This window comes from Lachnospira multipara ATCC 19207 (genome assembly GCF_000424105.1).
Classification (GTDB): Bacteria; Bacillota; Clostridia; order Lachnospirales; family Lachnospiraceae; genus Lachnospira; species Lachnospira multipara.
This window is the reverse complement of the sequence record NZ_AUJG01000003.1, coordinates 173015-230685: the sequence shown is the minus strand read 5'-3', so window position 1 is coordinate 230685 and position 57671 is coordinate 173015. Positions and strand designations below refer to the sequence as shown.

Below are 57671 nucleotides of genomic sequence, written 5' to 3'. Positions count from 1 at the left end.
TAATTTTAATGGGCAGATTGACTAGAGATCCAGATGTTAGATATTCTAACGGTGATAGTTCAAGTGCACATGCGAGATATACATTAGCAGTAGACAGAAGAAGATCTAGAAATAATAGTGATGATCAACCAACAGCAGACTTTATTCAGTGTGTAACATTTGGTAAGTCAGCTGAGTTCGCTGAAAAGTATTTACATCAGGGAACTAAGATAGTTGTAACTGGAAGAATCCAGACAGGTAGCTATACTAATAAAGATGGTCAGAAAGTTTATACTACTGATGTAATTGTAGAAGAACAAGAATTTGCGGAAAGCAAGTCAGCAGCCGCTTCTAATGGTGCAGACTATTCAGGAGCAGCTTATACACCATCAAGACAGCAGCCTAGTCAGGAAGCTGGAGACGGATTTATGAATATCCCAGATGGCGTTGAGGATGAGGGCTTGCCTTTCAACTAAGATAGGAGGTAGCTTACCATGCCAGAGAAGAAGGCTGAGAGATCTGAAGGTCAGATGAGAAGAAGACCTATGCGTAGAAGAAAGAAAGTTTGTGCTTTTTGTGCTGACGCTAATAAGGTATTAGATTATAAGGATGTAGCTCTTTTAAGAAAGTATATTTCTGAAAGAGGAAAGATCCTTCCTAGAAGAATTACAGGTAACTGTGCAAAGCATCAGAGAGCTTTAACAGTAGCTGTTAAGAGAGCAAGACACGTAGCTCTTTTACCATACACTGTAGAATAATTTGTGATTTATCACTTAAATTTAACAACCACCGGGTATTCGGTGGTTGTTTTTTTATTGCAAAACTATTGATGTTATAAATAATGACAGAATTTATTTTAGTGATATAATATATTTAAAGAGATGTGTGAGTCTAGAATATAATATATATTTTAGGAGGTAACAGGATGGAAAAGAGAGTTGTGATTACTATTGGTAGAAAGTTTGGTAGTGGTGGACATGTAGTTGGGGAACTACTTGCAACAGCGCTACAGATTCCTTACTACAATAATGAACTTATTAATCTAGCTGCAAAAAGGGGTGAGCTAGATAAGAAGGATATGGAAAAATTTGATGAGAAGAAATCAAATCCATTTTTATTTGAAGGAAATTTTGCTGGAAATCAGTATGCTCCTAAGGGTGAGCCAATGGAGGATGTTCTTTTTAAGCTTCAAAGTGATGTTATAAAGAATATTGCTAATAAATCGGATGCAGTAATTATTGGTAGATGTGCGGATTTTGTACTAGAGGAAAAGGATGGATATTTGCCAGAAATTAATGTATTAAGTGTATTTATTGATGCGCCTATGGAGCAGAGAATTGAAAGAGTTAAATCATATTTTGACTTTGATGATGACCAGGCTAGCAAGCTTATAAAGAAGAGAGATAAGCAAAGAAGAGCTTACTATGAATCTCACACTAAGCGTAAATGGGCTAGTAAAGAGAGCTATGAATACTTCTTTGATTCAAGTGAAATGTCAATTAATGATATAGCAAGAGAAGTAAAAAATATATATGACAAGATGAAAAAAGAATAGCATATATGTTATAATGGTGAGGATAATATGGTGGGCATAGACATATGTTTAAGCTTGCTAAATTTTGGACTTGGGCATAGAGATAATCTATGTATGGTGATATAAATGTTTAACAAAAAGAAGATGTCGTTGAATCCGACAGGACAATTGAATAGTTTATTTATATGGCCAACTGTACTATTAATCATCTTAGCAGTGGTTAATATTGGTATATATTTTGTATCTAGCCAGGCAGGAATTATTGTAAGCATTTTCCTAGTAATTTACCTTGTGGTATGCGGAATAATGCTTCTTTACTTACGTCCAAGAATTGCCCATGACTTAATTGAGTTTGCCTCAAATTATTCTCAGGTACAGAGATTACTTTTTAACAAGTTGAGTATTCCTTATGCTTTACTTGATAATAATGGACAAGTTTTATGGCTTAATGAAGAGATGCAGTTGTGCCTTAATAAAAGTAAGGATTTTAATAAGAATATATCTAGCGTTATACCTGAAATTAAGTATAACATTTTCCCAGAAATTGGAGAATCGACAGATGTTCCAGTGATGTTAAATGAGAGAAATTACAGGGTTGAGTTACACAGAATTAGCGCAGATAAGATTGTGGAAGGGACTAACATTTTAGAGAGAAATTATAATGCTAGTCTGATTGCTATGTACATGTTTGATGAGACTGATATTAACATGTATATTCAGAAATTAAGAGATGAAAGATTCGTAGTTGGTTTGGTTTATATTGATAACTATGAGGATGCTCTTGAGGCAATTGATGATGTTAGAAGATCTCTTTTTATTGGACTTATTGATAAGAGAGTTAATAAGTATTTTTCTCCGGGAGCTGCTATTGTTAGAAAGATGGAGAAGGATAAGTATTTAGTGGTATTTAGATATAAGTATCTAGAGAAGCTATTAGCGGATAAGTTCAGCATTTTAGAGGATATTAAGGGTGTTAAGATTGGTAATGAAATGACACTTACATTATCAATTGGTGTTGGTACAGGCGCATCTGATTACTCTAAGAATTTTGATATGGCAAAGGCTGCAATGGATCTTGCTCTTGGTAGAGGTGGGGATCAGGCCGTTGTTAAGGATAATGAGAAGATTCACTACTTTGGTGGTAAGAGCCAGCAGATGGAAAAGAACGCTAGAGTTAAGGTTAGAGTTATGGCACATGCCTTAAGACAGATTTTAGAGACTAATGATAGAGTCTTGGTTATGGGTCATACAATTCCAGATATTGATGCATTTGGCTCAGCACTTGGTATCTACATAATTGCTAAGAAGATGGGCAAGGACGCTCATATTGTTTATGGCGAGGTTACAAGTTCAGTTAGACCTTTCATTAACAGATTTAAGAATAACGACGATTATCCAGCGGATATGTTCCTTACAAAGGATGAGGCACCGGATTATGTAAATTCTAATACAGTAGTTGTGGTAGTTGATGTTAATAGACCTCAAAGAACTGAGTGTCCGGAACTTTTAACTAAGTGTAAGACAATTATTAACTTTGATCATCATAGAAGAACTAACGACACTATTACTGGTGCGGTTCTTTCATACATTGACCCATATGCTTCTTCAGCATGTGAAATGATTGCAGAAATGATTCAATACGTGGATGATAGCATTAAATTAAAGGCCTTTGAGGCGGATGCTATGTATGCAGGTATTAATATTGATACGGACGGATTTAATAACAAGTCCGGCCCAAGAACCTTTGAGGCAGCAGCTTTCTTACGTAGAAATGGTGCAGATGTAACAAGAGTTCGTAAAATGTTACGTAATGATATGGATGAATACAAGGCAGTGGCAGAGGCTGTTAGTAAGTCAGAAGTATATAAAGATGCATTTGCTATTACAGTATTTAATGGTGATGGACTTGAAAGTCCTACAATTGGTGGCGCTAAGGCTGCTAATGATTTATTAGATATTAATGGTATTAAAGGTTCTTTTGTTATTACACCTTATGAAGGAAAGATTTTCATTTCAGCTCGTTCTATTGATGAAATCAATGTTCAGCTCGTTATGGAAAAGCTAGGTGGTGGCGGTCACATGAGCGTGGCAGGTGCTCAGCTTGAAAATGTAACAACAGACGAAGCGGTTGAAATGATTAAGCAGACTCTAGATAGTATGATAGAAGAAGGAGAAGTGTAGACATGGAAGTAATACTTTTAGAAGACGTTAAGACATTAGGAAAAAAAGGACAGATTGTAAAGATTAATGACGGTTATGCAAGAAATTTTGTATTACCTAAAAAGCTTGGTATAGAAGCTACAGCACAGAATTTAAATGACTTAAAGCTTGCTAATAAGAGAGCTGAGAAGGAAGCTGCTGAAGAATTAGCAGCTGCTAAGGAGTTAGCAAAGAAAGTAGAAGAGTCAACAGTTACAGTTTCAATGAAGACAGGTGAAGGCGGAAAGACATTTGGCACAATCTCAACTAAGGAAGTTGCAGAGGCAGCTAAAAAACAGCTTGGTCTTGAAATTGACAAGAAGAAAATGAAACTCGATGAGCCTATTAAGACATTGGGAAGTCATATTATTACAGTTAAGCTTCACAAGGAAGTTAGCGCAAAACTTACAGTGAAGGTTGTTGAAAAGTAGAAATTATAGTAAAGAGGATTAGATAATGGATGAGGCAATAGTTACTAGGCAAATGCCTAGCAGTATTGAGGCGGAGGCTTCTGTTGTTGGATCTATGATGCTTGATAGACAAGCGATTTTAACGGCTAGTGAGCAATTAACTCAAGAAGATTTTTATTATGGTAATTATGGAATTATGTTCCAGACCATAGTTGATATGAATAATGAAGGAAAACCAGTTGATATCGTAACTCTACAGGAGCGCCTTAAGGAAAAGGATGCCCCACCTCAGGTTTACGATTTGGATTTCATTCGTAATTTAATTGCATCGGTACCAACATCGGCTAATATTAGACACTATGCAGGTATCGTAAAGGACAAGGCCCTACTTAGAAGTGTAATTAGAACAACAGAGGGCATTGCCAATGACTGTTATGCAGGAAATGACAAGACTGAAGACATTTTAGCAGAAACAGAAAAAAGAATATTCGACTTAGTTAAGAATAAGGGGGATCACGAGTACACAAGCATTGATAAGGTTGTACTTGAGGCCCTTGATAGAATTTCAGAGGCGGCTAAGAATAGAGGTAGCGTAACTGGTGTGCCTACAGGTTTTAAGGATTTGGATAGATACTTATCAGGTATGCAACCATCAGATTTTATCTTGGTTGCGGCGAGACCTTCTATGGGTAAGACTGCCTTTGTATTAAATGTAGCAGAGCACGTGGCAATTAAAGAGGGCGTTACAACAGCAATCTTTTCTTTGGAAATGTCAGATGTGCAGTTGGTAAACAGAATGTTATCTCTTGAATCTACAGTTGATGCGGATAAGATTAGACGAGGAAATCTAGATTCCGGAGATTGGGGTAAGTTAATTGAAGGTGCTGATAGCATTGCAAAGTCACACTTAATCATTGATGATACTCCTAATATTTCAATTTCAGAATTGCGTTCAAAATGTAGAAAATATAAGTTAGAGCACAATCTTGGACTTATTATTATCGATTACCTTCAGTTAATGAGTGGTAATGGTAAGACTGAATCAAGACAGCAGGAAATTTCAGATATTTCTAGATCTTTAAAGGCTCTTGCCAGAGAATTAAATGTACCAGTTGTTACACTTTCTCAGTTATCAAGAGCGGTGGAACAAAGACCAGACCATAGACCGATGCTTTCGGATTTGAGAGAATCTGGTGCCATCGAGCAGGATGCCGATGTTGTTATGTTCCTTTATAGAGATGATTATTACAACAAGGATACTGAATTCCCTGGTGTAGCTGAAATTATTATTGCTAAGCAGCGTAACGGTCCTATTGGTACTGTTAAGATGGCTTGGTTACCAGAGCAGACAAGATTTGCAGATTTGCTTAAAGATGAGCGTTAGAAAAGTTTAATTGAGAGTTTTTGAATGCTTGATTGAAAATGAGCAATGAAAAGACCCCAAAAGACAAAATAAAAGAATGAAAAAGATAAAAAAGACCCGAGCATAGCTCGGGTCTTTACTTTAATACGTATTAGATAAATATTAAAGATGCATCCAAAACTCTTAGTAAAAACTACTGTGGGTTAGGAGCACCAACAGGACAGACACCTGCACAAGCGCCACACTCGATGCAAAGATCTGGGTTGATTTCGTAGTGGTTAGCACCTTCGCTAATAGCCTCTACTGGACATCCTGCAGCACAAGCGCCGCAACTAATACAATCATCATTAATTACATATGCCATGTTAAAATACCTCCTTAAAAAGATACTTTATTATACGATAAAAATTATCAAAAATCAAGCAAACCCGCATAGTTACTCAATTTAACACATGAATAAGTCTTCATATGTTAACTTATTGAACTAAAAGATTGCATAAATACTGGCTTAGAAAACAATACAACTATATAACAAACTATAGTAAGAATATACTAACTGTACAAATGATTTTAAGCATTTCATTTAGTTTTCTTTAAGATTTACTAGCTTGACAAGGAGAATTAACCTAGTTAATATAAAAACTGTTTAGATACATTTTCGAAATTAGAAAAAGAAAGGTAAAGATAGATTATGAAGAGAATTACTAAGGATACAAGAATCGGCGACGCAATTCAGATGGAACCAGGAATTATTCCTATTTTACTTGGTGCAGGTATGCACTGTATAGGTTGCCCATCTTCAATCGGTGAGACAATTGAGGAAGCAGCAGAAGTTCACGGCCTTGATTGTGATGATTTAATGGAAGAGATTCGTACATATTTAGCATCACTTTGTTAATTAATAAGTTGATTAATTAATAAGTTGATTAATTAATAACTTGCTTCAATTAAGAGGCTAGCTTAATGCAAAATAAAAAGAGTAGTAAGAATTATTAGCTTTGCAGGTTAATTTCTTACTACTCTTATTTTATTGTTTTATTAAATTGTAGATCTTAAATTGTTGTTAAAATCTGAACGGCGTGTTTCTTGATTAAAACCTCCTGATGTTCCTTGAAGTAATCTACAGAGGAAACATCCATTGTTTCTTTCTTGCCGTATTCAGAAAGGATATTGCATATTTTATTAAAGTTTACAGAGGATGTGTTCTTTCTTGTAATTGCAAGATAATAGTGATTATCCTTTGTGTCCTTAAAGAAAGTACTATCGTCTGAATATATTGGGTTAATTATTAGGGCTGCATCTGTGGCATCATCAAGAGTGTTAAAAGAGAATACTCTTACAACAACTGGTGGTGTTAAAGTAGAAACATCTGCTGTATTGTCCTTAATAATTGAGTCTTTATTGTCTTTATTATCCTTAGCGGATTTATTAGTTCCATTAGCATTAGATATTGACTGACTAAGAGGAACAAAGCTATCACTGTTAGGTGAAACCTTCTTCTTGTTAAGGTAATCTTTAACCTGGCTAAAGATGTTCATTAAATCATTGCCTAAATCTTGGATCTCACTATCAAGATTTTCAACGGAATCTAACTCATCTGAAAGCTTACCAGGAACTATATCTTCGTCCTCGTCATCATCTGAATCGTCATCGAAGTCATTATAATCATAGTCTTCAAAATCCTCTGATTCATCGCTGTCTGAGAATCTTGAAAATCTAGTATCTAATTCCTCAGGATTATCAACCTTAGTTATAATCAAAACTATGCATTCAGCTGAAACAGGAATAGCCTCAATCATAAGAGGTAAATCTTCTGCTTCAAAACCTAGTTCATAGTTAGCTTGTCTCATCATATCGCGAAAGAGTTCTCTCGCTTTTTCACTTCCATAAGCTAATTCACTAATTTTTAATTGTCTTGATGCAAGGTCTGATTTGTTAAGTGTGCATCTAATTTGGTTATCATTAATCTTCTCTATTTTCATATGGCACCTCACATTCTTAAACACCTATATAGATGTTAGATTAAACGTTAGTGTAAATTAAAAATTTAGCTAACAATATTTTTCATTCTTATATTGTTATCGGCAAAATAAAAAAATGCTTTATCCTTATGTTAATAATACTCATTTTTATTTGTTATGTAAAGGATTTGGAGCTCATGTGGGAATTAAATTTTGCTTTTGAAAATAAAAAAAGTATAAATCTGCGATTGACAAATAAATATATTTCTAGTAATATACCCAAGGATGTTACTCGTACTTCACCACTAAAGGGAGGTAATGCCTTATAGAAGATAGTAAGTATGAGCTAATATGCGAGCTTGCAAGAACTAAGCAATCTAGAGTATGTATAATAAGACATAAGAATTTTGATTGTTTACGAATTGCGAAATTTATTTCTAAGACCAATGGAGATGGAGATAACATTTTCACAAAGGTCAATCTAATAAAGAATCTTAGACATCCTAATATTCCAAGAATAATTGATATTGAAGAAGATGACAACGAGATAGTTATTATTAAAGAATATGTTGAGGCGATGACTTTATCGAAATTTTTAGATGAGAAAAGTTTAAGGGATAAAGAAATTGCTAAGATAATGATTAATTTGTGCAATATACTGGAATATATGCATGACACAGCAAATCTTCTTCACATGGATCTTAAACCAGATAATATAATGATTGATAATAATGACGAACTTTGGTTGATAGATCTTGGAAGTGTTGTAAGCAAGAATATTGAAACGAAGGTGAATACGGGTAGTCCAACTTTTGCAGCACCAGAGCAATATTTAGATGAAACAGCAACTATCCAGTCGGATATTTATGGCCTAGGCCAGGTCCTAGCCTACATGTGTCAGAAAAAACAAACAAAAGATGACAGGTTTAAGGAAATAATTAAAAAAGCGACAAAGCACGAAAAAAGTCAAAGATACAAAAGTGTAGCAAACTTAAAAAGGGCTTTAACTGCCATATTAGAGGAATTAGAGGTTACGAAGGAAACGTCCAAAATAATTTTTGTCAGGGGAATGAGACCAGGCATCGGAGTGACGCACATTTGCTTAAGTCTAGCTAAGTGGATGGGGCAGTTTACAAGGGTGAGTCTTATTGACCAATCAACTAATAACCACCTAAGAACGGAAGGCCTAAAGGGTGTTCTTAGCAAAGATGGTTCTCTAGAGCTTGAAGGCTTTAATGTAATTCCAAATTATAACAATTTCATAGAGGTTAATGATGACACAAGGGTAAAGATTGTGGATTTTAGCGGCAGAAGCGAGAACTACATCAGTCAAAAACGTAAGGAACTAACAGGGTTTGAGGACGTCACTTTGATTGAGTGTTTAGTGCTTAGCGGAGGTCCGGCTCTTTTTGAAGAAATTTTATCTCTAAAAAATGTGCCAGAGGAGACGTTAGTTTTCATGAATCTACTAAGTGCCAAAGACTTTTATGAGTGCATACGATTAATGGATAGAAGGGAAATTTATCGAATTCCTTGTATCTATAATTATAAAGAGGATTATAAAATTTTAGATGAGACTCTTGCAGGCTTTAGGGAGGAGCATTTTAATGAATTTTATTGGAAAGGTAGGAAGAAAATTTTTAAGGGCAGCAGCCTTTATGAATTTTTAAAAACTAATTTTGATAAGTTTAAAAAGAAATTCTAAGAAAAGAAAAATTGAATTTATGAGACATTTTAAATCTAATAAGAAGAGATTAGGAAAAATGAGTATAGGACTTTTAGGTCTATCAAGAGCCGTGGGTACAACTCACTTAGCCTTTGCCCTAGCTAATTATTTAAGAAACGGGCTAGGCTTAAAGGTAGCTCTTATAAGCTTTAATAATGAAAATGATTACGAAGGCCTAAAGGATTACGCTAATACTTATACTAGTAACAAATTATTTGATTTAAGAGATAAGTCTTATAAGGAATTAAGGAGATTTCAAGGAATTAATTTTAACGGAATTCATTACTATGCATGCAATAACAATGCCTATTTAGGTGAAATAGTAAATTCTTATGACTGCGCAATTTTGGATATTAGTGTAAATGATAAGAATTATAGAGAGGCACTGAAGTTTTACTTTAGCTGCGAGAAAAGATTTTTATTAGGCTCTCTTAGTCCCTATAAATTAAGGGAAGTGACAGAAAGGATCAGACGAATCAGACTTAGAGATGAGGAGGAAGATTTGACTATGTTAACAAGAGATTATAATAAGAAGAGAAAGGCTAAACTTACAAAGGAGTTTGGCGTAAATGTTCAGATTATCCCAGAGATTTTTGATATGGAGATAATTGATGGAAAGAATTTAATCTGGCTAGACGGTCTAATTTATTCATAAAAATATATCACAAATAATAAGAAGAAAATTAGAAACAAGGAAAGCAATTTCGTCGTTTAACAACTAATGAAAAATATTATAAATACGACAAAGTAAAAAAACGAAATAACATTTTTAAATATATACATAGTCCCTCTGCGTATATATTAAAGAAAGCCACTGACTAGGGCACCTTAATAGATGTTTGCTAATAATGCATATAGGTGTATAATGGTCGGTGGCTTTTTTAAGTCTCTAGTGTTACAATAAAAAGCATGTTCATTAATAAAAAATTTTGGAGAGTGTTATGAATAAAAGAAATTCAATTATGAAAAAGAAGAAGCTTTTAGTGACAGCAGTAATTGCCTTAGTTTGCATTATTGCTCTAGGGGTGTGCGTTTATATATACAAGTATGCGCCAACTAGTAAGAAGATGAGTGCATATGATTATTTTGATATGCAGGAAGGGTCAGAGGAATTACTTGTAATTCTTGATGGCGAGAAATATACAAATCAGGGGGTTTACATTGATGGAAATCTCTATGTTAGACAGGATTTAGTTGAGAGCGATATTAATTTAAGATTCTATTATGATAAGGAAACAAGCTGTGTTATTTATTCTGATACACATCATATGTATTCCTTTAAGGAGAATTCTAACGAATATACTGACGAAGAGGGCAATGCTTATACAAGTGATGTGACAGTTTTAGTTAAGGAAGGCGATACACTTTATCTTAATTGGGATTATGTTGCAAGCCACACAGATTTAGATTATGTAATTGCTAGTGACCCTAATAGACTTGTGATTACTACAAGTTATGATGAAGAAACTTGCGTAGATGCTAAGTCTAAGATTAGCGTTAGATATAGAGGTGGCGTTAAGAGCGAAGTGGTTGAAAGCGTTTCAAAGGGAACTCGCCTTGTGGTTACTAAGGAATTAGAGGATTGGCTTGAAGTAGTTACACCAACAGGCGTTAAGGGTTACGTTAGAACTAAGGATGTAACTGATAAATACAGCAATGTTAGAAGCACAAGCTATGAAGATGACAAGACTACAATTAGTTTTGATACAGATATTAATTTAACTTGGTTCCAGGTGGAGGGAACTGCAGGTAATAGTAACATTTCTAACCTATTAGCTTCTGCAACTGGTGTAAATGTATTGTCCCCAACTTGGTATTCAATTTCCGGATCAGATGGTTCTTTATCCTTTGATGGAACTAGCGATTTAGTAACAAGTATGCACAGTAAGGGCATCAAAGTTTGGGCCTTAGTGGATGATTTTGATACAAGCGTGGATTTTGAGACTTTATTTAAGAGTAAGGCTGCAAGAACTAAGATGATTAATACATTAATTTCAGGAGCAAGTACTTATGGCTTTGATGGAATTAATCTTGATTTTGAAAATGTAAACACAAACTATTCAAGAGATTTCTTGGAGTTTTTAAGAGAATTATCCGTTGAATGTGAAAAGGCTAATCTGGTTTTATCTACTGATAATTATAAGCCAGAAAGCTATAATTCATGTTATAGATTAAAGGAGCAGTCATCTTTTGTAGATTATGTTATACTTATGGCCTACGATGAGCACTATGCTGGCTCAGAGGCAGGCTCTGTTGCTTCACTTCCATTTGTAACTGAAGCAATTAACGAGGTTTTAGAAGATGTTGATAATAGTCAGCTTATCGTTGGCGTTCCATTTTTCACAAGAATCTGGAAGACTACAAATGGCACAACAACAAGCTCTGCTGTAGGTATGCAGGCAGCAATAAGCAAAATGACAAGCGATGGTTATTCTGCATTCTGGAATGATGAGGTTTCACAGTATGTGGTTAGCTACGAAAAAGATGGTTCAACAATTGATATTTGGTTTGAAGAGGCTTTATCTATAGAGGCTAAGATGAAGGTTATTGATGAGGCAGACGTTGCCGGCGTTGCAAGCTGGAAGCTTGGACTTGAGACAAGCGATATTTGGACTGTAATAAATAAATATCTTAATAATTAGATATAGATAAAAGTAAGGAGACGTCATGGAAACAAGGATAAGAGTGGTTTCTGGAGATGAGAAGAAAGATAATTTAATATACGAAGAGGCAAAGGAAATTCTAAATAACGGTGGTTTAGTAGCATTTCCAACAGAGACAGTTTATGGTTTAGGGGGAGATGCCCTTGATGCAAATGCATCAAAGAAGATTTACGCAGCAAAGGGCCGACCATCTGATAACCCATTAATAGTACATATTGCTGATTTGGATGCACTTTATAAGTTATCAGTTGAGGTTCCAGAGAAGGCACTAGCTCTTGCCAAGAAATTTTGGCCAGGTCCAATGACAATGATTTTGAAAAAATCGGACATAGTTCCAAGCGCAACAACTGGTGGACTTGAAACAGTGGCAATTAGAATGCCAAGTCACAAGGTTGCCAACAGACTTATAGCTCAGTCAGGAGTTTATATAGCAGCACCATCTGCTAATACATCAGGAAAGCCAAGTCCTACAAGAGCTGAGCATGTTATTAATGATTTATCTGGAAAAATTGATATGATAATTCAGGATGACACAGTAGATATTGGACTTGAATCTTCAATTATTGATTTAAGTGAAGAGATTCCTACAATTCTTAGACCAGGTTATATTACAAAGAAGGATTTCGAGGAAGTAATTGGCGAGGTTAGAATTGACCCAGCAATTGTTGGTGAGGTTAAGCCTGGAGTTAAGCCAAAGGCACCTGGAATGAAATATAAGCACTATGCACCTAATGCAGAAATTACTATAGTTGAAGGCGATACAAAAAAAGTTGTAGACTATATTAATGAAGAAATAAAAAAGGCAGATGAGCTTGGTAAAAAGACAGCCGTTATGGCAACAGATGAGACAAAGTCTTGTTATGGTCATGAACATGTCTATGTTCTTGGCAGCAGAGAAGACGAACTAAGTATTGCAAAGAACCTATATAAGGTTTTAAGAGATTTTGATAAAGATGGAATTGAGGTAGTTTATTCAGAAAGCTTTGATTCAGCGGATGTAGGACAGGCTATTATGAATAGATTAATTAAGGCAGCAGGACATAAACTTGTTAAAGTTGATTAGAGGATGACGATTTGTTAGAATTGGGGGTGGCTAGTTTTGAGCGCATACAAGAAAGTAATTTTTGTTTGTTCAGAGAATACCAGTAGAAGTCCCATGGCAGCAACGATTTTGGCTAATTTAATGCCGGACTTAAAGGTTGAATCTCGAGGCATGGTAGTTTTATTTTCTGAACCATATAATCCTAAGGCAGTTGCAGTAGCAGCTAAGCACGAAGTAATTATTCCTAATAATTCTTCAGAGGAGATTAATGCAAAGGATTTTGGAAATGATACTTTAGTTTTAACAATGAATTCTGCCATGAAGCAGAAGATCTATGATACATTTGATGAAGCGATAAATGTTTATACATTATCGGAGTATGCTGGTTTTCCAGACAAAGAAATTATAAATCCTTACGGCAAGGGGATGGATGAGTACAATTTATGTTTTGAGCAAATATATGAGCTTGTAGACATAATCGCTAAGGATTTAATTGATAAAGATAGCAACTCAGATGAGGAAGAATCAGTAGAAGAGGATTCTTCTTTAGATGATGCTAATAAAGATGACACATTAAAAACGCCCGTAATTAATGGTAACAACAAAAGACAAGGTAAAGGACAAATTAATAACAATTAAAGGAGTTTTGGTATGAAATTAGCAATTGGATGCGATCACGGCGCAATCGAATTAAAGGAACAGTTAGTAGCACATTTAGAAAAGAAGGGCTACGAAGTAATTGATAAGGGTACTTATACAAAGGATTCTTGTGATTATCCAGTTTATGCAAAGCAGGTTTGCGAATCAGTTTTATCTTCAGAAGCTGAACTTGGTATCTTACTTTGCGGTACAGGTATTGGTATGAGCATTGCAGCAAACAAGGTAAAGGGCATCAGAGCTGCATTATGTAGCGACTGCTTCTCTGCTCAGGCTACAAGAGAGCACAACAACGCTAACGTATTATGTATGGGTGCAAGAGTACTTGGACCAGAATTAGCATTTAGAATCGCTGATACATTTTTAGAAGCTAAGTTCTCTAATGATGAAAGACACATTAGAAGAATAAGCATGTTAGAAGACTAGAAATTTAGACTATATAAAGGGAGGTGTAACTATATGAGTCAGAAGAGAACTGACTATATTTCATGGGATGAATATTTTATGGGAGTGGCTAAGCTATCGGCCTTTAGATCAAAGGACCCTAACACTCAGGTGGGAGCTTGTATAGTAAGTCAGGACAATAAGATTTTATCTATGGGATATAACGGATTGCCAATTGGTTGTTCAGATGATGAATTTCCATGGTGCAGAGAGGGCGACCCTCTTGAGAACAAGTATCTTTACACAACACATAGTGAGTTAAATGCAATTCTTAACTATCGCGGTGGAAGTTTAGACGGTTCTAAGATATATGTTACACTTTTTCCGTGTAATGAATGTGCAAAGGCAATTATTCAATCTGGCATAAAGACAGTGGTTTACGACTGCGACAAGTACGCAGATACAGCTTCTGTTATAGCATCAAAGAGAATGCTAAAGGCAGCAGGTGTTGAAATCGTTAAGTATCACGAAAGTCAGAGAGAGATTACATTTAAATTATAATCATAATAATAAAAGGCTTTAGTATCCTAGAATTTCTAGAGATATTAAAGCCTTTGTTTTTAAATTACTTTTATGTTAGCCTCGAAGCGCTCAATAAATTTTACATATTCCTTAAAGCTGCCGCTATATATTGAAAGCAGTAGATTGTTTAGTCTATTCAGGGATGCTACTAAATAGTCCTTAGAAATTATGTCGCTTTTGAAAGCATCTGCTAATTCGTCTAAATCAACTACGCGATAATTACCGTCTTCATTAACAATAACATCTGCGATTAAATCAGTAAAAATGAACTTATCTTCTTCTTTATTATATTCTGTGTCGATTATATCCACATATATATAGGTAAGAGAATTATCATCTCTATAGAACTTACTGACCTTAATGCCTTCGTTCATCACATAATAAGATATACCATGTGAGAATTCTTTCTTGGGCTTAAGCGTATTCCATACGGTTACGATTCTATCTGCATCCTGGTAAACAATAACATCATCTTTAAGCTCTACGCATTCCATAGGAACAAGTCTTTTTCTATAAAGTGTTGCCAATTTAATCACCTCCCCATGTATGTGATATAAATTATATATTAAACAAATTATAACAATAATGTATGCAAAATTCAAATGAATAATTGAATTAAATTTGATACAAAATTAACAAAATGTAGACATTTTCTTGATTAAATGGTAAAATATTGGTATCTGTTTTGAAGGGATATACGGTATGGAGAACAAAGGTAAGGCATTAAGAAATATAGTGCTAGTATCCCAGATAAGTATTTGTGTGATGGTGCCACTTTTCGTGTGCGTCGCGCTGGGTGTTTGGCTAGATGGAAAATTTAACACGAATCTCTTTTCCCTAGTATTAACGATACTAGGTATAGCGGCAGGAGGAAGGAACGCTTATGCTCTCGTTAAAGCAACGATAGTGCAAGAAGAAGCTAAGCGGAAAAGAGATGAAGAAGCGCTTATTCAGGAGAAGTTGGATAATTACAACCGTGAACACAAGAATGAACGTGACGAATAAACAAATTGTAAGGATGGTAGATAGATGCTAGAAAGAATCAAGCAAGTTAATGAAAGCCTACCAGGAATGATTTTGGTAGAAGGATTATATTTTGTAATCGGTGCAATCATCATCTTAATAGCAGTTCCAGATAACAAAGGATATTGTGTTTCTGGGCTTTCTTTTGGCGTGTTCTATGCTATTTTTTCATCCATTCATATGAGTTTTGTAATCCGTAAAGTAGTTTACGGCAACGAACAAGGCTCTAAATCTTATATCTTGGGTTATCTTATTAGGTTACTGGTAATGATAGCTGTTTTTTTGCTACTCTTTTTATTACACGCAGGTAACCCAGTTTGTGCCATTATTGGCATGTTTTCAATGAAAGTAGCGGCTTATATTGAGCCGTTTACTCATAAATTACTATCTTAAAGAAAAGGAAGGTGAGAAGGTGGGCGCTTTAAGTTTAAACACATCAGTAGCTGGTGATTCAAGCTTTATGATCCAAACGTTTTACACTTTTAAGCTAGGCGGTGTAGAACTAGGTATTGATTCAACTCACGTAGCTATGTTGATTGTGTCAGTCTTCATCATCATTATGGCAATTATTGCTAGAGTGAAGATCAACAAAGTTAATGCCACGGACACACCGGGAACATTCCAGAATATTGTCGAAATGATAGTAGATATGTTAGGCGGAATGGTTGATGGAATCATGGGCAGCAATGCTTACAGATTCAAGAATTACATTTCTGCGTTATTTATCTTTATTATCATATCAAATATTTCGGGAATTTTCGGTCTGAGACCGCCTACAGCGGACTACGGCGTAACATTATGCCTTGGTCTTATAACTTTCGTCTTAGTACAGTTCAATGGTATTAAGAAGAATAAGTTAGGACATTTTGGCGCATTGTTCCAGCCAATTTGGTTCTTATTCCCAATCAATTTAATTGGTGAATTTGCAGTTCCGTTGTCATTATCATTACGTCTATTTGGTAACGTAATGTCGGGTACAGTACTTATGGGCTTAATCTATGATTTACTTGGTCCATTCACAGTAGCTTACCCATCAATACTCCATGCATATTTTGATATCTTCTCAGGATGCATTCAGGCGTATGTATTTAGTATGTTAACTATGGTTTATGTTAACGACAAGATTGCCGATTAAGGCAAAAACCTAAAAACAAATTTTTAATTTAATGGAGGAATTCAACATGAATATTTCAGGACAGGAATTTATTAATGCTATGTCAGCAATTGGTGCAGGTATCGCAATGATCGCCGGTGTTGGACCTGGTGTAGGTCAGGGTATTGCCGCAGGTCACGGTGCTTCAGCAGTAGGTCGTAACCCAGGTGCTCAGTCACAGATTCAGTCAACTATGTTACTTGGTCAGGCCGTTGCCGAAACAACAGGTCTTTACGGTTTCGCCGTAGCTATTATCTTAATGTTCGTTAAGCCTTTTAAGTAAGATTAAGACATATCGAAGTAAGATAATAGAAAGGAGGCCAACAAGTGAATTTGTTAGGAAATACAGCAATTGTCCTTGAAGGACGATTATTTGGCTTGGATGCACAGCTCCTTTTTGATGCTGCAATAACATTAATTAATGTCTTCATCCTATTTATATTACTTTCATATATCCTTTTTAATCCAGTACGTAACATGTTAAAGAAGCGTCAGGATAAGATTACAAGTGATATTGAAGGTGCTGCTAAGGATAAAGAAGATGCCCTTGCTATGAAGCAGGAATACGAGGCTAAGCTTAAGGCTGCTAGTAAAGAAGCAGAAAGCATTTTAAGTGATGCTAGAAAGACTGGCGAGCATAATAAGCAGAGACTTATTGACGAGGGTAAAGAAGAAGCAGCTAGAATTATTGCGCAGGCTAATAAAGAAGCAGAGCTTGAAAAGCAGAAAGTTGCTGATGAAGTTAAGCAGCAGATCGTTGTTGTTGCTGCAGCAATGGCTTCTAAGTTAGTTTCTAAGTCAATTAATGAAAGCGACAGTAATGCTCTTATTGAAGAGACTTTAAACGAAATGGGTGATAAAACATGGCTAAGCTAGTAGAAACAACCTACGGTGATGCTTTGTTTGAATTAGCTGTTTCTGAATCTAGTATGGATAGTTTATACGAGGAGGCAGTAGCTGTAATCGATAGCTTTAAGGCTAATCCAGATTTAGAAAAGCTTCTCGCACACCCAAAGGTTGAAAAAGAAGAGAAAGAAACAGTTATTAAGAATGTTTTTGAAAAATTTGTCTCAAAGGACATGACAGGTTTATTAACTCTCATGGTTTCTAAGGACAGACAAGGAAACATTGTTGATACATTGGAGTACTTTGTTGAAAAGGTACTTGAATATAAGAAGATCGGCATTGCTTATGTAACTACTGCTAGCGAGCTTACAGATGCTCAGAAGAAGGCGGTAGAAGCTAAGCTTCTTGCTACAACAGACTATAAAGAATTCAAGATTAACTATGCAATTGATGAAAGTCTTATTGCTGGTATGATTATTAGAATTAAGGATAGAGTTGTAGATAGTAGCATAAAAACTAAACTCGCCAATATGGCTAATGAACTTAGTGGTATTCAGTTAGCTTAGTTTTAAAATAAACTTTAAGAAAGGGTTTCTAAACAATGAATTTAAGACCGGAAGAAATCAGTTCAGTTATAAAAGAACAGATTAAAAGATATTCTACCGAACTTGAAGTATCAGATGTTGGTACAGTAATTCAGGTTGCGGATGGTATCGCCCGTGTTCACGGATTAGAGAAGGCCATGCAGGGTGAACTTCTTGAATTCCCTGGCGAAGTATACGGAATGGTATTAAACCTAGAAGAAGATAACGTAGGTGCCGTATTACTTGGTTCAAACAAGAACATTAACGAAGGTGATACAGTAAAGACAACTGGCCGAGTTGTTGAGGTTCCAGTTGGTGATGCATTGACAGGAAGAGTTGTTAACGCCCTTGGCCAGCCTATCGATGGCAAGGGACCTCTTAATACAACTAAGTTCCGTCAGATTGAAAGAGTTGCCTCAGGTGTTATCACAAGAAAGTCAGTTGATACACCACTCCAGACAGGTATTAAGGCTATTGATGCCATGGTGCCAATTGGTAGAGGACAGAGAGAATTAATTATCGGTGACCGTCAGACAGGTAAGACAGCCATCGCAATTGATACAATTATTAATCAGAAGGGCCAGGGCGTACATTGTATTTATGTAGCTATTGGTCAGAAGGCTTCAACAGTTGCTACAATCGTAAAGACACTTGAAGAATATGGTGCTATGGCATATACAACTGTAGTTGCAGCTACTGCTTCAGAGCTTGCTCCATTACAGTATATCGCTCCTTACTCAGGTTGTGCTATTGGTGAAGAGTGGATGGAAAACGGTGAAGATGTATTAGTAGTATATGATGATTTAAGTAAGCATGCTGCTGCATACCGTACATTATCACTTCTTTTAAAGAGAGCTCCAGGTCGTGAAGCTTACCCTGGTGATGTATTCTATTTACATTCAAGATTATTAGAGAGAGCAGCAAGAATGTCAGAGGAATATGGTGGAGGTTCTTTAACAGCGCTTCCTATCATTGAAACTCAGGCAGGCGATGTTTCAGCATATATCCCAACTAACGTAATTTCTATCACAGATGGTCAGATCTATCTTGAGACAGAAATGTTTAACTCAGGTTTCAGACCAGCTATTAATGCCGGTTTATCTGTATCTCGAGTTGGTGGTGCTGCTCAGATTAAGGCTATTAAGAAGATTTCTGCTCCTATCAGAACTGAGTTAGCTCAGTTTAGAGAGTTGGCTTCATTTGCTCAGTTTGGTTCAGACTTAGATGCTGATACAAGAGAGAAGTTAGCACAGGGTGAAAGAATCAGAGAAATGCTTAAGCAGCCTCAGTATAAGCCAATGCCAGTTGAATATCAGGTAATTATTATCTTTGCTGTAACAAGAAAGTATGTACTTGATATCCCAACAGAAAAGATTGGCGATTTTGAAACAGGTTTATTTGACTTCATCAATACAAAGTATCCTACAATTCCAGAGCAGATTAAGTCTACTAAGGAATTATCAGAGGAGAACGAAAAAGCACTTGTTAATGCTATTGAAGAGTTCAAGAAGAGTTTTAAGTAATTAGTAAAATGTAGTCGCTACATTTACTAGCTTTTAGGAAACGGAGGTAAATTTTATGGCCTCAATGAGAGACATAAAAAGACGTAGAGACAGTATACAAAGCACTGGTCAGATTACCAAAGCCATGAAGCTCGTTTCCACTGTTAAGTTACAGAGAGCTAAGGGTAAGGCTGAATCAACAAAGCCATACTCAGATCTTATGTATGAAACTGTTAGTAACATTTTAGCTAAGTCAGGAAATATCAATCATAGATATTTAGTGGCTGGCGAATCTACTAAGAAGGCAGTTATTACAATAACAGGTAACAGAGGATTAGCGGGTGGTTATAACTCGAACATTGATAAACTCATAATCAATAGTGGTTTTAACAAGGATGATGTAGATATTATTGCTATCGGTACTAAGGGAAGAGATTTCCTTAAGAGAAAAGGTTACAACATTGCAAAGGATTGTTCTGATGTAATTAATGAACCTCTCTACACTGATGCGAAGGAAATCTGCGACGAATTACTTGAAAGATTTGCTGCAGGTGAAATCGGTGAGATTTATCTTGCCTATACATCATTTAAGAACACAGTAGTGCATATTCCAAAGCTTATTAAGTTATTACCAGTATCAACTGAGGACTTAAAGTCTGAGGAAGGCGATAAGAAGGTAGATACAACTCCAATGAGCTACGAGCCAGAGGAAGATGAAGCACTTGATATGATCATACCAAAGTATGTATGCTCACTTATCTATGGTGCCTTAATTGAATCTGTTGCCAGTGAAAATGGTGCTCGTATGCAGGCTATGGATAATGCTACAAGTAACGCTGAGGATCTAATTTCCAAGTTATCTCTTCAGTACAACAGAGCTCGTCAGGGCGCTATTACTCAGGAGATTACAGAGATTATCGGTGGTGCAAATGCTACTGGCTAATTAAGAGTGCTTAATTAAGTTATACTGTTAGATTTAAAATAAATCTTTTATTTAACTAATAATGGAGGTTAGTAATGGCAGATAAGAATATCGGTAAGATTACTCAGATCATCAGTGCCGTAATTGATATTAAGTTCACTGAGGGTAATCTTCCAGAAATTAATTCAGCCATCAACATAAAGACTAATGACGGCGGCAAGCTCGTAGTCGAGGTTGCACAGCATCTTGGTGACGATACAGTAAGATGTATCGCCCTTGGTCCTACAGATGGTTTGGTTAGAGGTATGGAAGCAGAAGCTACAGGAAAGCCAATTTCTGTTCCAGTTGGTGAAAACACACTTGGACGTATCTTTAACGTATTAGGTGATCCTATTGATAACAAGCCAACTCCAGATGTAGAAGAGTATATGCCTATTCATAGACAGGCTCCTACATTTGCTGAACAGGCTACTAACACAGAGATGTTAGAGACAGGTATCAAGGTAGTAGATTTACTTTGCCCTTACCAGAAGGGTGGTAAAATCGGTCTATTCGGTGGTGCCGGTGTAGGTAAGACAGTTCTTATTCAGGAACTTATTAGAAATATCGCTACTGAGCACGGTGGATATTCAGTATTCACAGGTGTAGGCGAGCGTACAAGAGAGGGTAACGATCTTTACCATGAAATGATGGAATCAGGCGTTATCGAAAAAACAACAATGGTATTTGGTCAGATGAACGAACCACCTGGAGCTAGAATGAGAGTTGGTTTAACAGGTCTTACAATGGCTGAGTACTTCAGAGATAAGGGTGGAAAGGATGTACTTCTTTTCATCGATAATATCTACAGATTTACTCAGGCAGGTTCAGAGGTTTCAGCCTTACTTGGACGTATGCCATCAGCCGTTGGTTACCAGCCAACACTTCAGACTGAAATGGGTGCTCTTCAGGAGCGTATCACATCAACAAAGAACGGTTCTATCACTTCAGTTCAGGCCGTTTATGTACCTGCGGATGATTTAACTGACCCAGCGCCAGCTACAACATTTGCCCATCTTGATGCTACAACAGTTCTTTCACGTTCTATCGTAGAACTTGGTATCTACCCAGCTGTAGATCCACTTGAGTCAACATCAAGAATCCTTGACCCTAGAGTCGTAGGTGAGGAGCATTATAAGACAGCTCGTGCCGTTCAGGAAATCTTACAGAGATATAAGGAATTACAGGATATCATTGCTATCCTTGGTATGGATGAATTATCAGAAGAAGATAAGCTTGTTGTATCTAGAGCAAGAAAGGTTCAGAGATTCTTATCTCAGCCATTCCACGTTGCTGGACAGTTTACAGGCTTGGAGGGTAGATATGTTTCTATCCAGGATACAATCCAGGGCTTCAAGGAAATCCTTGAAGGTAAGCATGATGATATTCCAGAAAGTTACTTCCTTAACTGCGGTAGCATTGATGATGTATTAGCTAAGGTAAAGTAAAATTTGCTTGACTAGATTGTATATTTGAGATGCTTTTGCATGTAAAGGAGGATTACCATGGCAGAGACTATGAAGCTTCTGGTTAATACACCAGATAGAGTTTTTTATGAAGACGATTCTGTTACTATGGTTGAACTTGCTACTTCAGAGGGAGAGATTGGTGTTTTTCCACAGCATATTCCTCTTACATCAGTAGTTGTACCATGTGTACTTAAGATTCATCATGGTAATGAAGTTGAAAAAGCTGCTATTCATGGTGGTATCATCGAAATTCTTAAGGATAAGGTGACAATCCTTGCAGAGGTTGCAGAGTGGCCGGATGAAATCGATGTTAATAGAGCTAATGAGGCTAGAGTTAGAGCTGAGAGACGTCTTTCGGCTAAGGATCCTAACCTTGATGTAGCTAGAGCAGAGATGGCATTAAAGAGATCACTTGCAAGACTTGGAGCAGCTAAATAAAAAAATTTTGGGGCGCAGAAATTGCGCCCCTTTTTTTACTTAACAAGAGGGGAAAATAAAGGTATAATTTAGAAGATAGTTTTTTGTAATTAAATAGGAATATAAGAGATAAGATTGGATTAAGTATGGAATTAAAGGAATTTTTAGAATCGAATTTAAATGAGAAGTTAATAGATTGTACAATTTCAGCTAGACGAAAAAAAGATGAAAAGAAGGCTTACAGGGTTAAAATTAGACCTGTAAAGATTAATGATAAATTGCTTTTCCAGGCAGAGGAGTTTGTAGGAAGACAGGCTTTTCATAAGAACTTGGAAAAGGGAGAACTAATAGAAGCAATTAAGGAATATTTAAAGGAATTTAGTCAGGCTCAGTTTAACTTAACTGATGCCACAGGACTTGTTCTTGCTTCTAAATATAAGGAAGGTCAGGAACAGCACTACACTATTAAGCTAAAGAAGGCTAAGGAAGTGAAGGCTATGAGGGACCTTAATCACAATAAGAAAAAGAGATACATTTTAGAAGAAGGAATCCTTGTTCCATTCTTAGTTGACCTTGGGGTTATGACTAAGGAGGGTAAGATTGTTAATTCTAGATATGATAAGTTTAAGCAGATTAATAGATTCTTAGAGTTTATTGAAGATATTTTACCATCCCTATCTAAGGATAGAGAGCAGACAATTATTGATTTTGGTTGTGGTAAGTCTTATTTAACATTTGCCATGTACTATTATCTTAAGGTTTTAAAGGGCTATGACATTCGTGTTATTGGACTTGATTTAAAAGAGGATGTAATTAATAACTGTAATGCCCTTGCTAAGGATTATGGATATGATAAGCTAAATTTCTATGTGGGAGATATTGCTTCATATAAGGATGTGGATGCTGTGGATATGGTAGTTACCCTCCACGCCTGCGATACCGCAACGGATTATGCCTTGGCAAATGCAGTCAAGTGGGGAGCTAAGGTCATCTTGTCGGTACCTTGCTGCCAGCATGAAGCTAATAAGACAATTGATAATGAAATTCTAAAGCCAGTTATGGATTATGGAATTTTAAAGGAGAGATTAGCAGCAATTATAACAGATGCTTCAAGAGCTAAGATGCTTGAGGCCAATGGTTATGACACACAGATTTTAGAGTTTATTGATATGGAACATACACCTAAGAATCTCTTGATTCGCGGGGTTAAGAATTCTAAAAAAGAGGGAAATAAAGGTGCGAGACTTGTAAATGATACAATGAATCAGGCACTTAATTTAGATCTGACCTTGTCTAGACTTATTTAACTCAGTCGGAGTACAAGCTCCGACTGAGTTAAACGCTCCGCGAGGATGCGCACGGATTCGGACAGGAATTTGTCTGCAGTAGGAACATCAGCCATTAGAATTTTGCTTCGCAAAATTAGGCTGACGCTAAGTAGCAAACACGGAGTGTTTGCTACATCTGAAGCAGACCCGAATCCGGCGCGCAAGACTCGCGTGCGAGTCTTGACTATAGACATTTCAGATTATTGATGGGAGATTATTATGGAGACAAAAAAGAATTTAAAGATGAAACATTGGATTCTTGGAATTATTTTTGTAGTTACGGGAGTTCTTACATTTTTAACAATGGAATTAGAAGCGGAAGAGGCTTCATATACTACTATGTCACAGGCTAGCCTTCCGATTGTGTACTTTAAGACAGATGCAGGCAATAGTTATAATGCCCTTCATGGCTATACAGAGGAAATTGATTCCACTATGGACTGCGAGGATATTACCCCTATTGGAACAGATAGAAGCGTAAGCCTTTCAATTAATACTTATGGTACAGAGGTTGAAGGCATTACTTATAAGGTAAGAGATTTAGATTCTGGGGATTTGTATGAAAGCAATGAAGTAAAGGATTTTAGTGTGGTTTCTGATTACATTGATGTTTCTTTTACTCTTAAGAATTTAATTGATGATGATGTGAAATATTCTCTTGAAATTGTGTTAGACCTTGAAGGGGATAAAGAGGCTCATTACTATGCCAACATTATTAAGGGCGATAGTTATGATATTCAGGAATACCTTGATTTTGTTTTAAATTTCAACGAAGTAACTTTTGATTCCTCAAGAGTTAATGAGATTGCAAATTACTTGGAGTCAAGTAGTTCAAGTGCTAATGATAATTTCGGACATGTGGACATTTACTCAAGTAGTTCAATGATTACCTGGGGTGATTTAGATCCATATCTTGAAAGTGATATTCAAATTAGCGTTAAGGATGTAAATTCAGAGATTGCAGTTATTTGCCTTGAATATAGAATGGGTGCAGAGAATAGCTACGGTTCTTACGACACTTACGTGGTTAATGAATATTACAGAGTTAGAAAGACAAGTCAGAGATTTTATCTGCTTAATTACGAGCGCGATGCCAATCAGATTTTTGATGCGAAAAATGATTTAGTAACCACAACAAGAATTGATCTTGGTATTACATCCACTACAGAAGTTAATATGCTTTCTGATGAGGATGGAGCTTACAACTATTTTGTAAATAATGGATCTCTTTGGTGCTATAGCGTCTCAGATAACATTTTCACAAGTGTATTCTCCTTTAGTAGTGAGGATACAGACTCGGTTCGTGAGGATTATCTAGACCATGACTTTAAACTTATAAATGTAGATAGTAACGGCGATGCCACTTTTGCTGTCATGGGTTACATGAACAGAGGCGAGCATGAGGGTGAAGTGGGAATTTCCCTTTACCAGTACGATTACTCAGATAATATTGTTAACGAGGTTGTATTTATTCCGCTAAACACAAGCTATACTGTGCTTTCTGAGAATGCCGGCGGTATTGCTTATCTTAATGAGAATAAATTCTACTGCCTTGTGGATGACACTCTTTACTCTATTGATATTTCAAGTTTAGAGATTATGGAGGTTGTAACAGATTTAGTTGAGGGCACTTATGCAGTATCTGAGGACGGTTCAACAATTTGTTATAGCACAAGCGGAGATTTAAATAATACAGATACTCTTAGAATTTATAATATGGCCAACAGTTCTGATTATCAGATTAAGGCAGATGAGGGAGATAGCCTCAATGTCATCGGCTTTATTGATGGGGACTGCGCTTATGGTATAGCTCACAAGTCAGATATTAGTTCTGATGATATGGGTAACGAGATTTTTGCTATGTATAAGGTTTGCATTATGGATAGCGAATATAACGTAATTAAGGAATATGAGCAGGATGGCATTTACATTAGTAATGCTGAGATTGACGGTAAGAGAGTTACTCTTACAAGAGTGACAAAGTCAGGTGATAGCTATGTTTCTTCAACAATTGACCAGCTTATTAATAAGGATGAAAATGTAGTTGAGGACGAGCTTAGTGTGGTTACAGCCACTACAACTGCAAGACTTACAGAAACTCGTATTTTGCTTTTTAAGGCGGCTTCTTCCACAAGTGGAGTTTCTCTTAGAGCATCAGAAAAAATCGTCTATAATGAGAAGAAATGGGTGGATTTAGACAAGACTATAACAGGTGAAGGTAAGTATTATGTTTATGCATATGGAAGATACCTACAAAGTTATGAAAATTTAAATACTGCCATTAGTAAGGCTTACGATAGTTACGGCTATGTGCTTGATAACAATGCTAACTTAGTTTATAGAAGATATAAGAGTACTCAGAGCTCTTTATCAAACTTAAGTATTACAAGTTCAAGTTCAACAATAGCCACAGCGGCACAGACCCTAGCTAATTATGCAGGTGAGAATATTAATATTGCAAGTCTTATGTCCTCTGGCCTATCAGTCATTGACGCCCTTAAAACTGCTGATAATTTACAGCCATTAAGTATTAGCGGCTTAAGCGTTGATAAGTTATTAAATTATGTGGCAGATGGCTATCCACTAGTTGCTAAGACAGGAGATAATAGTTACTGTATTATTACAGCTTACGATTCAGATAATATTACATACATTGATTTAGCAACATCAGCAACAGAAACAAAGACAATTACTGCTGCAAGTAAGATATTTACAGAGGCAGGCAATGTTTATTTGACATATTATAAGTAAAATGAATTTAAACCGGTGCGATAATTCGCGCCGGTTATTTTTGTATAAAATTTATCGTAATAAAATAGAGATTATATTTAAAACTTGTTATAATATTAGAAGAGTAATGAGGATAGTAAATAGCCACAAATTACGGGGCTATTAATGGAGGATATTATGACAACTACAAAAACTGGGGGAAGCACAGCCACTTCTAAATCTAAGGGAAAAAAGAAAAAGAAAAGATCAGTGGGAAAAGTGATTCTTGGCCTACTAATACTAATAATATTAGTGGCTTTAATTATATTTTGGCCAAAAATTCAAAGAATAACAGAGCTATATGATGACGCCTGCAAGATAGCCTCTACAAGCAGTCTTAATGATTTTAATGGTAGCCAGACTACAATTATTAATGACAAGGATGGCAATGAAATAGGCAGTATGCGTGATACTAAAGATATGTATTACGTGGCTTATGAGGATATCCCAGAAAATCTAGTCAATGCCTTTGTAGTTATGGAGGATAGAGATTATTACAAGCATCAGGGCGTTGACTATAAGGCTATTATAAGAGCGGTTATAGCCAATCAAAAAGCCAACGACATTGTTCAAGGTGCAAGTACCATTACACAGCAGCTAGCAAGAAACATTTACTTAAGTCAGGAAGTTAGCTGGGAGCGAAAGGTAGAGGAGATTTTCCTTGCTCAGGAGCTTGAGGCGAAATACTCTAAAGAGCAGATTCTAGAGTTTTATCTTAATAACATTTACTTTGGAAATGGTTATTACGGGGTGCAGGCCGCAAGTCTTGGATATTTTCAAAAGACCATTGACCAGCTAGATTTATCAGAGATGGCCTTTATTGCTGCCATTCCAAACAATCCTACAAAGTACAATCCTCTAACTAATTACGACAACACCGTGTATCGTCGCGATATCATATTGCACGAGCTTTACGAATATAGCTATATTTCGGAACTTGATTATTTGGTGGCTGAAAATGAAGTCGTTAGCCTTAACGCTAAATCCGTAGCCGCTACTAATAATTCTGTAGTAACTTATGCAAGACACTGTGCCACAGAGGCTCTAATGGACCTTTACGGTTTTGACTTTAGGTCTAACTTTACAAGTGATGAGGACTATGATGGCTACTGCGAGGACTACGAGGCTTTCTACACCTACTGTCAGCAGCTTTTAATTTCCGGTGGCTACATAATTAATACAAGTATAGATATGTCGGCGCAAAACGCCCTTCAGGAATCTGTGGATGAAAATCTTTCTTGGAGCAGTGAAACAGGTGATAGCGGGGTTTATAGCTTGCAGGGAGCAGCTACAAGTATAGATAATGAAACGGGCCTTGTGGTGGCAATCGTTGGTGCAAGAAGTCAGGATTTAGTAGGCCTTACACTTAATAGAGCCTACCAAAGCTATAGACAGCCCGGTTCTTCAATAAAGCCGCTGATATGTTATCTTCCATATTTGCAGCTAGGACATACACCAGATTCTATTGTGGTGGATGAGTATATTGAAAATGGACCGGCAAACGCAGATGGTTACTATGCGGGAGAGATGACCTTAAGAGATGCTGTTAAGCTTTCTAAAAATACGGTGGCGTGGAAGATATTCCAAGAGATAACTCCTAGCGGTGGTATTTCATTTTTATTAAACATGGGCTTCCATAAGATTTGGATGGACAAGGAATACAACGCAGCAGCCCTTGGTGGTTTTACTTACGGCGTGTCTACTGTGGAGATGGCAGCAGCCTATGCAACTATTGAAAACGATGGCTATTATAGAAAGGCCACTTGTATAAATAATATTACAACCGTGGATAATACGCTGGTTTGGGACCACAGTCAGATTGCTTCTGAGAGGATTTATGAAACTAATGCCTGCAGAATGATGACAAGTATGCTAGAAACTGTTGTGGAGAGCGGTACTGGTGTGGGGGCTTCTTGCTATAATGCAGTGATTGCCGGAAAAACTGGTACTACAAATTCTAATAAGGATGCTTGGTTTGTAGGATACAGCGCCTATTATACAACTTCCGTTTGGATAGGTTATGATTATCCACAGACCCTTTCTAGTGTAAATACTAAGGCGATTTTTAAGCAGTACATGGAATATATTCATTCTGGTTTTGAAAAGAAGAATTTTGAAAGCTACGAAGAAGGGGCTACAGATTCCACAACGGAGGCTAGCACTAGTGCACAGTCAGAAAGTGTGGATTCTAATCAAGGTGAGAACACAACGAATGTGGATGCCAATGAAAATGCATCTACAAAGGCAGTGGATGAAAATGGTGTAGAAATAGATGCCGGTGGAAATTCAGATGGAGATAGTAATGCCGGTTCAGGGGCAGCAGGCTCTTATAATGATAATGATAGTAATGTGGAATTAGATGATGATGGCGGAGGCGGTGCAAACTCCGATGGCGACAGTGATGCTGTAACAAATTAAAAGCAATAAAAAACTCCTAGGAAAAATTCCTGGGAGTTTTTAAATATCTGAACTATTACAAAATGAAATACAAATTACTTACCGTAGTGTAATTCGTTGTATTCCTTAACTCTATTCTGGATTCTTTCAACAGGGTTTAATAAGTTGCTGATTGAAGAATCATGGTTAAGTGTATCGATGATAAGAGCCATATACTTACTCATATCAACATTGATATACCAAGGCTTAGATAAAAGCTCTTCTGGCTGGTATATAAGGTTAGTAGTAAGGATCTTATCGATGATGCCCTTCTCATAAGCTTCATCAAACTTCTTAAATCCGTTAGTGAAAAGACCGAATGTTGTTGCACAGAATACTCTGTTAGCCTTACGTCTCTTAAGTTCTGAAGCAACATCAATCATAGATTCACCAGATGAAATCATATCATCAATGATAATAACATCCTTGCCTTCAACATTAGTTCCAAGGAACTCATGAGCAACGATTGGGTTACGACCATCAACGATCTTAGTATAATCTCTTCTCTTATAGAACATACCCATATCAAGACCAAGTAAGTTGGCAAGATATACAGCACGTCCCATACCACCTTCATCAGGAGAGATAACCATCATATGATCTGAATCGATATGAAGATCATCAACACCAAGTAAGAGGTACTTTACAAACTGATATGTACATGAAACTGATTCAAAACCATTAAGTGGAATTGCGTTCTGTACTCTAGGGTCATGAGCATCGAAAGTGATAATGTTATCAACACCCATATTAGTTAATTCCTGAAGCATGAAAGCACAGTCAAGGGATTCTCTACCTGTTCTCTTATGCTGTCTTGACTCATAAAGGAAAGGCATAATAACTGAAATACGTCTTGCCTTACCACCTGCAGCCATAATAACTCTCTTAAGATCAGCATAGTGATCATCAGGAGACATTCTATTAGGTACGCCGTTAAGTGAGTATGTGAGACTGTAATTAGCTACGTCAACCATGATATAAAGATCATGACCTCTAACTGAATCACTAAGTGTTCCCTTGCCTTCACCTGAACCAAATCTTGGTGTCTTAGCATCAAGGATATAAGAATCCTTCTTGTAACCTGCTACGCTAAGAACAGTTTCGTTGTCACGCTTTTCTCTCCAATCTACAAGGTACTTATCAACCTTATCTCCCATAGCTGTGCAGCTCTTTAATGGAATAATTCCTAATTTACCATAAGGAATAGTTGCAATATGACGTTCGTCTCGTGGCATAATATAACTCCTCCATAATAATATAACAATAAAAAGTGACTGGTTTGTTTTGCAAAACCTATACTAATATAATCAAGTAGCAAGATAAAGTCAATGATTATTTCTTTTAAGAATTCGAATATCCTGTCCGAACAAACCTAAAAGTTTGTAGGAACTAAGCAGTCTAGAGAAGACTCTTTCAGAGTATCTTTCTCCAATTTCATTAATTTCAAGATTGGCTGAAATTATCATAGGCTTCTTTCTTATACTACGTTCATTAATAATATAAAATAATCTAGAATTAGTATATGAATTGCTATTCTCTGTACCTAAATCATCTATAATAAGAAGATCGGCATCAAGAAAATATTGTGTATCGACTACGTTGTCTTTATTTTTGTTAAAATCCTTGCTCTCAAAACTTTCAAAAAATTCGATAGCAGTAAGATATATAACACTGTGTGAACTATCGAGCAATTCCTTAGCGATACAGTTTGTAAGGAAGGTTTTGCCCACACCGGTATTACCGGTAATTAAAAGGTTAGTGAATTCCTTATCGAAATTCTTAACAAATTTAGTAACGATTGCAAAAACCTTCTCCATGTTCTGTCTAGCAGTAGTGCCAAAACGTGGATTAATCTTTGTATCATCGTACCATTTATATGAAAATGTATTGAAATTCTCATCTTTAATAATGTTCTTAAGATTAGAATCTCTATATACAAGATCAATAGCAAATTTCTTAAAGCATGAACACTTCTCCTGGCCTATAAAACCTGTGTCATGACACTTCTTACAGCTATAAATATCATCGAGATAATTAGCTGGTTTACCAAGAGATATAAGCAATTGCTTCTTTTCTTCTTCAAGGGCCTTTAATTTAGAATCAAAATCCTTGTCATAATCATTAGTAGAATTGATTCGACTCTTTGCCGCCTCTAAAGAAATCTCTATAACTTTATTATCAATTTCTTCTAGCTTAGGAGATAAGTTCTTAATCTCCTCATAACGACTATCAAGTATTCTGTTGTTTAGGCTTCTTATGTCATCGTAATGTCGCATAACAGAAGCATATTGAGTATTAGTTAAAGCCATATAGTCCCTCTTTTATTCTTATTAAAAATAAAATTATCATAGCAGTTATATATTACCATAAAATGCTAATATATAACCACTATGAATAAGCTCAAATTTAAAATATTAATGAAACATTAATTACATATTGTCGTATAAAGAATCGTAGAATTCTTGTGAATACTCTCTTTGCTGGAAATTATTGAACTTGTTAGTTTTATTTCTAGCAGCTGATTTATTAGTCATGTTATTAGCTCTTGCTGTTGTAGTGTTAGTATAACCAGCAGCCTTGTTAGCCTTAAAGTCTGCATCTGCTCTTGAGATGTCCTCGAAGTTCTTTACTCCTGATTCATACCAGCCCTTAATAATAGAGTCGGCATACTGAAAACTTGCCTGATGTGTATTAGCTAAACTACGGTTACAAGCCTCAGCAATAATTTCAGGACTAAAGTGGTATTCCTTGCTCCATCTGTTGATGTAGTCCTTCTCTGAGCTACCAAGTTCTCTATTAGAGATACCAAAAGCCTTTAATACGCTAATTGTAGCGTTACTATGATTAGTTACTTCCTCCTTGGCAGCAGCAACACTTGTGATGCCTTTCTCATGCCAGTTAAGAGCAGTAGCTTCTATATATCTAACATCCTTATGATTAGCTTCTACGCAGTAAGCGAAAAGATAATCAATTAAAGATGAAGAAAAACTAAGGTTATCGTATAAGTAAACGATTAAGTTGCATTCCTTTTGAGTTAAAGGTCTACTTAAGTAAGCCTGAATACCAAAGAGTAATAAGGAGAAGTCTTCTTCATTATTTAACTCATCCATTCTTGCTGCTGATGGTTCAACTAAGGATGGCTTGTTAGCTTCAACTGTAGCCTGTGGCATAGAAGAAACTATTGTGTTCTGACTTGCTGTGTTAGCGTTAATACTAACTACATTAGAGCCAAGAGCTGAGTTATTAAACTTAGCAGCCTTGCTTGCATGATTGTTGGCCTGATTATTAGAAGCTAAGTTATTTATAACTTCGTCTTCGTTCTTTAAGTTGATATTCAAGTTATATCCATTAGCGGATGTATCAGAAACTCTTGAAACCAAGTTATTAGTGTTGTTGTTAAGGTCCTTAAGAGTGATTCCGCAAATTGTATTGTCAGAATTATACTCAAGCTCTAAAAGTCCTAACTTATCCCAATATCTAAGGGCTCTGATTACATCTGATTCTGTCTGATTAAAAGTATCTGCAAGAGAGGAGATGCTTAAATTGCTATTCTTATTAGAAAGAAGACGTAAAAGATAAAGATAAATCTTTACGAATTCTCCACTTGTATTAGGTATAAACTGGTCAATAAATATGTCCGGAACTGCTGTATAACCATTAGCAGTTTCTGTTGAAAGTACTAAATTACGCATTGTTGCCCCTCTTTCATATAGTAAGTCTGACTTAAAAGTCTTTTGCAAGTCAGATTATATCACACCTTTAACTTCTTGCAAATGTAGACAGGTTCTGCACATTTGCATTGTGGATATTGTGGATAATGTGGATAATTATTTGAACTATGTCATTAAATCACTAAATATCTAGCTTTCCTAAATGGAATTATTAACATAAAAATCCACAGAAACCTATGTGGAAAATCCCATAAGCTCTGTGGATAATGTGGATAACTTTGTTGAAAACAAATGTTTCTGTTAATTTTTTCCGTTATTTACTAACTTTTCCCCAACTTTTACGATGTCACCAGCACCCATAGTTATCAACAAGTCACCGTTGACACAATTTTTTTCTAAAAATTTTTCGATTTCTTCAAATGTATCTATATAGTAACATTCCTTGCCTAAAGCTTTAATCTTATCGGCTAAGTCAGCGGAGCTAATTCCTAGATTATCTGTCTCTCTAGCAGGATAAATCTTAGCTAAAACTACCTTATCAGCAAGAGAAAGAGCTGTTGCAAACTCATCCATTAAAGACTTAGTTCTTGTATAAGTATGAGGCTGGAATACACACCAAACTGTATTGTGTGGATAATGCTTACAAGAATCAAGAGTTGCCTTGATTTCATCTGGGTGATGAGCATAGTCATCGATTACTGTTACGCCGTTAAATTCACCCTTCTTCTGGAAACGTCTATCTGTTCCTGTGAAGTTCTTTAAACCAGCCTTGATAGAGTCGAGGTCAATGCCTTCATTTTCAGCAGCAGCAATTGCAGCTAGTGAATTATAGACGTTGTGAAGTCCAGGTACGCTTAAAGCTATAGTTGTAACTTCTGCGCCCTCTTTAATAAGTGTGTAGCTGCAGCAGCCATAAGCATCATAACTAATATTAGTAGCGCTGTAGTTAGATTTCTTTGGATCCTCGCCAAATGTAATTACGTGGCAATGCTTATCCTTAAAGAAATATTCGTAGTCTTCAATATCTGAGCTAATAATTAATGTACCAACATTATCAGGTAACTTTTCAACAAAGAGCTTGAAAGAGTGTCTGATATCATCTAAGTCCTTAAAGAAGTCAAGGTGATCTGCCTTAACATTTAAGATGATGTTAGTTGTTGGATTAAAAGATAAGAAGCTGTTAGTGTATTCGCAAGCTTCTGTTACGAAAAGATCTGACTTACCAACTCTTACATTTCCATTAATACTATTAAGAATACCGCCAACAGAAATTGTTGGGTCAGCATTAGCTGCCATAAAGATTTCTGTAAGCATAGATGTTGTCGTTGTCTTTCCGTGAGTTCCTGCTACATTAATTGCAGAACGATAATTGCTCATAATCTGACCTAATAGTTCTGCACGTGTAAGCATAGGTATATTTTTTTCTTTAACAGCTACAAACTCAGGGTTGTCTGGATGTATAGCAGCAGTATAGACAACAAGGTCAATATCATCTGTGATATTAGCTGCTGACTGTGGGTATGAAACCTTGCATCCCATGTCCTCTAATTCCTTGGTAAGTTTAGAGGCAGCCTGGTCTGAACCGGAAACTTTAAAATTTTCTTTAACAAGAATCTGAGCAAGGCCGCTCATGCTGATTCCGCCAATTCCAATAAAATGTACTGAAATAGGCTTCTTAAAATCGATTTTGTACATATTAAATGTGCCTTCTTTCTCATAAATTTATTTTGTAATAGATTGCTTATCTAATAAGAAACTAATTTTTGACCTGCAAAAATAGCAAGTTCATTATATATTATAACTATTTATGGGAAATTTCAATTTTTTCATAACAAAATATGGTAATATTACGAAAAATATCAAAATATCCAGAAAAAATAGGAAAAAAGTTTTTACTTAAATATTATATTGTGCTATACTTTTAGTATCTAGAACCGTAGAAATTATTTACATCAGAGGTGATAGCATGATTAAGAAAGAGATGATAGCTATGCTACTCGCTGGTGGCCAGGGAAGTCGTCTGGGTGTTTTGACTTCTAAGGTCGCTAAGCCAGCTGTGGCATTTGGTGGAAAGTATCGTATTATTGATTTTCCACTAAGTAATTGTATCAATTCAGGAATTGATACAGTTGGTGTGTTGACACAGTATCAACCACTAAGACTTAATACCCATATTGGAATTGGTATTCCATGGGATTTGGATCGTAATGTTGGAGGCGTTACAGTCCTTCCTCCATATGAAAAGAGTACTAACAGTGAATGGTATACAGGTACAGCCAATGCCATTTACCAGAACCTTGACTATATGGAACAATTTAATCCTGAGTATGTATTAATACTTTCAGGTGACCACATCTATAAGATGGATTATAAGATTATGCTTGATTATCACAAGGCTAATAATGCTGATGTTACTATTGCAGCTATGCCGGTTCCTATTGAGGAAGCTTCTAGATTCGGTATCGTTGTAACAGATGGTGATAACAAGATAACAGAATTTGAGGAGAAGCCAGCTAACCCTAAAAGCAATTTAGCATCCATGGGTATTTACATTTTCAGCTGGAAGATTTTAAAGGATGCACTTATTAAGTTGAAAGATCAGCAAGAGTGCGATTTTGGAAAGCACATTATTCCATATTGCTTTAATAGTAATAAGAGAATCTTTGCTTATGAATATAACGGTTATTGGAAGGATGTAGGAACTCTTAGTTCTTATTGGGAAGCTAATATGGAGCTTATCGATATTATTCCTATCTTTAACCTTTATGAGGAATTCTGGAAGATCTACACAAGTAATGATGCAATTCCTCCTCAGTATATCGCATCAGATGCCTATATTGAGAAGAGTATCATTGGAGATGGTACAGAAGTCTATGGTAAGGTATTTAACTCAGTTATTGGTAGTGGCGTAGTAATTGAAGAGGGAGCAGAAGTTCATGATTCAATTATTATGAATAATACTAAGATTGGTAAGAATACAATCATTAATAAGTCAATTATTGCTGAAGATGTTACAATCGGAGACAATGTTGAACTTGGAGTTGGTGAAGAAGCTGAGAATATCAAGCTTCCAAAGATTTATAACTCTGGCCTGGTAACAATTGGAGAATGTACAGTTATTCCTGACAACATTAAGGTTGGCAAGAACAGTGCAATTTCAGGAGTGACAACTGCTTCTGATTATACTGATAATCAGTTAGCAAGTGGTGGATTTTTAATTAAGGCAGGTGAAGAGTAATGAAGGCGATAGGAATTATTTTAGCCGGCGGAAACAACAGAATGATGAGAGAATTGACTAATAAGAGAGCTATTGCTGCAATGCCTATTGCCGGTAGTTACAGAGGTATTGATTTTGCTCTTAGTAATATGTCAAATTCCCGCATTCAGAAGGTTGCTGTTATAACACAGTACAATGCAAGATCACTTAACTCACATTTGAGTTCATCTAAGTGGTGGGATTTTGGTAGAAAGCAGGGCGGTTTGTATGTGTTTACACCTACAATAACTGCTGAAAGTAGTAACTGGTATAGAGGAACAGCAGATTCTATATATCAGAATATACATTTTCTAAAGTCAAGCCATGAGCCTTATGTAGTAATTGCATCAGGTGATGGCGTATATAAAATGGATTATAATAAGATACTTGAATATCACATCGAGAAGAAGGCTGATATTACAATGGTAGTTAAGAAGTTAACTGACAGAAGTGATATTAACCGTTACGGTGTTGTTGCCATGACTGATGAAGGTAGAATTACTGAGATTGAAGAGAAGCCTTTAGAGACTAATCTTTCAACAGTATCAACAGGTATCTATGTAATAAGAAGACGTCTTTTAATTGAATTACTTGAAAAGGCGGCTGAAGAGGATAGACATGAATTTGTTAGAGATATCCTCGTTAGATATAAGAATATTAAGAAGATTTATGGATATAAACTCGATACATATTGGAGTAACATTTCCACTGTAGATGCATATTACAAGACTAATATGGATTTCTTAAATAAGGATGTTAGGGATTACTTCTTTAAGCAGTATCCAGATGTTTACTCTAAGGTAGAAGATTTACCTCCAGCAAAGTACAATTTTGGAGCAAATGTAAAGAACAGTTTAGTATCAAGTGGTTCCATAGTAAATGGTACTGTAGAGAATTCAGTGTTATTTAAGAAGATTTATGTGGGAAATAACGCTGTAATTAAGAACTCTATCATTTTAAACAATGCCTATATCGGTGATAATGCATACATCGAGAACTGCATCGTAGAAAGCAACAGTACTATTAAGGCTAACGCAAGATACGTTGGCGAGGCAGGTCCTCAGATCGTCATAGAGGATAGCCCATTATATTACTAATTTGGTTACTAAAGTTCGTGGACAGAATAGACAACGTATGAGGCACCCCGCGAATTAGTAAATATATCAGGAAACTTTAATCGTGCGGTTTGCAGTCTTATCAAAGCAAGTTAACTTATAGTTAATCTTGGGAGGGATTAACCGTAAGAAGGATAGACTGGTAGACGATATATAAAAAGTTCCTTGACTAGTAACGAAGGGATATTAATATGTTTGGCCGGCAAAAAAGTTGCGGCAGAAGGGGTGCTTATGAATATTACAGACGTAAGAGTACGTAAGATTACTAAGGAAGGCAAGATGAAGGCTGTAGTATCTGTAACAATCGACGACGAGTTTGTTGTGCATGATATTAAGGTTATTGAAGGCGAAAAGGGTTTATTTATCGCTATGCCAAGTAGAAAGTCTACTGATGGTGAATATAGAGATATCGCTCATCCTATCAATACAGCCACAAGGGACAACCTTCAGAAATTAGTGCTCGAAGCTTACGAAAAAGCAGACGACACACCAGCTGAAGAGTAATTTTAGTGATTATTCTAATGTAGCTAAACCGCAATTGGCACACATTACGTATAATGTAAAAACTTAAAAGTGTATGACAGCTACTTGCGCTGTAAGACACGAATATGTAAATGGCTTCCTTGCATTAGGAGGCCATTTTCTATTTATAAAAATGTATTATAACATAATAATAAAATAATAAATAAACTAATGATATAAGAATTATTTAAAAAACTTTTGTGTAATTTATACAATACTATATAGTAGACTACAGAAATATTGTATAGATTACATAATTTTTATGCATCTATAAGAATATGAAAATAAAACCTACCAATAGTAGGTAAGTATCAACTAATATATCGTTAGTACTATAGTTATAGGAAATAAGTACTTATTTAAAAGGAAAATATAAAATTTTTGATAACAATTTATTCATGAAAATTTTACATTTAAGTACTAGTCTTATGGTACTGTGGTACTATCATTTGACATATCTGTCAAAATAGACAATAAAATCCTCTAGTTTTTAGTGAAAATTTCACAAGCCCTTGTGTTGACGAAAAAATTAAATTTTAGATATAATGGCAAATGTCAGCAGGAGAAGTAATTTGTGGGACGCAATGAATTGCTGATAAATAGGAGTTTAGTGATTATATATTTTATGGGAGGAACGGTCTATGAAGACTAAGATGAGAGCGAGAATTATGTCAATCGCAATGGCAATTCTCATGGTTGTTGGTCTTATGCCAACTGATTTTTCAGTTGTAAACGTAAGAGCCAATGAGGATAGTTCAAATACTCATGTATTTGAAACATCAACACTTACAGCAACAGCTGCAGGTACTTATACAGATGGACAAGAAATTACATATGATGACTATTTCACAATAGTTGCAAGTTCAAAGACAAAGATTGATTCAAGTTCAAAGACATTTGACGATGAATATACATCAGAACAGAGATTAAACTTTGGTGGAAAGGCAGATATAGAAGCAGGAAAGAACTATGTAAGCTTTAAAACAAGTGCAAGTGCAACAGTAAAGATTTGGTGGGCAGAAAGTGGAGCTGATAATAAAAGCATGGCAATCTACAACCTATCAAGTGGAGAAGTTGCAGCACAGACATCAGAGACATTAGCTAAGAATGATCCATGTGTTTCAACACTTACATTAAGTGAAGCAGGAACATATGCATTAGGTGGTTTAGAAGGCAATAATTACATTTTTAAGATTGAGGTTACTGAAACACCAGCTGTTACATCAACAGTTAATACATTCGAAACATCAACACTTACAGCAGCAGCTGCAGGTACTTATACAGATGGACAAGAAATTGCATATGATGACTATTTCACAATAGTTGCAAGTTCAAAGACAAAGATTGATGCAAGTTCAAAGACATTTGCCGATGAATATACATCAGAACAGAGATTAAACTTTGGTGGAAAGGCAGATATAGAAGCAGGAAAGAACTATGTAAGCTTTAAAACAAGTGCAAGTGCAACAGTAAAGATTTGGTGGGCAGAAAGTGGAGCTGATAATAAAAGCATGGCAATCTACAACCTATCAACTGGAGAAGTAGCAGCACAGACATCAGAGACATTAGCTAAGAATGATCCATGTGTTTCAACACTTACATTAAGTGAAGCAGGAACATATGCATTAGGTGGTTTAGAAGGCAATAATTACATTTTTAAGATCGAAGTTACTGAAACTTCAGGTGAGGCAGCAGAAGTAGTAAGAGCAGATTGGTCAGAAGTTGCTAATCCTACAGTAACAAATGTAGTAGATAATGGAGATGGTACAGTAACAGTTGATTTCGATGCTTTAATCGGAACAAATGGAGCAGATGGAGCTAATGTAACACTTACAGATACTACTGGAGAATCTCAGACAAGTAAGTATTTAAAGGAAGGTAGCACAGGTTCAAAGACATTTACAGTTAGTTCATCAGGAACATATACTGCAACAGTTAGCATTTATCGTGAAGGTGAAGATGATAAGACTAGTGATGCAGTTTCTGTAAATTTCGTACTTCCATTAAGTGAAGTTACAATTAATACAACTGCAAGTACAGGTAACGGAAGCGTATATATTGGATGGCAGTCAGTAACAGAGGCTGATTCTTATATCGTTTCTTATAGCACAGATGGGGAAAATTATGTTGTTGCTGCTGATGCAATTACTGATACAGAATATACAGTAACAGGTTTAACAGTTGGCACTACTTATAAATTTAAGGTGCAGGCAGTAAGACTTTTACCAGCTACAACAACAAATGGTACAGTAAGCGATGAGGTAGAGGCAACTAAGGAAGCTCAGACAGTTTGGGGTACAATTACTTATGGTAATGGTGCTAATTCATCTAACTTTACTAAGGTTGGTGATTTAAACGCTGATGGTTATGTTCAGTTAACAGCTGGTAAGTTAACAAACGGTAAGCTTACAGGTTCAGGTAATGATGGTAAGTTTGTACCAGCTTCATATGATGGACTTTCATTCTATTACACAGAAGTACCATCTAACATGAACTTTACATTAAGAGCAAAGGTAACAGTTGATCAGTGGTATTTATCAAATGGTCAGGAAGCATTTGGTCTTATGGCAGCAGATCAGCTTGGTGGTTCTGGTTGGAACAATGCATATTTTGCAGCAGTAACAAAGACAGAATATTATGTAGATGCTGATGGAAATGTAACAACAGATACAACAGCAACAAAGGTTACACAGAAAATCGGTATTGAATCACTTGAAAAGACAGGTATAACAGCAGAAAATATTTCTTTAATGGAAGCTAATGATACAGATACAATTAATAACAATTTCACATCATCAGCTTATCCTTTAGAGCAGAGATATTCTGATTCATCAAATGTAATCGGAAATAGTGTTAATACAACTTCTGATCAGAATATTACAGAAATGTATTTAACAATTCAGAAGAATAACACAGGTTATTTTGTAACTTACGAATCAGTAGATGGTTCTTATTCAGTAACAAAGAAGTATTATGATACAGAAGCTCTTTCACAGATTGATTCAGATTCAGTTTATGTAGGTTTCTTCGTATCAAGATATGCTCAGGCAACATTCTCAGATGTAACATTTACAACTGTTAGTCCTGAAAATGATGCTCCTGCAGAAGAGCAGCCAGTTGAAACAATTGAAACAGTAGCAACAATTGATTCAGCAGCTACAACAAATAAGTCTACTTACGAATTACAGTTCACAGCTAACGCAGATGGTGTAGCAACAGTTTACCAGAATGGCGAAGCTATTAAGGAAGTAACTGTAACAGCTAATGAGCAGGTTAAAGTAGAAACAACACTTAACTTAGGTAGCAATACATTTACAGTTAAGTATGATGCAAATGATAATTATGTTCCTGGTGAATATAAGGTAATGAGTAATTATGATGAAATCACAATTGCTAAGACAGTAACATACAATGCATATAATGGTGAAACAATTTATGTATCTCCAAACGCTAATGGTACAGGTAGCAAGGAAGACCCAGCTGATTTACAGACAGCAATTAAGTATGCTCAGCCAGGTCAGACAATCGTAATGATGGAAGGTACATATAAGTATACAAGTACTGTAACAATTCCAAGAGGAACAAACGGTACAGAAAATGCACTTATTTACTTAATCGCAGATCCAGATGCAAGCACAAGACCAGTTATTAGTGGTGCGAATGCAAGTGGACATGCAATGGAAATCGCAGGTAACTACTGGTATATCCAGGGTATTGACGTTACAGAGTCAGCTGATGGTAAGGATGGTATCCATTTAAGTGGTAGCTATAACACAGTAGATAATGTAGAGACTTATGAAAATGGTAACACAGGTCTTCAGATTTCAAGACTTTCTGCAAATGATGCAGATAAGTCAACATGGCCTTCATACAACTTAATTCTTAACTGTACATCTTACAATAACCACGATCATGGTTATGAAGATGCTGATGGTTTTGCAGCTAAGTTAACATGTGGCGATGGAAACGTATTTGATGGTTGTATTGCACATAATAATGCCGATGATGGTTGGGATCTTTTCGCAAAGGTTCAGTCAGGTGCAATTGGTGTAGTAACAATTAAGAATTCAGTAGCATATGCAAATGGATATCTACTTGATGGTACAAATGCTGGTAACGGTAATGGATTTAAGATGGGTGGCGATTCAATGACAGGCTATCATATCCTTTATAACTGTGTAGCATTTGATAACAAGTCAAAGGGTATTGATTCAAACTCTTGCCCAGATATTCAGATTAGTATGTCTACATCATTTAATAATGAAGCTAACAACGTAGCACTTTATACAAATACAGCAGCAAACACAGATTATTCTGCATCAGGTATTCTTTCATTCAGAACACAGAATACTGATAATGCTGAAAATATTAAGCTTGTAGGTAATCAGGATTCAACAAAGGTTTACCAGTCAACAAACTACTTCTGGAAGTCAGCATCAGGAGAATCAAAGGATGCTTCAACAACAGTAACAAGTGATTGGTTTGAATCAGTAAATACAGGTATGGATTATACAACACATGTTTACAGCGAATTACCTGTAACTCGTAATGAAGATGGAACAATTAATATGAACGGTCTCTTAGTCTTAACAGATAAGGCTGCAGAGGGAACAGGTGCAACACTTAACGCAAGTACACTTACAGCATCTAAGGAAATTACTGTTTCAGAAAATGTAACAACAGGTTTAATAAACGAAGTTGCAGCTGATGAAGATGTAACATATGCAGTACTTGATGGTGATGGTGTAGTTGTTACTCAGGGCGAAAGCTTTGTAGTAAGATCAGCAGCAGATTTTGCTAAGTTTGTTAAGGTATTAGTTGACGGCGTTGAAGTTGATCCAAGTAACTATGTAGTAACAGAAGGTTCAACAATCGTTACATTTAATGCAGCTTATTCAGCAACACTTGCTACAGGTACTCATACTGTAGAAATTGTTTCAACAGACGGAAGCGCAACAGCAACAATTACAGTAGCAAGCGCTACAACAGGTGATGTTGCAGCAGATACAGCTGTAGTAAGTAAGTCAGAAGTAGCAGCAGATTCAAGCGTAGTATCAACAACTAATGAGAAGACAGGCGATAGCGCAATGCCAGTTGTTTATGTAAGCCTTATGGTTTTAGCAGCAGTAGCATTTATTGCTAGCAAAAAGAGAAAAAATGCATAATGTAATTTAGCTAAGGAAAGTCTTAAGCTTTATATCAATAAAAGGACCCTTTATTACTAAATTAATAAAGGGTCTTTTAATAAATAACCAATGATAGAGCATAAAAAAATAATATAGCATCTTGGGGAATGACCTTTTTTATGTATAATCATAACAATAGACAAAAGAACCACCGCAAGGGTTCGTAGACGGGCTTGAAGTATATAAACAATTTATAACGGGAGGACAACACAATGAAGTTTAAAAACTTTAAGAGAGTGCTTGTAGGGGTATTAGCATTTGTTTTAGTTATCGCTTCAATTCCATTTTCTGGAAGCTTGGTAAGTGTAAAGGCTGCTGAGTTAAGCAATGGTTTAACTGCAACAGAAGCCGTAAAGGGTGAAACTTACACAATGACTTTTGCTAAATTAGATGGAAGCGATTACAAACATACTCCAGGTACAAGTTTAGGTTTAGTAACATTTGTAAAAAATACAGCTAATAATGGCGCACATGGTTTAACTATGGGAGAGGGCGCAGAAATTACTGTAAAGGTAGCAGGACCTTGTACAATTAATGTACAGACATGTATTTACTATGGTGGTACACCAGTTCTTTACATGAATGGCGAGCAGGGACAGAATGCTAAGCTTGAATCAGAGGGCGATGTATTAACTTATAATTATACAGGCGGAGCTGGAGAGGTTACATTTAGTGTGGCTGAAGGTGGAACATGGATTCATGAAATTACAGTTACACCAAATCCTTATGTAGCTACAACAACAACATGGAATTTTAATCAGTCTAACACAAATTTATCTAGTGCATATTCATTAGCACTTCAGGGAGCTAATAATGGTACAGGTACATTTGAAGGCTTAACAATTGATGCTACAAATGGTAAGTTAGCAGCTAGAAGTTCTGATACACAGGCTAATGCTGGTACAATAATTACTATTCCTGTAGGTTCATATTCAAACTACACACTTAATGTAGTAGCTTATAATGGCGCAACAATGAGTGTAGATGGTGCTACACTTACAACAACTGAAGCAAGTTCATGGAACAACTATTCAGTTACAGGAACTACTGATGAAGAAACAGAATCAATTGTACTTTCAATCGATTCTAATACATATATTAAGGAGATTTCATTGACTGAGGCTAGATCAACAGACCCAACACAGGCAGGAAATGGAAAAATCGACGTAGTTGACTTTGGTGCAGAACAATTAGATAGTGAGGTTTACAACAACTTACTTACAGAAAGCATTCAGACAGCATTTTACGGTTCAAGTGTTGCAGCTGGTACTTCTGGTGTAAATATTGGTGACTTTACTATTTATGATACAGAAGGTAACGAATTCATTTATTTCTGTGCTGGCGGTAAGACAAACAACAGATATAGAACAACTAACACAAACTTAACTAGATATGATGAAAAGAGTAAGAAGGATGCAGCTGGTAATGAATACAAGGGCTACATTTATTCTAACAATTCATCAACAGATTCTGTATATATGAACTTTACATTAGTTGAAAATGATATTTTAACATTAATGCTTGGTTCAAACAGTGGTGATGCTACATATTATTTAGTATCTCCAAGTGGAAATATTCAGACATTTAATTTTACAAACAGTGCTGGTCTTGAAGAAGCAACATTCTATGCTGCTGAATCAGGCACATATAAGTTATACTGTACTAACGAAAAGTTAGTAATTGCAAGAGCAACAAGAGTTCACACAGTTCCAGTTAAGATTACAGGTACATCTACATATGCAGATCCTAATGGTCTTGGAACAGCAGCTCCATCAGGTTACAGCTTAGTATTTACTAATAAGCAGACAGGTGGAGAAACAGTTGCTGAAGTAGCAGCAGATGGCTCATATAAAGCTTTCCTTTATCAGTCATTTGATTATGAAGTAACATTAAAGAATGCTAATGGTTATGTTATTGCAAGCCAGGATAAGTTAAGTGTTTCATCAGATGTAGAGTCACTTAGCCTTGATTTTGTAATCAATCCAGTAGAGCTTGTAACAATTACAGGTAATATTACAGGTATTAGTGCAGATGCGGCTGCAAAGGTACAATTAGCATTTAAAGCAGATAAGATTTATGTTCCAGAATTAACAATTAATAGTGATTTATCTTTCACATTAAAGGTTGAGGCTGGTGTTACATACGAAGTAGTAGCAACAGATGCTGCTGATTACACATTATTAACAACATCAATTGAAACAGATGGAGATGCTGTAAAGAATATTGAATTTGCAGCTAAGGATACATATGATGCAACAATTACACTTGCAGGTATCTCAAGTGAAGATGCTAAGAATGCAGTAATTACATTAACTAATATTAATGATACTTACGAAGATGGTACAAGCTATGTTTATACATATAATTATGGCGATAATATTTCCTTAAGAGAAGGTCAGTATTCAATTAAGGTTACAGGTATTGGTAACTATGCATACGAGCAGGCTCCAACATATGATTTAAAGCTTGGTTCATATGATAACACAGCTGATAAGACAGGTAATAGCGTAGAAGTTAAGTTCTATGATGTTACAGATTGGAATTTCTCAGTTTACAATAAGGCATATGATGGAAATGGTATCGAGACAATTAATGGTAGCAATTACTACTATGGTTTAGCTCTTAATGAAAATGTATTAGAGAACAAGACATACCTTCTTCTTAACGAATCAGCAGATGCTGAAGGTAATACAGTAAATGGTACAATTGAAGTACCAGTTAAGGCTGGCGATATCGTAACATTATCATACTGCTATAGCGCTTACTTTACAGCAGGCGATGTAACAGTAGCTAATAAGTCAGGTTCAACAAGTTTAATTGAACAGACAGAGGTTGTTGCAAGCCAGGATGGCACAATGACAATTAAGTCAAACGGTGGTCAGACATACTTCACAGAGATTAGCGTTGTAACTCCAACAGAGTATAAGAGCGTTATTACAGTAGGTGAAGATAAGGATTATCAGACAATTAATGATGCACTTGATGCAGCAAGAACAATGCAAAGAACAGATGACCAGGAAGTTACAATTGTAATTGATCCAGGTACATATCAGGAAATGCTTGTTATTGACGTTGACAATGTTAATTTAGTAAATGCAGCAGGAGATGCAGCAAGTACAGATCTTACAAATTCAGGTGTTGATATCGTAGATACAGCAGTTAGAATTACATCATACTATGGACATGGTTATGCATACTATAGTATGGATAAGAATTGTAAGTATAACGCAGATTTATTAGATGTTAATACATACAATGGTTATTATTCATTCCAGAATCCAGGTTCTGGTACAACAAACGGAAGCTACTGGAATGCAACAGTAGTTGTATATGCAGATGGCTTTGGCGCAGATGGAATTATTTTTGAGAACTCATTTAACCAGTATCAGTCAGAGCTTGCAGCTAACGATACAATCGTTGCACTTAGCAGTGCTAAGGGTGAATCAAAGGGTGCAAGAAATGACTACGAAGTTGGTTCAACAGCAGTTCAGGCAAAGGCTTATGTAGAAAGAGCAGCAGCTCTTGCAATCGTAAGCAATGTTTCAGATACATATTTTGATAATTGTAAGTTCATCGGTAGACAGGATACTCTTTATGGTGGAACTGATTCTACAGTAGTATTTGATCAGTGCCAGATTTATGGTGGAACAGATTACATCTTTGGTGGTATGGAAGCTATTTTCTATCAGTGTGATTTAGTAGCTAATACAAGTGAGGATGCAAATGATACTTTCTACATTACAGCAGCTCAGCAGTCTTCTGGTAGAGGTTACTTAATGTATGAGTGTACAGTTACATCAACAACACCAGGTGTTGATACAGCTTCAACAAAGAAGTCTAAGCAGGGTTACTTTGGTAGACCATGGCAGGCTAATACAGCCGAAGTAGTATTCTACAATACAACAATTGAAACAACAGATTTCTATGATGGTGAATCAAAGCTTCTCATCTGCGATGAGGGATGGAATTCATCTCTTGGTGGAAAGTCTACATTAAGCTATGAATATGGTTCAGTTGATTCTGAAGGTAATGCAGTTGATACATCTAACAGAGTATCATGGTCAACATTACTTACAGAAGCTAAATTAAATGATGGTACAGAAATTAGCTTTGTAAACTTCGTTGGTAAAGATTTTGTATTAGATATCATTGAAGATGGTGGCTTAAATTGCATTAATTATGAAGTATTAGATGGTGCAAATTCAACAGTAACTGTAGGTGAAGGATTAGTGGTAAGATCTGCAGCAGATATTAGTAAATTCGGAAGAGTTACAGTTGATGGTGAAATAGTTGATCCTTCTAATTACACAGTAACAGAAGGTTCAACAATAGTAGAACTCAATCCAGAGTTCTTAGAGCAACTTTCAGTAGGATCACATGATGTTGCTATTGTTTCTGTAGATGGTGTTGCAAATACATCATTTAATTTAGTAAATGCTGAGACTCCTACAGAGGAACCTTCAACAGAGGAACCTTCAACAGAGGAGCCTTCAACAGAGGAGCCTTCAACAGAGGAGCCTTCAACAGAGGAGCCTTCAACAGAGGAGCCTTCAACAGAGGAGCCTTCAACAGAAGAGCCTTCAACAGAAAATACAACTGGCGAAGTAGCAGCAGATACAGACGTAGTAGTAGCTGATGCAACAACAGCAAGTGCTACAGAAGCTTCTACAGCAGCTAGCAATACAACAGAAGTTGCAGCAGATACAACTGTTACAGCTGATAGAAATAATTTCGTAATCGGAATTGCACTAGCTGGAGTATCTGCAGCAATTGCAGCAGGTGCAGCAGCAGCTAGAAAAAAGGAAGAGGAAGAATAAAATAAGTTTAGTAAAAGCAGTTAATGAATTAATACTTAGCTTTAAACTGACATAAAAAATAAGCTTGCAATCATTAATTCCAATCTATTCCAAGTGGAATAAGGAGTTATTGATTGCAAGCATTTTTATTGTTTAAACAAAGAACTAATAAACAAAGAATTTATAAACTAATCTTCTTGTCTAATAAGTAAGAAGTTCCCCAAATCATAAGAATTATAGAAATAACAGATAAAATGATTTGTGGCAAAATAGAATATAAGTACTCTAAAACAGTCTCAGGATAAGTACTAAGTTTTGGTAGCATATTTACAATAAGAGCATAAACAATAACAAATACAATAAAAATTGTTAGTGAAAGAAGTCCTTTTGCCTTGCTGTTTGAAAGGAGTGTTGCCGAAATTGTTATTGATAAATAACCCATTACAACATAAGTTAAGAAAACAATTACTACGCTAATAACGGTAAATATTGTTGTAAGTATTAGTGAGGAAATGCTTGTATTAAAGCTTGCTAAAACCACATCTAATACATCTTTTGCAGAAATCTGACCAGCATCAAAAAGATCAATATAAAGGTTAATATCCCAAATTCCAATAATAGCAAATACACAAGCTACAACAAAGGCTGTTAAAATTGCATGTATAAGCTTTGAAAGTATGATTGAAATTGTTGAGTTAGGTGTCATAAAAATAAGATATATAGTCTTATTTTTTAATTCTCTACTATAAGAACTAATTGCTAGAGCAAATACAATAAAGAATGAAAGGAAAGTAGCAAATACTAAAAGTACAATCGCTAAATCAATAGCTTCATAATCTCTATTGCTATAGCATATTAAGAAATAGCCCTCAAGTAAGGCTAATGCTAAAAAGAAAAGCATAAGCGGTGCAATATTTTTTCTAATCTCATATTTAAGTAACTTTAACATGATATCCTCCTTAAGCGTAAATTCTCTTGTAAATATCTACAAGACCTAAACCAGTTTGATTACGTAGTTCTTCAATTGAACCAGCAGCAACGATACTACCTTGCTTAATGAAAATAGCATGAGTAGAAACAGTCTCTAACTCATCAACTAAATGAGAAGATACAATCATGATTCTTCCTGGACCTGAGTTGGCTGCAATAGTTGCTGTCATACGTTCTCTTGAAATAATATCAATACCATTTAAAGGTTCATCAAGCATCATAAGACCAGAGCTTCGAGAAAGTGAAACAGCAATTTTTAATTTTGCTAACATACCTGTAGACATTTTATAAGCTTTTAAATTATCAGGTAATTCCATGTCATTTAAAAAGGCGTAGAATTTATTAGGATTAAAATCTGGAAAGAAATCACTAAAGTACTTACAAATATCTTTCGCAGTCATATATGAATAAAAATAACTTTCAGTTGGCATATAAGAAATGTCTAATTTTGATTGACTTGATAATGGCTGACCTTTGTAAAGAATAGTTCCACTATCAGGCTTTACAAGTCCTGTTATCATCTTCATAAATGTTGATTTACCGCTACCGTTTGGACCTAGTAGGGCGTACACATTTCCTGCCTCAAGACTAATATTTTGATTACTTGCGGCAGTAATACTTGAGTAATGTTTATTAACATTTTGCAATACAAGCATATGTTCCTCCTTTTGGAAAACATCCGGCTTTGTCATTAGTTTGTAGCCTATATATAGTTTGATGTTTTCAAATGTAAAAAAATTATATCATAATATTTATATAATTTATAGTAGTTTTTTATTCTTGTTGACTTTTGCTTTTGGTGATAAGATTTAGACATATAAAAACATTTTATAAAGGATTATTGTGAGGTAAAATATGTATATAATAGCAGGTTTAGGAAACCCAGGAAAAGAATATGAAAAAACAAGACATAATGCAGGTTTTGCAGTTATAGATGAGTTAGCAAGTAAGCATAATATTGACATTGATAATTCAAAGTTTAAGGGAATGCTTGGTAAAGGTGTAATTAACGGTGAGAAGGTAGTACTTGTAAAACCTCTTACTTATATGAATAATTCTGGTGAATGCATAAGAGCGGTAATGGATTATTACAAGGCTGATATTGAGGATTTTATTGTGGTTTTTGATGATATTAGTTTAGATGTAGGCAAATTAAGAATTCGACCTAAGGGAAGTGCTGGCGGACATAATGGTATTAAAAGCATTATTGCTCATCTAGGCAGTGACGGCTTTAAGAGGGTTAAGTTTGGTGTAGGCAACAAGCCTTCTGGCTGGGACCTTGCAGATTGGGTACTTGGTAGATTTAACAAAGAAGATGAAAAGACTTTAGAAGATGCAAAGAAGAGAGCTTGCGAGGCTATTGAAACAATTATGGCGGAAGGTACTGAATTTGCCATGAATAAGTTTAATTAGTAGATAGTTAAACAGGCTAGGTTAAAAGGAGAAACTTATGGATACATTTTACGATCCAATACGTAAGCTAGAAGGCATTAAGGAATTAAATACAGTTCTAGATGGCAAAGGCGGAAAACTTGTATCTATATCAGGCTGCATAGATACGCAAAAGGTGCATTTAGCCTCTGCAATTGCTAGCGATTATAATTTCCTACTTATTGTAAGCTCTGACGAAGTGAAGGCTAGAAAGATAGCTGAGGATGCGGCATTTTTTAATGAAAATGTATCGTATTATCCAGCTAAGGATGCGATTTTTTACAATGCAGACATTTCCGGAAAGCAAATTGTGGGACAGAGAATTGAAGTTATAAATAAGATTATCAATGAGGACAAGTTAACTATTGTTACCACAATTGATGCTCTTTCAGATACTTTAATTCCAATTGAAAAATACATTGATAGTACTTTAGTTTTTAAGACAGATGACGTCTTAGATTTAGATAAGATTAAGTCAAAACTTGTGGCGATAGGTTATGAGAGAATGCCTATGGTTGAGGGAAGAGGCCAGTTTTCTATACGTGGTGGTATTATTGACATTTTCCCATTCACCAGTGAGACTCCAGTAAGAATTGAGCTCTGGGATGATGAGATTGATTCTATTAGATACTTTGATGTAGACAGTCAGCGCTCTATTGAGAAAGTAAAGGAAATAAGAGTATTTCCGGCGACGGAATACATTTTCACAGAGGAGGAAATTGAAGAAGGATTAGAACTTATTGAAAAGGAAGCTAAAGCACAGTTACAGGTTTTTAATATTGAAAAAAAGAGACGTAGTAAGGAAGATATTGATGCAGGTAATGCCATTAGAAAACTTGTGGCAGATGCTAAAAGAACCGGGGATTATTCTAGGTTTATTAAGGCTTTCTCAAGTGAAACTGTGGGCTTTGCAGACTATTTGCCAAAGGGTAAAACTTTAATCGTTCTTGATGAATTACATAGATTAAAGGAAAAGTCTGATTTAGTAAGCTATGAGTATGAGGAAAGCATGAAGCACAGACTTTCTTGTGGTATGGTGCTTCCTTGTCAGACTGGTTTGATTCGTCCTATGGATGAAATTATGGCAGGACTTAAGGACTTTAAAAAGCTGACACTGTCTGCTCTTGACTACACTTATAAATTGAATAAAATCGACTTTTCAATGAATCTAGAAACAAGAACTATTAGTTCTTATAATAATAGTTTTGAGATGCTTGCCAATGATCTTGCCAAGTATAAGAAGAATAAATACAGCGTGGTTTTGGTTTCTAGTTCAAGGACTAGAGCTAAGAGAATCGTGGATGATTTAGCAGGTCTTGAGATTGAGAGTTATTATAGTGATGATTTTACAAAGCCTATAAAGCAGGGCACTATTATGGTGACTTATGGTAGTTTACATGCGGGCTTTGAATATCCTTTACTAAAGTTTGTATGTATATCTGAGAGTGACATTTTCACAGATAGGGAAAAGAAGAGACTTAAGCGTAAGAAGGAGGCCAAGAAAAATGGCAACTCTATCGCTAGCTTTAACGACTTAAACGTAGGGGATTACGTGGTTCACGAGACTCACGGTCTTGGTATCTATAAGGGTATTGAAAAGATTGTGGTTAATGACGTGGAGAAGGATTACGTAAAGATTGCCTATGATGGTAATAGTAATTTATTCCTTCTTGCCACTCAGTTAGATAGATTGCAAAAATATGCCGCGGCAGACGTAGAGAAAAAGCCTAAGCTTAATAAGCTTAACTCTGTGGAATGGTCAAAGACCAAGAGTAAGGTTAAGTCGGCGGTTGAAGAGGTGGCAAAGGATTTAGTTGAGCTTTATGCCACACGTTCAAAGATTAAGGGCTACGAGTTTACAGCGGATACTGTTTGGCAGCAGGAATTTGAGGAAATGTTCCCATACGAGGAGACTCTAGATCAGTTAAATGCCATTGATGATACTAAAAAGGACATGGAAAGTCCTAGAGTTATGGATAGACTGATTTGCGGGGATGTAGGTTATGGTAAGACAGAAGTTGCTATTAGAGCGGCCTTTAAGGCAGTTCAGGATAGCAAGCAGGTGGCTTATCTTGTGCCAACTACCGTGCTTTGTAATCAGCATTTTAACAACTTCAAGGAAAGACTAAAGGACTTCCCAGTTACAGTGGAGCAGTTATCAAGCTTTAAGACCTCCGCTCAAAATAAGGAGACGGTGGCTAAGCTAAAGAAGGGCACTGTAGACATTGTAATAGGAACTCACAGACTTCTTTCAAAGGATGTGGAGTTTAAGGATTTAGGTCTACTTATTATTGATGAGGAACAGCGCTTTGGCGTAACTCATAAGGAAAAGATAAAAAAGCTTAAGGAAAATATTGACGTACTTACACTTTCAGCAACTCCAATTCCTAGAACTCTTCACATGAGTTTAGTGGGAATTAGAGATATGAGCGTTTTAGAGGAGCCACCGGTGGATAGAATTCCTATTCAGACCTTCGTTACAGAGCATAACGATGAGATGATTCGAGAGGCTATTAATCGTGAGCTTGCAAGAGATGGTCAGGTTTTCTATGTATATAACAAGGTTAAGGGAATTGAGGATATGGCGGCTCACGTGGAGTCCCTTGTTCCTGATGCAAATGTAGCAATAGCTCATGGTCAGATGGACAAACGCCAGCTTGAGCGAATCATGACAGACTTTATTAATCATGAAATTGATGTGCTGGTATGTACAACAATTATTGAGACAGGTATGGATATTTCTAACTGTAACACAATGATTATTGAGGATGCAGATAACTTCGGTCTATCTACTCTTTATCAGTTAAGAGGTAGAGTTGGTCGAAGCAACAGAACTGCCTTTGCTTTCCTTTTGTATAAAAGAGACAGAATGATTTCTGAAATTGCAGAGAAGAGATTGTCGGCAATCAAGGAATTTGCAGGCTTTGGTAGCGGCTTTAAGATTGCCATGAAGGATTTAGAAATTAGAGGTGCAGGTTCGGTACTTGGCCGAAGCCAGCATGGACACATGGCAGCAGTAGGTTACGACCTTTATTGTAAAATGTTAAATCAGGCCGTTAATAAGCTTAAGGGTATTAAAAATGAATACGATTTCGAGACAACAATCGACTTAGACGTAGATGCCTTTATTCCTTCTACTTATATTAGAAGTGAGTATCAAAAGCTTGATGCCTATAAGCGAATTGCAAACATCGAAACTATGGAAGAGCTAAATGATATGGAAGATGAATTAGTAGATAGATATGGAGAGCTCCCAGCGGCAGCCCATAATTTAACTATGATTGCTCTTATTAAAGCCAAGGCTCACAAGATTGGCTTTATTGAAATTAAGGGTGGCCTTCACAATGCCATAGGCGAAAGCGGCAATTCTCAGTGGTTTACTAACATGTCCATTTCACCAAAATCAGAAATTGATGTGGAAGCCCTTGATGAATTTTTAGCTAGATTTGGCGGGGCTCTAGCATTTAGTGTTAGGGATGCTAACTTTAGATGGAAGGTTACAAAAAGAAAGTTTGGCAATGCCAGGGAATATCTAAATGGACTTAATAGCTTAATGGATGATTTCTTGGAAAATGTAGTAAAAAAATAGAATTAAAGAGTGGATTTAATTACACTTATGAATTTAAAGTGCGGAGGATTTATGGGAAAAGTTAAAGACTTTTTGAAGAAAAAAGACATCGAAATATCTGTAAAAAGATACGGTGTAGATGCCTTAGGAGCCATGGCCCAAGGTCTCTTTTGTTCCCTTTTAATAGGAACAATACTTAATGCCATTGGAACACAATTTTCCATTGGCTTATTAACAAAGACAATAGCAACTATTAGTGGAACTGATTATACAATCGGTGGTTTAGCATCAGCTATGAGTGGTCCAGCTATGGCACTTGCAATAGGTTATGCCCTAAAGTGTCCTCCACTTGTGCTTTTCTCTATGGTATCAGTGGGATTTGCAGCCAATGCCTTAGGTGGAGCTGGCGGTCCTTTAGCAGTATATTTTATATCTATTATTGCTGCTGAGGCAGGAAAGTTAGTATCAAAGGAAACAAAGATAGATATTCTTGTAACACCGATTGTTACTGTAGTTGTGGGAATTATTGTCTCAAGTCTAATTGCGCCACCAATAGGTAAGGCAGCTCTTTGGCTTGGAAATATTATTATGTGGGCTACGGATTTGCAGCCATTCCTAATGGGAATAATAGTTTCCGTCTTTATGGGCATTTTCCTAACCCTTCCAGTATCCTCTGCGGCAATCTGTGCGGCGCTTGGTTTAGTTGGCCTTGCAGGGGGTGCAGCAGTGGCAGGATGTTGTGCTCAGATGGTGGGCTTTGCAGTGATTTCTTTTAGAGAGAATAAGTGGGGCGGTTTGGTTTCACAAGGAATTGGTACTTCTATGTTACAGATGGGTAATATAGTTAAGAATCCTAAGATCTGGCTTGCGCCAATTCTTGCATCAGCTATTACAGGACCTATTGCAACTTGCATCTTCCATTTAGAGATGAATGGTGCAGCAATTTCTTCAGGTATGGGAACTTGTGGTTTAGTGGGCCCTCTTGGTGTTTATACAGGTTGGGTTGGAGATATAGCAAAGGGACTTAAGACTTCAATTACAGCCTTTGACTGGATTGGTTTAGTACTAATTTGCATAGTTTTACCAGCAGTATTTGCCTTGATTTTTGACCTAATTATTAGAAAAATTGGTTGGGTTAAAGAGGGCGATATGAAGCTTGAAGTCTAGAAAATTCAATAAGAAATTGACAAGTGGTAAGGTATAAAACTTTACCACTTTTTTTCACAAATTAGGTTGACATAAAGAATAAAAATGATTATAATTCAGTTTAGTACTTTAAAGCGTAACGCTTTAAAGCGAATAAAGAAAATGCAACAAAGAAAAAAGATATGTAGTAAGAAAGATATGTAGTAAAAAAGATATGTAGTAAATGTGAGAAGTAAATGCATTTTCATTAGGAAATCTTGTTAAGGAGGAAAGTGATATGTTGGAACAAAAAGGTGATTTAACGTCGTTTAGACCAGACATTAAAGTAGTTGACTGTACATTACGTGATGGAGGACTCGTTAATAATTTTGAGTTCTCAGATGACTTCGTCCGTGATTTATATAAGACAAATGTAGCAGCTGGAATAGATTATATGGAATTTGGTTATAAGGCTTCTAAGGAAGTATTTGATCCAAAGGACTTCGGTAAGTGGAAGTTTTGTAATGAAGAAGATATTCGCGCTATTGTTGGCGAGAATAATACAGATCTTAAGATCGCAGTTATGGCAGATGTAGGTAGAACAGATCTTAATGATATCCCACCAAAGTCAGAGAGTGTGGTTGATCTCATTAGAGTCGCTACTTATATCTACCAGATTCCTGCAGCTATTGAGATGATAGAGGATTTTGCTAAGAAGGGTTATGAGGTAACTGTTAATATTATGGCTATTTCAACAGCTTCTGAAACAGAACTTGACTTAGCTCTTGAATTGCTTGGTAAGAGCTCAGCCAATGTAATCTATTTAGTTGATAGCTATGGCTCCCTATTCCCAGAGCAGATGTGTCGCTTAGCTGAGAAATACTTAGCAATAGGCGAGAAGTACAATAAGTCAATTGGTATTCATGCTCACAACAATCAACAGTTAGCTTTTGCCAATACAATTCAGACAGCAAGCATCGGTATTAGCTACTTAGATGCAACTGTTAATGGTATGGGTAGAGGCGCAGGAAACTGCTGTACAGAATTATTACTTGGATTCCTTAGAAATCCTAAGTATAAGATTGCTAATATTTTCAAATTTATTGAGAACCATATGGTTCCACTTAAAAAGAGTGGTGTTACATGGGGCTCTGATATTCAATATATTATTACAGGACAGGCTAATCAGCATCCAAGAGCAGCTATAGCATTTACAGCTGAGAAGAGAACTGATTACTCTAAGTTTTATACAGAGGTTACAGCCTACGAATAAGATTTTTTCACTATTTCATACTTTATATAACCAAACAAAAAAGGACAGCTTGCTGTCCTTTTTTGTTTTAAAACTTTCTATTTATCTGCGTTTTGTGTATAATTATTAAAAATATATAGAGGAAACTAGTTTTATGGACAGAGAAAAATTATATATTGGAATTTGTGATGATGAGGATTATTTTATACAACAAATAAAGTTTGCTATAGATAGTTATTTAGAAGAAAAATATGATAATTATGAATGCCTATTAATGCACAGCGGAGAAGAATTGTTAGAATATAAAGGGGAAACTATTGATTTATTATTCTTAGATATACAGCTTTCTGGTATGAATGGTATAGAAATAATGAATAAAGTTTTACATAGTAATAAAGTATGGCGAATTGTTTTTGTATCTTCTCATGAGGAAGAAGTTTGGAATAGTTTTAGTATGAAAACTTTAGGCTTTTGTAGAAAACCGATTGTAGAAGAGGAAATTGCAAAGTATATAAAAATAGTTTTGTCAGAGCTTAGGAAAGATTTTCTGATTAAGTTCAAAGAAAATGATGATTCCACATATGTAAAACTTAGTGAGCTTTATTATATAGAGGCTGAAGGAAGTTATATAAAACTATTTACGGCAAAAGGTAGTTTTATAATATCTGGTAAGATTGGAGATTGGGAAAAGAAATTATTAGATTACCATATTTGTAGAATACATAAATCTTACATGGTCAATCTAATGTATGTTAAGGTTGAAGGAAACGTAGTAATTGTGAGCCCTATAAATGAAAAACTTACTATTGGCAGATTATATAAGAAAAAATTTAAGGAATCTTATGAAGATTTTATACTAGAAAGTATGAGGCTTAGACATGATATTTAATGGTAATTTTTTTGAGATGATTATTAATATAATGGTTTTCGTTTTAGCATTTATGTTTGTTTTGACTAGTTTTCGCAATATTAGAAGAAAAAACAAAATACTCACTAAAGAAAAAGAAGAATATAATTATCTTTTAAAAAAGCAAGAAGAGTATTTGAATCTGGTTATAAAGAGAGATGAAGATGTTAGAAAATTTAGACATGATTTAAATGCTCACCTTATTATTTTAGAAGATTTATTGAATAAAAAAGACATAGAAGAAGCAAATAACTATATAAATAAAATCAAGAATAATACAAGTATGAAATCTAAGGGTAAGACATCTAACTCAGTTATAAATGCTATAATAAATGATTTTACTAACCGCCTAGACGAGGATAAAATAGAATTTAAATTAGATTTTAATATAGATATTATTAATCATGAGAAAAATTTTGATATAGCTATTTGCATTTATAATCTATTATTAAATGCTATTGAGGCTTGCGAAAAATTGGACGTAAATAATAGAAAAATAATTATTTCGATGGAACAAATAGATAGTAAGTTTTATTTTAAACAAAAAAATTCTTGCGGAATTACTCATAACATAGAAAAAGTGACTAAACTAAAAACAAGTAAAAATGATAAAAAAAGACATGGATATGGATTGAAAAATGTAGAAGAAATTGTAAAAAAGTATAATGGTAAAATTAGCTATTCGGTTAAAGAAAAGTATTTTTATACAGAGTTATTATTATAGAGCCTGAGTTTATCAGGCTCTTTTTTTATTGATAGTACATCTAATTAGGTTGTTTGTGATAAATATATGTCGTTTATGAAAAATTTTTAAGGGGAAAGTTTTGGCGTGTTATATTTTTCTGTGTCAATGAAGACAATATA

At 35.7% G+C, this 57671-nt stretch carries 47 protein-coding genes (1 of these 47 cut by a window edge); 38 read left to right on the top strand and 9 right to left on the bottom strand.

From position 1 onward, the window contains the following. The 6 genes from G600_RS0105230 to dnaB form a co-directional block, all read left to right on the top strand. Window positions 1–455 carry the 3' portion of a single-stranded DNA-binding protein gene (locus G600_RS0105230; RefSeq protein ID WP_027431010.1) on the top strand. The gene continues 10 nt to the left of window position 1, outside the view, so the window shows 455 of its 465 coding nt (coding positions 11–465); the start codon falls outside the window, past its left edge; it ends in the stop codon at window positions 453–455. A gap of 18 nt (window positions 456–473) precedes the next feature. Next, a complete protein-coding gene (rpsR, locus tag G600_RS0105225) occupies window positions 474–737 on the top strand; it encodes a 30S ribosomal protein S18 (protein WP_027431009.1) in 264 nt (87 codons plus the stop codon). Between the two features lie 167 nt (window positions 738–904). After that, window positions 905–1534 carry a cytidylate kinase-like family protein gene (locus tag G600_RS0105220; protein WP_034245598.1) on the top strand — a complete coding sequence of 210 codons (630 nt, stop codon included), beginning with the start codon at window positions 905–907 and terminating at the stop codon, window positions 1532–1534. A 105-nt stretch (window positions 1535–1639) separates the two neighbouring features. Further along, window positions 1640–3694, top strand: coding sequence for a DHH family phosphoesterase (locus G600_RS0105215; protein WP_027431007.1), 2055 nt, complete (start codon window positions 1640–1642; stop codon window positions 3692–3694). A gap of 2 nt (window positions 3695–3696) precedes the next feature. After that, window positions 3697–4143, top strand: a complete 447-nt coding sequence (gene rplI, locus G600_RS0105210) for a 50S ribosomal protein L9 (RefSeq protein ID WP_027431006.1) — start codon at window positions 3697–3699, stop codon at window positions 4141–4143. A gap of 25 nt (window positions 4144–4168) precedes the next feature. Continuing rightward, the gene (gene dnaB / locus G600_RS0105205; protein ID WP_027431005.1) at window positions 4169–5506 is read left to right on the top strand and encodes a replicative DNA helicase; all 1338 of its coding nucleotides are present in this window, start codon (window positions 4169–4171) and stop codon (window positions 5504–5506) included. A gap of 172 nt (window positions 5507–5678) precedes the next feature. On the opposite strand, the gene G600_RS0105200 is transcribed toward dnaB, so the two are convergent. Beyond that, a complete protein-coding gene (locus G600_RS0105200; RefSeq protein ID WP_027431004.1) occupies window positions 5679–5849 on the bottom strand; it encodes a DUF362 domain-containing protein in 171 nt (56 codons plus the stop codon). Between the two features lie 327 nt (window positions 5850–6176). Here G600_RS0105200 and G600_RS0105195 point away from each other — a divergent pair, with 327 nt between their 5' ends. Further along, window positions 6177–6383 (top strand): DUF1858 domain-containing protein, encoded by a 207-nt coding sequence (locus tag G600_RS0105195; protein WP_027431003.1) that lies wholly within the window; start codon window positions 6177–6179, stop codon window positions 6381–6383. A gap of 154 nt (window positions 6384–6537) precedes the next feature. On the opposite strand, the gene G600_RS0105190 is transcribed toward G600_RS0105195, so the two are convergent. Continuing rightward, window positions 6538–7467 carry an adaptor protein MecA gene (locus tag G600_RS0105190; protein ID WP_027431002.1) on the bottom strand — a complete coding sequence of 310 codons (930 nt, stop codon included), beginning with the start codon at window positions 7465–7467 and terminating at the stop codon, window positions 6538–6540. Window positions 7468–7771: 304 nt separating this feature from the next. Here G600_RS0105190 and G600_RS0105185 point away from each other — a divergent pair, with 304 nt between their 5' ends. From G600_RS0105185 to G600_RS0105155, 7 genes are all read left to right on the top strand, one after another. Beyond that, window positions 7772–9151 (top strand): serine/threonine-protein kinase, encoded by a 1380-nt coding sequence (locus tag G600_RS0105185; protein WP_081669414.1) that lies wholly within the window; start codon window positions 7772–7774, stop codon window positions 9149–9151. Between the two features lie 58 nt (window positions 9152–9209). Continuing rightward, window positions 9210–9827 carry a Vir family protein gene (locus G600_RS0105180; protein ID WP_027431000.1) on the top strand — a complete coding sequence of 206 codons (618 nt, stop codon included), beginning with the start codon at window positions 9210–9212 and terminating at the stop codon, window positions 9825–9827. Between the two features lie 286 nt (window positions 9828–10113). Further along, window positions 10114–11814 (top strand): glycosyl hydrolase family 18 protein, encoded by a 1701-nt coding sequence (locus tag G600_RS0105175; protein WP_051195368.1) that lies wholly within the window; start codon window positions 10114–10116, stop codon window positions 11812–11814. A 25-nt stretch (window positions 11815–11839) separates the two neighbouring features. After that, a complete protein-coding gene (locus G600_RS0105170; protein WP_027430998.1) occupies window positions 11840–12898 on the top strand; it encodes an L-threonylcarbamoyladenylate synthase in 1059 nt (352 codons plus the stop codon). Between the two features lie 36 nt (window positions 12899–12934). Further along, a complete protein-coding gene (locus tag G600_RS13795) occupies window positions 12935–13516 on the top strand; it encodes an arsenate reductase/protein-tyrosine-phosphatase family protein (protein ID WP_242826354.1) in 582 nt (193 codons plus the stop codon). Window positions 13517–13528: 12 nt separating this feature from the next. Next, window positions 13529–13960, top strand: a complete 432-nt coding sequence (gene rpiB / locus G600_RS0105160; RefSeq protein WP_027430997.1) for a ribose 5-phosphate isomerase B — start codon at window positions 13529–13531, stop codon at window positions 13958–13960. A gap of 33 nt (window positions 13961–13993) precedes the next feature. Continuing rightward, window positions 13994–14479 carry a deoxycytidylate deaminase gene (locus G600_RS0105155; RefSeq protein WP_027430996.1) on the top strand — a complete coding sequence of 162 codons (486 nt, stop codon included), beginning with the start codon at window positions 13994–13996 and terminating at the stop codon, window positions 14477–14479. Window positions 14480–14538: 59 nt separating this feature from the next. Here the strand turns inward: G600_RS0105155 and G600_RS0105150 are convergent, their stop codons facing one another. After that, window positions 14539–15027, bottom strand: coding sequence for a DUF402 domain-containing protein (locus G600_RS0105150; protein ID WP_034245594.1), 489 nt, complete (start codon window positions 15025–15027; stop codon window positions 14539–14541). A 175-nt stretch (window positions 15028–15202) separates the two neighbouring features. Here G600_RS0105150 and G600_RS0105145 point away from each other — a divergent pair, with 175 nt between their 5' ends. The 13 genes from G600_RS0105145 (at window position 15203) to G600_RS0105085 (ending at window position 28970) form a co-directional block, all read left to right on the top strand. After that, on the top strand, window positions 15203–15505 hold the full coding sequence (locus G600_RS0105145; protein ID WP_027430994.1) for an AtpZ/AtpI family protein: 303 nt from the start codon (window positions 15203–15205) through the stop codon (window positions 15503–15505). A gap of 24 nt (window positions 15506–15529) precedes the next feature. After that, window positions 15530–15916, top strand: a complete 387-nt coding sequence (locus tag G600_RS0105140; protein WP_027430993.1) for a hypothetical protein — start codon at window positions 15530–15532, stop codon at window positions 15914–15916. A 67-nt stretch (window positions 15917–15983) separates the two neighbouring features. Continuing rightward, window positions 15984–16658 (top strand): F0F1 ATP synthase subunit A, encoded by a 675-nt coding sequence (atpB, locus tag G600_RS0105135; RefSeq protein ID WP_051195372.1) that lies wholly within the window; start codon window positions 15984–15986, stop codon window positions 16656–16658. A 46-nt stretch (window positions 16659–16704) separates the two neighbouring features. Further along, window positions 16705–16959 (top strand): ATP synthase F0 subunit C, encoded by a 255-nt coding sequence (gene atpE / locus G600_RS0105130; RefSeq protein ID WP_027430991.1) that lies wholly within the window; start codon window positions 16705–16707, stop codon window positions 16957–16959. Between the two features lie 44 nt (window positions 16960–17003). Then, on the top strand, window positions 17004–17552 hold the full coding sequence (atpF, locus tag G600_RS0105125; RefSeq protein ID WP_330361980.1) for a F0F1 ATP synthase subunit B: 549 nt from the start codon (window positions 17004–17006) through the stop codon (window positions 17550–17552). Continuing rightward, complete coding sequence (atpH, locus tag G600_RS0105120) at window positions 17540–18088, top strand: ATP synthase F1 subunit delta (protein ID WP_027430989.1); 549 nt, start codon at window positions 17540–17542, stop codon at window positions 18086–18088. Before atpF ends, atpH begins: the two co-directional genes overlap by 13 nt. A gap of 35 nt (window positions 18089–18123) precedes the next feature. Further along, a complete protein-coding gene (atpA, locus tag G600_RS0105115; RefSeq protein ID WP_027430988.1) occupies window positions 18124–19629 on the top strand; it encodes a F0F1 ATP synthase subunit alpha in 1506 nt (501 codons plus the stop codon). Between the two features lie 55 nt (window positions 19630–19684). Further along, window positions 19685–20551 (top strand): ATP synthase F1 subunit gamma, encoded by an 867-nt coding sequence (gene atpG, locus G600_RS0105110; RefSeq protein ID WP_027430987.1) that lies wholly within the window; start codon window positions 19685–19687, stop codon window positions 20549–20551. A 74-nt stretch (window positions 20552–20625) separates the two neighbouring features. After that, window positions 20626–22017 carry a F0F1 ATP synthase subunit beta gene (gene atpD / locus G600_RS0105105; RefSeq protein ID WP_027430986.1) on the top strand — a complete coding sequence of 464 codons (1392 nt, stop codon included), beginning with the start codon at window positions 20626–20628 and terminating at the stop codon, window positions 22015–22017. Window positions 22018–22074: 57 nt separating this feature from the next. Next, window positions 22075–22476: an ATP synthase F1 subunit epsilon gene (gene atpC, locus G600_RS0105100; protein ID WP_027430985.1), complete on the top strand. Its 402-nt coding sequence runs from the start codon at window positions 22075–22077 to the stop codon at window positions 22474–22476. A gap of 125 nt (window positions 22477–22601) precedes the next feature. Continuing rightward, window positions 22602–23762: a class I SAM-dependent methyltransferase gene (locus tag G600_RS0105095; protein ID WP_034245590.1), complete on the top strand. Its 1161-nt coding sequence runs from the start codon at window positions 22602–22604 to the stop codon at window positions 23760–23762. A gap of 240 nt (window positions 23763–24002) precedes the next feature. Then, complete coding sequence (locus G600_RS0105090) at window positions 24003–26534, top strand: hypothetical protein (protein ID WP_027430983.1); 2532 nt, start codon at window positions 24003–24005, stop codon at window positions 26532–26534. 156 nt (window positions 26535–26690) lie between these two features. Continuing rightward, window positions 26691–28970, top strand: a complete 2280-nt coding sequence (locus G600_RS0105085; protein ID WP_081669413.1) for a transglycosylase domain-containing protein — start codon at window positions 26691–26693, stop codon at window positions 28968–28970. Window positions 28971–29044: 74 nt separating this feature from the next. Here the strand turns inward: G600_RS0105085 and G600_RS0105080 are convergent, their stop codons facing one another. The 4 genes from G600_RS0105080 to murC form a co-directional block, all read right to left on the bottom strand. Next, a complete protein-coding gene (locus G600_RS0105080; RefSeq protein WP_027430981.1) occupies window positions 29045–30223 on the bottom strand; it encodes a ribose-phosphate pyrophosphokinase in 1179 nt (392 codons plus the stop codon). A 90-nt stretch (window positions 30224–30313) separates the two neighbouring features. Beyond that, window positions 30314–31297, bottom strand: coding sequence for an ATP-binding protein (locus G600_RS0105075; protein ID WP_027430980.1), 984 nt, complete (start codon window positions 31295–31297; stop codon window positions 30314–30316). A 120-nt stretch (window positions 31298–31417) separates the two neighbouring features. After that, window positions 31418–32680: a DnaD domain protein gene (locus G600_RS0105070; protein WP_027430979.1), complete on the bottom strand. Its 1263-nt coding sequence runs from the start codon at window positions 32678–32680 to the stop codon at window positions 31418–31420. Window positions 32681–32959: 279 nt separating this feature from the next. Beyond that, window positions 32960–34354, bottom strand: coding sequence for a UDP-N-acetylmuramate--L-alanine ligase (murC, locus tag G600_RS0105065; protein WP_027430978.1), 1395 nt, complete (start codon window positions 34352–34354; stop codon window positions 32960–32962). A 271-nt stretch (window positions 34355–34625) separates the two neighbouring features. Here murC and G600_RS0105060 point away from each other — a divergent pair, with 271 nt between their 5' ends. From G600_RS0105060 to G600_RS15915, 5 genes are all read left to right on the top strand, one after another. Further along, on the top strand, window positions 34626–35897 hold the full coding sequence (locus tag G600_RS0105060) for a glucose-1-phosphate adenylyltransferase (protein ID WP_027430977.1): 1272 nt from the start codon (window positions 34626–34628) through the stop codon (window positions 35895–35897). Continuing rightward, entirely contained in the window at window positions 35897–37012 is a 1116-nt protein-coding gene (glgD, locus tag G600_RS0105055) for a glucose-1-phosphate adenylyltransferase subunit GlgD (protein ID WP_027430976.1), read from the top strand. Before G600_RS0105060 ends, glgD begins: the two co-directional genes overlap by 1 nt. A gap of 249 nt (window positions 37013–37261) precedes the next feature. Beyond that, entirely contained in the window at window positions 37262–37534 is a 273-nt protein-coding gene (gene spoVG / locus G600_RS0105050) for a septation regulator SpoVG (protein WP_027430975.1), read from the top strand. Window positions 37535–38193: 659 nt separating this feature from the next. Further along, window positions 38194–42717, top strand: a complete 4524-nt coding sequence (locus G600_RS0105045; RefSeq protein WP_027430974.1) for a fibronectin type III domain-containing protein — start codon at window positions 38194–38196, stop codon at window positions 42715–42717. Window positions 42718–42950: 233 nt separating this feature from the next. Continuing rightward, window positions 42951–47555 (top strand): pectinesterase family protein, encoded by a 4605-nt coding sequence (locus G600_RS15915; RefSeq protein WP_027430973.1) that lies wholly within the window; start codon window positions 42951–42953, stop codon window positions 47553–47555. A gap of 160 nt (window positions 47556–47715) precedes the next feature. Here G600_RS15915 and G600_RS0105035 read toward each other — a convergent pair whose 3' ends face one another. Then, entirely contained in the window at window positions 47716–48483 is a 768-nt protein-coding gene (locus G600_RS0105035) for an ABC transporter permease subunit (RefSeq protein WP_027430972.1), read from the bottom strand. A gap of 10 nt (window positions 48484–48493) precedes the next feature. Then, entirely contained in the window at window positions 48494–49180 is a 687-nt protein-coding gene (locus tag G600_RS0105030) for an ABC transporter ATP-binding protein (RefSeq protein WP_027430971.1), read from the bottom strand. Window positions 49181–49379: 199 nt separating this feature from the next. Here G600_RS0105030 and pth point away from each other — a divergent pair, with 199 nt between their 5' ends. The 6 genes from pth (at window position 49380) to G600_RS0105000 (ending at window position 57531) form a co-directional block, all read left to right on the top strand. Next, a complete protein-coding gene (pth, locus tag G600_RS0105025) occupies window positions 49380–49937 on the top strand; it encodes an aminoacyl-tRNA hydrolase (protein ID WP_027430970.1) in 558 nt (185 codons plus the stop codon). Between the two features lie 37 nt (window positions 49938–49974). Next, window positions 49975–53544, top strand: coding sequence for a transcription-repair coupling factor (mfd, locus tag G600_RS0105020; protein ID WP_027430969.1), 3570 nt, complete (start codon window positions 49975–49977; stop codon window positions 53542–53544). Between the two features lie 51 nt (window positions 53545–53595). Beyond that, a complete protein-coding gene (locus tag G600_RS0105015; RefSeq protein ID WP_027430968.1) occupies window positions 53596–54690 on the top strand; it encodes a PTS transporter subunit IIC in 1095 nt (364 codons plus the stop codon). Window positions 54691–54946: 256 nt separating this feature from the next. After that, a complete protein-coding gene (locus G600_RS0105010) occupies window positions 54947–55921 on the top strand; it encodes an aldolase catalytic domain-containing protein (RefSeq protein WP_081669412.1) in 975 nt (324 codons plus the stop codon). A gap of 133 nt (window positions 55922–56054) precedes the next feature. Continuing rightward, complete coding sequence (locus G600_RS0105005) at window positions 56055–56789, top strand: LytR/AlgR family response regulator transcription factor (RefSeq protein ID WP_027430966.1); 735 nt, start codon at window positions 56055–56057, stop codon at window positions 56787–56789. Further along, a complete protein-coding gene (locus G600_RS0105000) occupies window positions 56779–57531 on the top strand; it encodes a sensor histidine kinase (protein ID WP_027430965.1) in 753 nt (250 codons plus the stop codon). The genes G600_RS0105005 and G600_RS0105000 overlap by 11 nt, the downstream gene beginning before the upstream one ends. The last annotated feature ends 140 nt before the right edge of the window (window positions 57532–57671 follow it).

Coding starts and splice junctions, on each gene's coding strand:
- G600_RS0105010 (WP_081669412.1), top strand. CDS start 54,947: ATGTTGGAACAAAAAGGTGATTTAACGTCGTTTAGACCAGACATTAAA.
- G600_RS0105175 (WP_051195368.1), top strand. CDS start 10,114: ATGAATAAAAGAAATTCAATTATGAAAAAGAAGAAGCTTTTAGTGACA.
- G600_RS0105035 (WP_027430972.1), bottom strand. CDS start 48,483: ATGTTAAAGTTACTTAAATATGAGATTAGAAAAAATATTGCACCGCTT.
- atpC (WP_027430985.1), top strand. CDS start 22,075: ATGGCAGAGACTATGAAGCTTCTGGTTAATACACCAGATAGAGTTTTT.
- G600_RS0105200 (WP_027431004.1), bottom strand. CDS start 5,849: ATGGCATATGTAATTAATGATGATTGTATTAGTTGCGGCGCTTGTGCT.
- rpiB (WP_027430997.1), top strand. CDS start 13,529: ATGAAATTAGCAATTGGATGCGATCACGGCGCAATCGAATTAAAGGAA.
- G600_RS0105070 (WP_027430979.1), bottom strand. CDS start 32,680: ATGCGTAATTTAGTACTTTCAACAGAAACTGCTAATGGTTATACAGCA.
- atpA (WP_027430988.1), top strand. CDS start 18,124: ATGAATTTAAGACCGGAAGAAATCAGTTCAGTTATAAAAGAACAGATT.
- G600_RS0105220 (WP_034245598.1), top strand. CDS start 905: ATGGAAAAGAGAGTTGTGATTACTATTGGTAGAAAGTTTGGTAGTGGT.
- G600_RS0105005 (WP_027430966.1), top strand. CDS start 56,055: ATGGACAGAGAAAAATTATATATTGGAATTTGTGATGATGAGGATTAT.
- atpB (WP_051195372.1), top strand. CDS start 15,984: ATGATCCAAACGTTTTACACTTTTAAGCTAGGCGGTGTAGAACTAGGT.
- G600_RS0105075 (WP_027430980.1), bottom strand. CDS start 31,297: ATGGCTTTAACTAATACTCAATATGCTTCTGTTATGCGACATTACGAT.
- G600_RS0105080 (WP_027430981.1), bottom strand. CDS start 30,223: ATGCCACGAGACGAACGTCATATTGCAACTATTCCTTATGGTAAATTA.
- atpG (WP_027430987.1), top strand. CDS start 19,685: ATGGCCTCAATGAGAGACATAAAAAGACGTAGAGACAGTATACAAAGC.
- atpE (WP_027430991.1), top strand. CDS start 16,705: ATGAATATTTCAGGACAGGAATTTATTAATGCTATGTCAGCAATTGGT.
- G600_RS0105140 (WP_027430993.1), top strand. CDS start 15,530: ATGCTAGAAAGAATCAAGCAAGTTAATGAAAGCCTACCAGGAATGATT.
- atpD (WP_027430986.1), top strand. CDS start 20,626: ATGGCAGATAAGAATATCGGTAAGATTACTCAGATCATCAGTGCCGTA.
- G600_RS0105060 (WP_027430977.1), top strand. CDS start 34,626: ATGATTAAGAAAGAGATGATAGCTATGCTACTCGCTGGTGGCCAGGGA.
- G600_RS0105190 (WP_027431002.1), bottom strand. CDS start 7,467: ATGAAAATAGAGAAGATTAATGATAACCAAATTAGATGCACACTTAAC.
- G600_RS0105090 (WP_027430983.1), top strand. CDS start 24,003: ATGGAGACAAAAAAGAATTTAAAGATGAAACATTGGATTCTTGGAATT.
- pth (WP_027430970.1), top strand. CDS start 49,380: ATGTATATAATAGCAGGTTTAGGAAACCCAGGAAAAGAATATGAAAAA.
- G600_RS0105030 (WP_027430971.1), bottom strand. CDS start 49,180: ATGCTTGTATTGCAAAATGTTAATAAACATTACTCAAGTATTACTGCC.
- G600_RS0105215 (WP_027431007.1), top strand. CDS start 1,640: ATGTTTAACAAAAAGAAGATGTCGTTGAATCCGACAGGACAATTGAAT.
- G600_RS0105015 (WP_027430968.1), top strand. CDS start 53,596: ATGGGAAAAGTTAAAGACTTTTTGAAGAAAAAAGACATCGAAATATCT.
- glgD (WP_027430976.1), top strand. CDS start 35,897: ATGAAGGCGATAGGAATTATTTTAGCCGGCGGAAACAACAGAATGATG.
- rplI (WP_027431006.1), top strand. CDS start 3,697: ATGGAAGTAATACTTTTAGAAGACGTTAAGACATTAGGAAAAAAAGGA.
- G600_RS0105170 (WP_027430998.1), top strand. CDS start 11,840: ATGGAAACAAGGATAAGAGTGGTTTCTGGAGATGAGAAGAAAGATAAT.
- G600_RS0105155 (WP_027430996.1), top strand. CDS start 13,994: ATGAGTCAGAAGAGAACTGACTATATTTCATGGGATGAATATTTTATG.
- dnaB (WP_027431005.1), top strand. CDS start 4,169: ATGGATGAGGCAATAGTTACTAGGCAAATGCCTAGCAGTATTGAGGCG.
- G600_RS0105000 (WP_027430965.1), top strand. CDS start 56,779: ATGATATTTAATGGTAATTTTTTTGAGATGATTATTAATATAATGGTT.
- rpsR (WP_027431009.1), top strand. CDS start 474: ATGCCAGAGAAGAAGGCTGAGAGATCTGAAGGTCAGATGAGAAGAAGA.
- G600_RS0105095 (WP_034245590.1), top strand. CDS start 22,602: ATGGAATTAAAGGAATTTTTAGAATCGAATTTAAATGAGAAGTTAATA.
- spoVG (WP_027430975.1), top strand. CDS start 37,262: ATGAATATTACAGACGTAAGAGTACGTAAGATTACTAAGGAAGGCAAG.
- G600_RS0105180 (WP_027431000.1), top strand. CDS start 9,210: ATGAGTATAGGACTTTTAGGTCTATCAAGAGCCGTGGGTACAACTCAC.
- mfd (WP_027430969.1), top strand. CDS start 49,975: ATGGATACATTTTACGATCCAATACGTAAGCTAGAAGGCATTAAGGAA.
- atpH (WP_027430989.1), top strand. CDS start 17,540: ATGGCTAAGCTAGTAGAAACAACCTACGGTGATGCTTTGTTTGAATTA.
- G600_RS0105045 (WP_027430974.1), top strand. CDS start 38,194: ATGAAGACTAAGATGAGAGCGAGAATTATGTCAATCGCAATGGCAATT.
- G600_RS0105145 (WP_027430994.1), top strand. CDS start 15,203: ATGGAGAACAAAGGTAAGGCATTAAGAAATATAGTGCTAGTATCCCAG.
- G600_RS0105085 (WP_081669413.1), top strand. CDS start 26,691: ATGACAACTACAAAAACTGGGGGAAGCACAGCCACTTCTAAATCTAAG.
- murC (WP_027430978.1), bottom strand. CDS start 34,354: ATGTACAAAATCGATTTTAAGAAGCCTATTTCAGTACATTTTATTGGA.
- G600_RS15915 (WP_027430973.1), top strand. CDS start 42,951: ATGAAGTTTAAAAACTTTAAGAGAGTGCTTGTAGGGGTATTAGCATTT.
- G600_RS0105195 (WP_027431003.1), top strand. CDS start 6,177: ATGAAGAGAATTACTAAGGATACAAGAATCGGCGACGCAATTCAGATG.